Below are 49,430 nucleotides of genomic sequence, written 5' to 3'. Positions count from 1 at the left end.
GGCAGAGCAGCGGATTCCCCCGACTTACCAAAAATAGCGCGTGTTGGGAGTTCGAATCTCTCCACCCCTGCCACATTCAAGGCTCTAGCAGAAATGCTAGAGCTTTTTCTTTTGTAGCTAGGAACGAGCAGCGGATTCCGCCACTACCAAAGACGCGCGTGTTGGGAGCTGAATCTCTCCACCCCTGCCACATTCAAGGATCTAGCAGAAATGCTAGAGCTTTTTCTTTTGTAGCTAGGAGCGAGCAGCGGATTCCGCCACTACCAAAGACGCGCGTGTTAGAAGTTCGAATCTCTCCACCCCTGCCATATTTAAGGCTCTAGTCGAAAGACTAGGGCCTTTTTCATTTCACTGTTTACTGATTTCCCTAATTACCAAGCAACACATTTCAGGGATTTCTATCTTCTAGAGCATATGGCATATGAATAGTCATCTCATATCGACAGCGAGTCCCAGCTACAAGAGCAGAGCATCTGCCCCTATATTTCCCTAATCGCTTAAGTCGTATAGGCCAGTACTCTTTTAGATTGAGCAGTAATGAATGAGATATTTCTTAAGCCAACTCCAAATTGTTGCATCCAATTTATCGTGGCTTGCCAAAACTTGCTCTCTTGTTGAGAATTATTACTAATAGTTTGTTACATTTTGCAGACGCATCACTAAAAGTTATCAGTATATGGAAATTTCTCGTCGTCGCTTCCTGCAATCCTCACTCGCCATTTCGGCGCTCAGTATTTTGCCCGCTTGCTCAGTCAATCGTTCAACCGATCCTGAGGGGCGTTATGTCTACGATATAACGGCTGAACCTGCTACTGCAGAATTGGTGCCTGGTTATCAAACCCAAGTGCTTGGATTCAATGGACAGATTCCAGCCCCAACGATTCGTTGTCGTCAAGGTGAGCCTGTCATCATAAGATTCACTAATAAGCTTTCAGAGCCTACTACCATCCATTGGCATGGCCTGAGAATACCGATTGAAATGGATGGTGTTCCATTCCTTAGCCAGCCTCCCATCATGCCAGGTGAGACCTTCAGCTATGAATTTACACCACCTGATGCCGGCACATTCTGGTACCACCCGCACATGAACAGTGTTAAGCAGCTTGGAATGGGGTTGGTTGGACTGATCATTGTCGAGGAAAGTCAGCCTGTTATCTTCGATGAAGAACACGAGTTGATGCTCAAGCACTGGCACCTCGATAAAAAAGGCCAGTGGAAAGACTTAATGATCCCGCGTATGAGTGCGCGAATGGGCACCCCTGGGGAGTGGAGCAGTGTGAATGGAATACATGAGCCTATTTACCAACTCAAGACCAGAGCAACGACACGGTTACGAATCGCCAACGTCGACAATACCATTACCTACCCGATTGTAGTGGAAGGTGCTGAGGCATGGGTCATTGCTATTGATGGTAACCCCGTAAAAACGCCCTATAAGCTATCTCAGCATAAAGTTGGCCCAGGAATGAGGGTAGATGTAGGTCTTATTGCTCCTCAAGCTGGTGAGCGTGTCTATGTTCGTCAAATGAAGGGACGTTTCCCATTTCCTTTGTGTGAATTCGAAGTTGTCGAATCCTCTTTGCCTGAGTCTCAACCGTTGCCCAAGTTACCATTGAATCCAGTGCCTCAGCTTGATTTGGCTAATGCTGAGGAAATTGACTTTGTTTTTGAGTGGGAGGGAGCGGTTACTCCAACGAGTAAAGATGGCAAAGCTATGCCCAAGTTCTGGTTAACCAATAAGAGAGCGTGGGAAGGCATGAGTAAAGATAACATCCCGGCTCCGTTGGCGACGCTCGAGTACGGTAAAACTTATATATTTGATTTGAAGAACGTTACCCAATATCACCACCCAATTCATATTCATGGTCATACATTCACTGTTCTGGAAATGGACGGTAAAAAGATTGCTGAACCGTTCCATACCGATACCGTACTACTAGGCAAAAACGGCAGAGCCAAAGCGGCGTTTGTTGCCGATAATCCAGGGCGCTGGATGTATCACTGCCACGTCATTGAACACATGAAAACCGGACTAATGGGTTACATCGAGGTAAAGTGACTCCTGTAACTTTTTAAATCTCAAAATTAATTTGAGATAATGTGTTGCGATTTTGATTCGAAAATAGCCTTGTTCCAGATACAATACGGCAGAATGTTACAGGAGGAACCATGGGACAACTTTCTATACTTGGATTTATCGCATTGGGTGGTGCCTTTGGTGCATGCTCGCGATACTTAGTTTCGGAGTTTTGTGCGGTATTGCTCGGGCGAGGTTTCCCCTATGGTACGCTCACGGTCAACGTTGTGGGTTCATTTATTATGGGCTTGTTGATTGCCGCATTTGAAAATGAAGTGTTGGCCACCGAACCATGGCGTCAAATCATCGGCCTAGGCTTCCTTGGCGCGCTGACCACCTTCTCAACCTTTTCCATGGACAATGTACTTCTTATGCAGCAAGGTGCATTTTTCAAGATGGGGCTAAATGTACTGCTCAATGTTGTCTTGAGTATATCGGCGGCTTGGATAGGCTTTCAAATGCTGATCAAAAGCTAATACTTGATAAAATTGTTCTAAAAATAAACAACTCGGCTTGGTTTCACCAGGCCGTTTTTATATACTGATTTTACTTGTCGGAGTGCCATAAGGCTGAGACCGTTAATTCGGGATCCGTTGAACCTGATCAGGCTAACACCTGCGAAGGGAACAAGAGACGATACCTACACCAGAATTCTCTCTGGGTGCATCTATCAAATAGTCGAAGTTGTTTCGGTGATCATTAGTTAACACTCTAGTCGCATCACCTGTATTTTGACTCCTCTTGTCGCATCTATCCGCCAAGCATTTTTATCCAAAATCTTTTTATCTAGAATAACAAAGCAAGGAAAAATGCTATGTCGAGTCGCAAGCAAGCGAGACTGGAAGCAAAACAGTTCATTGATTCTCTTTCTGTACAACCGTACCCTAATTCTCACAAAGTATACGTTGAGGGTTCACGCCCTGACATTCGTGTCCCGATGCGCGAAATATCTCTCGCAGATAGTTTGATTGGGGGCACCAAAGACTCTCCAATTTTTGAGCCAAATGAGCCAGTACGTGTCTATGATACTTCAGGCGTCTATACCGATCCTACGCATAAAATAGACCTGTACAGTGGATTACCTAAACTGAGAGATGAATGGATAGAAGAACGTAGCGATACAGAAGTACTCGATGATGTCAGCTCTGTATACACCAAGCAGCGATTGAAAGATGAAACGCTCGATGAGCTTCGATATGGCAACTTGCCACGCATCCGCCGTGCGAAAGATGGCCAATGCGTTACTCAGCTGCACTATGCCCGCAAAGGCATTATCACACCTGAGATGGAGTACATTGCATTACGCGAAAATATGGGCCGCGTAAAGTATCGCGATCAGGTTCTCAATCAGCAGCACCTTGGGCAAAGTTTTGGTGCCAATCTTCCCGACGAAATCAGCGCTGAATTCGTGCGAAAAGAAGTCGCCGAGGGTCGTGCCATTATCCCTTCAAACATCAATCACCCAGAATCTGAGCCTATGATCATTGGCCGTAACTTTCTTGTGAAGGTAAACGCCAACATTGGTAACTCCTCTGTGACCTCATCAATTGAGGAAGAAGTTGAAAAGCTGGTTTGGTCGACACGTTGGGGGGGCGACACAGTGATGGACTTGTCTACTGGTCGTAATATTCACGAGACTCGCGAATGGATTCTGCGTAATAGCCCTGTCCCAATTGGTACAGTACCTATGTATCAAGCATTGGAGAAAGTGAACGGCGTTGCTGAAAACCTCAATTGGGAGGTGATGCGCGACACTTTAATTGAGCAAGCGGAGCAGGGCGTCGATTACTTTACTATCCATGCGGGCTTACTCCTTCGCTATGTACCTATGACAGCCAAACGCGTGACAGGCATTGTTTCACGCGGTGGATCTATCATTGCTAAATGGTGTCTTGCTCATCATCAGGAAAGCTTCCTCTATACCAACTTCCGCGAGATCTGTGAAATCTGTGCTAAATACGATGTGGCGCTATCGCTTGGTGATGGCCTGCGCCCTGGCTCTGTCGCCGATGCAAATGATGAAGCCCAGTTTGCAGAATTACGCACCCTTGGAGAGCTTACAAAGATCGCATGGGAGTATGATGTTCAGGTGATCATTGAAGGCCCAGGACATGTGCCAATGCATATGATTAAAGAGAACATGGAAGAGCAGCTAGAGCATTGCCATGAAGCCCCTTTCTATACGCTCGGCCCTCTAACCACAGATATTGCTCCGGGCTATGACCACATTACATCAGGTATTGGTGCGGCGATGATCGGTTGGTACGGGTGTGCAATGCTGTGTTATGTGACCCCAAAAGAACACTTAGGCCTGCCTAATAAAGAAGACGTAAAAACTGGGCTGATTACCTATAAACTTGCCGCGCACGCTGCCGACTTAGCTAAAGGGCACCCAGGAGCACAAGTGCGCGATAATGCACTATCAAAAGCACGATTTGAGTTCCGTTGGGAAGACCAGTTTAACCTTGCGCTCGATCCTGATACTGCACGTGCTTTCCATGATGAAACCCTGCCTCAAGAATCGGGTAAAGTCGCCCATTTCTGCTCTATGTGTGGTCCAAAATTCTGCTCAATGAAGATCTCACAAGAGGTGCGTGAATACGCCAAAGATACTGAGCAAGTAGCAGCGGACCAAGCGATCAGTGTCAAAATGTTGGATGATCCACTTGAAGGTATGCGTCAGAAATCGAAGGAGTTTCGTGACACGGGCTCAGAGCTTTACCATCCCGCTGCTACGGCTGTAACGGAGGAGTAATGGCAAAGATCCTTATTCCGACAGCGTTAGCTGATGTCAAACCTGAAATTGAGAAATGCTTACAGCTGGCCAAGGAAAAAGGCTTCGAGATACAAAACATTGAGCTGGGCGTCAGTCCAGCTCAAACAGTTCAAATATCTCATGGCTCAGAATGGACAAAGTTGGCTACAGATTTAGTGGAGTCCGTTGTGGTGGGCCATGAATGTACGTACTTTATCGAGTATTGCTCTGGGATCACTATCAAGCCATCTAGGTCCATAATAGCTTCATCTCACGCTTACATTGATGTCTTGGATGTAAATCAGGTACTAGATATCTGGCTAGACCCTAGTCGTGATCAAGTATGTGCGTTAGCGAGTTCAGTCAATCAATCAGAGTTTGATCGTAAACGTCACTTTGCATGGGTTGTTACCCTCATCAGCTTGGCATTTACACTTGAAGATGCTCTTACACTTGCACGAGCCATGGTGAATGTTTCACGTGAAACATGGGCAGAGAACATTATCGATTTTCCATCCCCTGTTCTCGAACATTACCGACTAGGAATTAGCGCTGGCTGGATTAAATCAGGTAACCAATTGGCATTTCCATCCGTATCTAAATGTGATTTAGGGCTTTACCCAGTTGTTGATAGCGTTGAATGGGTCAAGAAGCTTTTAGAAAGTGGTGTCAAAACTGTTCAGTTGAGAATTAAAGACCCACTGGCAAATGATTTGGAGCAACAAGTTAAAGATGCGGTTGCACTTGGTCGTCGACATGATGCTCAGGTTTTTATCAATGATCACTGGCGCCTAGCAATTAAACATCAGGCTTATGGTGTTCATCTAGGTCAAGAGGATATTGAGGAAAGCAACTTAGCTGAATTAGCTAAAGCCAATTTGCGTCTAGGGTTATCGACCCACGGTTATTATGAGTTGCTTCGAGTTGCACAGACTAATCCAAGTTATCTAGCTTTGGGTCATATTTTTCCCACCCAGACGAAACAAATCGCAACCAACCCTCAAGGGCTAGTGAAACTGGCACTCTATCAAAAGCTGGTTAATACCATGCCTTATCTAAATTCGACAGGCATACCTACCGTCGCGATTGGTGGCATTACTCAATCCAATGCGCGTTCAGTTTGGAGTTGTGGGGTTACTAGCTTGGCGCTGGTGAGTGCTATCACTAACGCGCCATCACTGGAGCATGCGATTGAATTCTTTACTCAGTTAACAGCCGAAGAGCGGAGAAACATTAGTGTTGATGTTTTGAAGGAGGTTTCTGCATGCTAAGTGACCAAGATTTCCTACGTTACCAAAGGCAGATTTCTCTGCCGGAAATTGGCGAGTATGGGCAGGAAAATATTACTCAATCGCATGTTTTGATTATTGGCTGTGGCGGATTAGGCAGTGCAGCGAGTCTGTATTTAGCTGCAGCTGGAGTAGGGCGAATGGTGTTGGTCGATGATGATGATGTTGATTCTAGTAATCTACAACGTCAAATTGTCTATCGTGAGGACAATCTCGGTAAAGCCAAAACAGAGGCCATACGCCAACAGTTAAACCAGCTGAATGCAGGTGTGCAGATACGCACCATTGGCAAGCGGTTAGAGGCACCTCAATTAGCATTAGAAGTGATGTTAGCGGATGTGGTTTTAGATTGTACCGACAATATTCAAACGCGTCAGTTGATTAACTTAGTTTGCTATCAACAAAGTAAGCCGCTTGTTTCCGCGGCCGCTATTGGTTGGCAAGGACAATTTGCTGTCTTCGATTATTCATCGAACAAGGAGTCTGGATGTTATAGATGTCTCTACCCCTTTGATGAGCTAACCAAACCAAGCAAATGCAGTGAAAATGGAATCATGGGTCCTGTCGTCGGCACCTTAGGCAACTATCAAGCCTTAGCGACATTACAGAAATTGGCATTAGGACATTTTGATTTTCCGATTGGCCAATTGCACCTATTCAATGGACTAAAACTTAATTGGCAAGTGATGACGATTACACGCGACCGGCAGTGTTCTGTGTGCAGTCAATAACAACCAAACTACATAATTAAGAAGTGAAGCAATGAGCGAAATACACATAATCATCAATGAACAATCTCAGCGTGTCAACGCAGGTGCAAGCCTAAAAAATATCATTCAACAGTTCTCACTGCCTGAAGTTGGATGCGTTTTTGCCATTAACAATACCGTTGTGCCGCGCAGTGATTGGCCAACCACTTGCCTGAATGAAGGCGATGCGATTTCACTTTTTCAAGCCATTGCTGGAGGCTAACAACGATGCTTAAGATTGCAGATAGAGAATTCAAATCACGACTGTTTACGGGCACTGGAAAGTTCGCCAACAAATTTCTGATGGAACAGGCGATTAAGGTGTCGGGATCACAACTGGCGACCATGGCTTTGAAGCGTGTTGATATACACGATCAACAAGATGATATTCTTCAGCCTTTAATTGAAGCAGGAGTGCATTTATTGCCTAACACTTCGGGAGCAAAAAATGCCAAAGATGCAGTATTTGCCGCGCACTTAGCAAGAGAGGCTCTGGGTACCAATTGGCTCAAACTTGAGATTCATCCAGACCCTAAGTATCTAATGCCTGATCCGATAGAAACGCTATCTGCAGCGGAGCAACTGGTCAAAGATGGGTTTACGGTACTGCCTTACTGTCATGCTGATCCTGTTTTATGCAAGCGATTGGAAGAGGTAGGGTGTGCAGCAGTGATGCCTTTAGGAGCTCCAATTGGCTCAAATAAGGGCATAGCATCGCATGATTTTCTTGAGATTATTATTGACCAAGCTAACGTTCCTGTTGTTGTTGATGCTGGTATTGGCGCACCTTCCCATGCTGCGCGCGCGATGGAAATGGGTGCTGACGCCGTATTGGTCAATACTGCGATTGCTGCCGCAGCCGACCCGGTTACGATGGCGATTGCATTTAAAATGGCCGTTGAATCTGGGCGAATGGCGTATGAAGCCGGTTTAGCGGGTCAGGTCTCTCATGCGGTGGCATCAAGTCCGTTGACGTCTTTTCTCGATGAACTGTAGTTAAAGTAGGTATTGAGAATGACTTTTGTTGAACAATTCAAAAATCTGAGTTGGGATGACATTTCGATGTCAATTTATGCCAAGACAGCTAAGGATGTTGAGCGAGCGCTAGCGAAACCCAAACGAGATCTGGAAGATTTCAAGGCGCTACTATCACCAGCAGCTGAACCCTACTTGGAGCAAATGGCACAGCTGTCTTACGCATTAACTAGAAAGCGATTTGGTAATACGCTGTCATTGTACATTCCCCTATACTTATCGAATTTGTGCGCAAATGCTTGTACCTATTGTGGCTTTTCAATGGAGAATCGTATTAAACGGCGAACATTGGATAAGGATGAAATCCAAGCCGAGGTGGAAGCCATTAAACGCATGAAGTTTGATAGCGTTCTCCTAGTCACTGGTGAGCATGAAACTAAAGTCGGGATGAATTATTTCCGTGAGATGTTGCCCGTCATAAAAGAGAAATTTAATTATTTAGCGATGGAAGTGCAGCCGCTTGAACAAGATCAGTACGCAGAACTCAAAACACTAGGTCTCGATGCTGTCATGGTGTATCAGGAAACTTATCACCCTTCGACGTATGCGGAACATCATTTGCGTGGCAACAAAACGGATTTTGAATATCGCTTGGAAACTCCGGATCGGTTAGCAAAAGCAGGTATTGATAAGATAGGAATCGGTGCATTAATTGGGCTAGAAGAATGGCGAACTGACTGCTTTTATGTAGCTGCGCATCTCGATTATCTTGAACGCACCTATTGGCAAACTCGATACTCGATCTCTTTTCCGCGTTTAAGGCCTTGCGAGGGTGCGCTTCAACCTAAGTCAGTGATGACAGACAAACAACTAGTACAGCTTATTTGTGCATTCCGCTTACTGAATCCTGAAGTTGAACTGTCATTGTCTACTCGCGAGTCACCGGAATTTAGAGACAATGTTTTGCCGCTTGGTGTTACGTCAATGTCCGCCGCATCGAAGACTCAACCCGGTGGCTATGCGAATGGAGAAGCAGAATTAGAGCAGTTTGAGATAAGTGATGAAAGAAGCGCTGGTTCAGTAGAGGCAATGATTAGAGCGAAAGGGTTTGACCCTGTTTGGAAAGACTGGCACTCAGCTTACTCTGGGTGAATCGTAAAAGCTGATATGTTTCACGTGAAACATCAATAGAAGCTCTCCAATGGAGAGCTTTTTATTTCCTGAAATAGCGATCAGCTATGTGCTATTGGTTGAGTTGCTTTTTCCAACCAAGTTTTAACATCACCTTGTACTAATGGGCTGATATCGTTCCAGACTTTTTGGTGATACTCATTTACCCAATTCAATTCTGGCTTAGTCAACATGTCGACATTGATGTTTCTAGTATCAATCGGACAACGAGTGAGAGACTCGAAACAAAGGACTGGGAAATCGCCGTTAGTTTTTGCTTCTACGACCAGTTCAAGGTTTTCGATACGAATACCAAAAGCATCAGCGCGGTAATAACCTGGTTCGTTTGAAAGCACCATGCCTTCGACTAAAGGAACATCAATCTGTCGCTTCGATATACTGGCAGGGCCTTCATGGACATTGAGGAAGTGGCCCACACCATGGCCTGTGCCATGGTCATAATCAAATCCCTCAGCCCACAAATGCTGGCGTGCTAAAGTGTCAATCTGATAACCACGTGTGCCTTTCGGGAAGCGTGCGCGAGCAACACCAATATGACCTTTCAGTGCAAGTGTGAATTGCTTAATCATTTCGTCACTTGGTTGACCAATAGCGATTGTACGGGTGATGTCTGTGGTGCCATCGAGGTATTGACCGCCAGAGTCGACCAAGTAAAGTGTATTGAGTTCTAGCTTACCAGGTTCAGGCTGATTCTCATGATTGTAGTGACACATGGCTGCGTTTCCGCCTGCTGCGGAAATCGTATCAAAGCTAAGATCCATCAAGGTTGGATCTTGTCTACGGAATGATTCCAGCTTGTCTGACAAAGTAGCTTCATCATGCAGTCTTTCATTTGCTACTTCATCATCTAACCAACACAAAAACTGACTCATCGCCACGCCATCACGAATATGACACGCTTTCATACCAGCAATTTCAACAGCATTTTTCGCTGCTTTTGGCATAAGACAAGGATCGGCAGCACTTACAACGTTAGCACCACTATTCTGAAGTACCAATTTAAACCATGCGTTGCTTGTTGCTGGATCGACTAAGACACTTTTTCCTGACAAAGCTTCGAGGCGCGTTTGTAGGGCTTCTGGGTGATGCACACTTACGCCTTCACCTACGTGTTGAGCGAAACCTTCAGGTAAGCGAGTAGGGTCTAGGAAATATTCCAAAGTTGAATCTTCATGGAGAATGACATGTGATAACAAAACAGGAAGACGAGATACATCTAAACCGCGCACGTTGAGCAGCCAGCAGACTGAATCCAAAGCGGTTATTACCGCGCTATCGGCGCCTGCCTGAGCGACCAACTGGGCAATCTCTTTTCGCTTAGACTCACATGATTGCCCCACTGCTTCTGTCGCCATCAGACGTACGTCTGAAACGACGGGAGCAGGGCGATCATGCCAAAGTTCGTCGATAGGGTTACTAGCAAGTACTTTTAGTTCCAGTGAACCTGCAAGCTTTGATTGTGCCATCGTTAGCCAAGCGGAATTGTGCATTCTTGGGTCAATCGCGACCGTTTGGCCTTGAGAAAGCTGGCTTTTCACCCAGTCCAAAGCTGGCTCTTCGATCAAGTGACGGTACTCGAATAGATCGGCTGGTACTTCTTTGGTCACCTGAACGGTGTAGCGGCCATCGACAAACATTGCTGCTTTGTCTTGTGTAATTACTGCAGCACCCGCAGAACCAGTAAAGCCCGTCAACCAGTGCAAGCGTTCGTTATGAACGGGCACATATTCGCCTAGGTACTCATCTTCATGAGGGATGAGCAACGCATCAATATTGTGCTGAACCAGCCATTCACGAATGGCCGCCAAACGTTGTTCAGTAGTGGTAAGCATCTATTAATCCTTTATCATTTATTCACGCGTCCTTTCAAAAAAGCGGACGATGTGGCAATAAGCTACTCCTTTTACCATCAGCCTGCAAATCATCTCAATGCAGTGGTTTTATCCGTAATTATTCGACGTAACCAAGACAACGCAGGATCATTTTCTCTGTCTCGATGCCAGAACAAGGTGTAGGCCATCGGAGGGAATTCCAGTGGTAGAGGCAATACGGTGAGGCCTAGTTGCTTAGACGATAGCTTCACGAAATGACTAGGTGCAGTGAAGATGAAATCGGTATAGGAACAGAGGCTGGCTGCGCTATTAAAGTCTGGCACCGTGATGGCGATATCGCGCTCTTTACCTATGTCTGCGAGTCTGTAATCCAATAACCAGCGATCATTACCATCACAGCGAACTTGAACGTGCCTTTGTTCAAGATAAGTATCGAGATTCCAGCTACCTGAGAGAATCGGGTGGTTGTGGCGCAACAGACACATCTGATTGTCTCGATATATTTCTTGCTCACAAATATCGTTGGGCGGCAACATGGTCAGCTTAGCATCATTGATATCGATGTCTTTTCCTGTGATACCAAGATCAATTTCACCACGTTGAATCTGCTTAAAGGTTTGGTCTGCCCAAGAATGTGTGCTGATAGTGACGCCTGGTGCACGCTTAAAAATCTCAGGTAAGAAATGGGGTAGGATTAACGGATACACACTTTCTACAGCGGCAATTTGGAACTTGTGATCACTCGAGTCTGGTGCGAATTGTTCTGGTTGAGTGATTTGTTCTAAATGGTTAATCAGGCTATCCAGTTTGGGCTTGAGGAACAGTGTTTTTGGTGTCGGCTTTAATCCATGAGCGTGGCGAACAAAAAGCGGATCTTCAAACTGTATGCGTAACTTGGCGAGGCTTTTACTGACCGCCGATTGGCTTAAGCACAAACGGTGGGCGGCTCGAGTTACATTAAGTTCTTCAGCAAGTACTTTGAGGCAGACTAAAAGGTTGAGGTCGAGACGGGCGAGTTTTTCTATATGCACATGAAATTCCTTAAGGGAATATCTTTAATGATAAAGCGTCATTGGATGTCATATCTAGACTAGCTTACACTGCAAACAATTTCATCAATTCTATGCGGGAGTCTTCTTCGTGCAAACTGCTTCTCAACAAAATCACGGTAAAATGCAAATGGTGTTGCTCACCTTGTTGGTGCTATTCAGCCCCTTGGCAATTGATATCTATCTGCCTGCTTTACCTCAGATTTCTCAGGCGTTTCACGTGGAACACGCACTTGCGCAAGATACGATTACATGGTTTTTGTTCGCTATGGGTGTTGGTCAATTATTTGCTGGCCCACTAGCTGACAAGATAGGACGTCGAACTGTTGCATTGGGTGGTATTAGTATCTACGCATTGAGTGCCTTATTGGCGTGGGGTGCTCAAAATATTGAATGGATGCTAGCTGCTAGGCTGCTGCAAGGCTTAGGTGCGTGTGCGACATCAGTGGCAGCTTTTGCAACAGTTCGCGATATTTTTGGACCACAAAAAAGTGGCAAGATGATCAGTTACTTGAATGGCGCTATTTGTTTTATTCCGGCATTAGCTCCAATTCTTGGCAGTTGGCTTACTCAACAGTTTGGTTGGCGCTCTAACTTCTCGTTCATGGCTGGCTTTGCCATACTCGCATTTATTGTGATGTGTATGGGTATGAAAGAGACCAATCCGGCACCCAGCAAAGAGCCCGTATTTCGTCTCAGCCGCTATCTAGCGGTCGTTAAAACACCTTCATTCTTATTCCACGCATCACTCTGTATGTTGGCGATGTCTGTCATTCTAGCTTATGTTACCTCGGCACCTGTTGTTCTTATGGAAAAACAGGGGCTCACCATGAATGAATTTACCATGTGGTTTGGTATCAATGCGGTGATCAATATCGTCACTTGCATGACGGCACCTAAGTTTATGGAAAAATATGGAACACATAGAACATTGATCGTGGGCATCATGACGCTTGGTTTCGGTGGTATCGCAATGCTGGCCCTAGCTGAGATACAGACAGCCTTAGCGTTTATGTTACCAATCTTCTTGTCTTCGATTGGATTTGCTTTGGTTTTAGGTGCTGCAGCAGGTAAAGCCTTGGCGCCATTTGGCGACAAGGCTGGAACTGCAGCCGCTTTATTGGGCTTGTTCCAGATGAGTGGTTCTGGATTAGTGGTTGGGACAGTACAGCGACTGGGAATGGAGCCTCAAGTCATGATTGCTGTGCAGATGTTGATTATTGTTCCAGGTATTTTTGTACTGATGAGTAAAGCGGGTAAAAAATGGCATACAGCAACGGCGTAAGTTTGGCCTAATTGCTTTGAACAACTAAAAAAACATTGTATATTTGAGCTTCACTTCTAATAACTATTTTGGATACTAAACCTCGATGTCGATGACAACTTATGAAATGGCTCGTGTACTTGAACAACTGGAAGATGCTCCTGAAAAAGTGATGTTTGGGAAACTGTTAAACGAGCTAGGCAATCAAAGTGGCGAGCGTATTCGCAGTGCGGCGAAGCAAGTTCCACTTCATATGTTGCGTGATATTGTATATCAGTTTCAGCAAGTGGTTGATGACCGAAAAGAGGAAGAGATTGCTTCAATTGCAAAAAATATTGCAGAGCAAGGTATTTCGGCAGAAGAACTGAAGAAATATTTCGAATCCAAATAGCAAAAGGCTCGCATCATGCGGGCCTTTTGTTTATGGATTGACGTTACGGTTGATAGGATTCTGCAGAGAAATTAAGGTTTCAGTTGATTGCACTTCGTCAATAGCCTGCAGTTTATCAATCAGAACATACTGTAGTTCTTCAATCGAACGACACATCAATTTTACGAAGATGTTATAAGCCCCAGTAGTGTAATAAGCCTCAACCACTTCTTCCAAAGCATTGAGTTTTTCAAGCGCCGAATGGTAGTCACGTGCAGCATTGAGGTTAATGCCGATAAAGCAACATACATCGTAGCCCAGCTTTTTGGTATCAACGATGACTTCTGTGCCTTGTATGATGTTTGCCGCCTTCATTTTTTCGATACGCACATGAATAGTCGCTGGGCTGACTTCGAACTTTTTTGCCATTTCCGCATAGGCGGTTTTGGCATTTTCCATTAGTGTTTTTAAGATCGCTCGGTCAAGCTCGTCGAGCTTGGTATGCTGAGTTTGCATCTTTATTCCTACTTAACGCTATGTATGTGTTCAAAATATCAACAAGAGTGATAATATTAAAGTAATTGTTAACCTCATCTGAGAGCTATTTTAGTGCGCTTTTGCCTGATTCTTCTAGCCGTATTTTCGACAGTCCTTTCACATGCACATGCGACAGACAAAGATGTACTAATTGTTCATTCTTATCATCAAGGTTTCTTTTGGACTGACGCTTTTCAGCATGGCCTTGAAGACGTGTTATCAGGGGAAGATATCACCACGCGAGTGGTGTATCTAGATTCGAAACGACTACAAAACCCTGCATACTTGGAGCAGCTTTATAAGCTCTATCAAACCAAATTTTCTCAAGAAACCTTTGCTGCTATCGTTGTCAGCGACAATAATGCCCTCAATCTCATCCAACGGCTCGCCCCTGAAGTGGGTAATACTCCAGTGATATTTGGAGGCATCAACAACTACAGCCCACAAATGCACTCGCAGCTCAGAGCTACGGGCGTCATTGAAGATATTGATATTTACAGCAACGTTAACTTGATTGAGCGTATTCAACCGAAAGTAGAGAAGATTTATGTCGTTAGTGACTACTCGGTGACAGGAGAAGCAGTGAGGTTACAAGTTGAACGCTTTCTCGCTCTCAATAATCAATATCAGCATATGGTTGAGCAGTTAGTGCCTGAAAGCTATGAGCAACTAATTGATTTTTCTTCCAACCTAGATGCTACCAGTAGTGTGTTGTTTTGGGTGTATTACCGAGATAAGCAAGGTCGGATTGCGACAGATAAAAATTGGAAGAGGTTCAATCAGGTATCCAAGTCTCCTATCTATATGGTGCATGACCTCGGGCTTGGCAATGGGGCTGTAGGTGGCGTTATTTTAAATGGCCGGACACAGGGGCAACAAACAGCTAAGCAACTTCTCAAAGTACTCAAGGCGAATAGTGGAGTATTACCCAAAGTAGAAGTGGGTGCTCCTGAAATAAAACTCGATTATCAAGCTGTTGTTAAATGGGGGTTGGGTATCGATGGTGAGGTAGCAACAACCTTGTTCAACAAACCTCAGTCTTTTGCTATTCGGTATCAGAAAGAACTTAAAGTGATTGGCAGTCTAGTCGTCTTTCTTTCTCTCGTTATTCTGGTCTTGATTTATTACTTGAGCCGATTGAAAAAAAGTGAGGCTCTGGCCAAAGAGAGCCAGACGCTTATTGAGATGGTGTTTGACCAGAGCTATCACTTCATCGGTTTACTTGATGGACAAGGTCGAACTATTTCAAGCAACAGTAAGTTGCAGGATCTTCTTTATCATCAGGACTTCAGTATAGACAGACCTATTTGGCAGCATCAGCATTGGGAAGACCAAGCGGTTGACAAACTGAAGCGTTATTTTAACGGCCACCAGAAAAACCAAAATACTCAATTTGAAGCGGAAATTTGGCATCCAGAGCAGGGAGCAATGGTGCTTGAAGTATCTTTAAAACCTTTACCAGAGACAGGTCAAGGCGCTGAATATCTTCTAGAAGCGCGTGAGATAACTTCTAGGAAGATAACTGAGGCTCGACTCTACCAGCGAGAAGTTAACCTCAGCCATTACTACGACCAGCAACCTGTGATGATGATTACACTTGATGAGCACAATCGCATCCAACAGGTAAATCAGTTTGCGGAGCAGCTATTGGGTTTTTCATCCGATAAAGTGCTTGGCCATCAACTGAGTGAATTTTATCTGCATACCGATGCGATTATTCCTCGTCAGGTATTGTTACAGCCCAAGCAAGCAATGCGTGGAGTGTGGCGGCGTGAAATTGAGTACCGCCATGCCGATGACAAACCAGTATGGATTCGAGAGAATATTCGTCCACTTATCGAATCAGGACATTTACTGATTGTGGGTGAGGACATTACAGAAACCAAGAAGCTAGCAGAGCAGCTAGAATATCAGGCGCGCCATGACTTGCTGACTGGTACGTTTAATCGCAACCATTTCGAAATGGAGCTAGCGAAATCGCTGCTGGAGGTAGAAAGCTACACACGTACTCATGCGATGTTGTATTTGGATCTCGACCAACTCAAAGTTCTCAATGACACAGCAGGCCACGAGGCAGGCGATACCGCCATTCAGTTCTGTGCCAGTATGTTGGAAGAAGTGCTACCTTATAACGCCATTTTGGCGCGTATGGGCGGAGACGAGTTCGCTGTGTTACTCAAAGACTGTACCGAGCGTGATGCCAAAAATGTTGCCAATACCATTGTGATGACGCTTGGTGAGCAGCCTTTTGTCTGGGACGACATTCGTCTCAACATGACTTGCTCGATAGGCATACGTTTGATCGATCATACTGCGGACTCTCCGCAAATGGTTCATGCTCAGGCTGATACGGCTTGTCATGCTGCCAAAGAGGAAGGGCGCAACCGCTATAACCTCTACTGTCAGGATGATGCAGATTTACGTCGACGTGAACAGGAAATGGAATGTGTCAGCTTAGTACATAAAGCGCTGGCGAATGATCGGATTGAATTGTTTGCTCAGCAGATCATCGCTTTGAACCAAGACGATACACTAATGCACTTTGAGATCCTGATCCGTATTCGCAATGCCGAAGGGGAATACATTTCGCCGGGTATCTTTATGCCAGCGTCAGAGCGTTACAATATTGCTCAATTGTTAGATAAACAGGTGGTCACTCAAACGTTAGACTGGCTAGCTGCCAATCCCGTGGCGTTAGCGCATCTTGGCATGTGTTCTATCAACTTATCTGGCCATTCGATGGGAAATAAGGAGTTTATTGCCTTCTTGTTGGATAAGCTTCAGTACAGTTCTGTTCCGTGCGAGAAAATCTGTCTTGAAATCACAGAAACAGCGGCAATGAGCAACATGAACCAGGCTATCGATCTGTTTTCTCAGTTCAAGCAATTGGGTTGCAAAATTGCACTCGATGACTTTGGTTCTGGCCTCTCTTCGTTTGGTTATCTCAAAAAACTGCCAGTAGATATCGTGAAAATTGATGGCTTGTTTGTACGCGACATTGATGTCAATGAAGTTGATCACCTAATGGTCCGTTCAATCAATGATTTAGCTAAACAGATGGGTAAAAAAACCGTTGCTGAATTCGTCGAGAACAATCGTATCATTGATCTGCTGGTGGAATTGGGTGTGGATTACGCACAAGGTTATGTTATTGGTAAGCCTAAGCCACTAGAAGCGCTAGTAGCAGAGCTATTGAACAACAAGCGTAGTGTCGAATAGCAAAATCCATTACACTGGCGGCCCGACAACATGACCCCCAATGGAGCCCATCGTGCAGTTACAACTCATTAGTGAAGACCCGAACCGAAATGAGCAACTGAATCAGTTGGCTCAACGCTGGGGGCTATCACATGATGAACAAAGCGCTTTTGCGTTGGTTCTGACTGCGGAACGTTTAGAGCTGCGTAAAGTCGATGAGCCTAAGTTGGGCGCTATCTGCGTCGATTTAGCGGGTGGAGCAGTGGCTCATAGGCGCAAGTTTGGTGGTGGAAAAGGGCAGGCGATTGCAAAAGCCGCTGGTTTGAATAAAGGTGTGATTCCTACAGTACTTGATGGCACAGCAGGGTTGGGGCGTGATGCGTTTGTACTCGCTTCACTAGGGTGTAAAGTGCAAATGGTAGAACGCCATCCTGTTGTGGCTGCATTGCTTGATGATGGCCTTGAACGTGCGAAACAGGACCCAGAAATTGGAGACTGGGTCAGTGAGCGAATGTCATTACTTCATGCCTCTAGCCATAATGCCCTAGAATCTCTGGCTAACGACGCTGAGTTTGCTAAACCTGATGTGGTGTATTTAGACCCTATGTACCCACATCCAGAAGGTAAAAAGAAAAGTGCGCTAGTTAAAAAAGAAATGCGAGTGTTTCAGTCTTTAGTAGGTGCCGATCTGGATGCTGATAAGCTGTTAGAACCTGCGTTAGCCCTTGCGAGTAAAAGGGTGGTGGTTAAGAGACCTGACTACGCAGAGTGGCTGAATGGGCAAAAGCCCGCGATGGCAATTGAGACGAAAAAAAATCGTTTTGACGTTTATGTGAATGCATCAATGACTTAGCACTCAATCGTATTTGACAGCGTTATTTAGTGCTTGCTTATTCGTCACCATGCAGGTATATCATACTAAGAATTATTCGTATTCTTAGCTGGAGTAGTAGCATGGCTAAACGACTTTGTAAGATGAATCGTAAGCAAATAGCTGATGGATTGAATGAAATCCATCGTTTGGTGGTTGCACCTAAGTTTGTCTGTCGTTCTTGTGTTCGTTCTTCAGCAGATAAAGCCTCTTTGTGCAAACCTGCAGCCATTCCTCCTCAGCAGTGCCAGAACAAACCTATAGAGCAACAACGCGCCTGTGGTCTGTTAGCGGAAGCCTTGCCTTCGCAAGATACTCAAATAAGTCAACTTTCTGAACAGAAGTCCCAAGCAGTTCGCCGAGTCCTTGAACGGGTCAAAGAGAAGGCTCAGCCTAAGGTATCTACCGCAGCCAAAACCACTGCCGACGAGCTGACACTGGATTTGTCCGATAAGAAAGCGATTAAGAAGGCCAAGAAAGCGCTGAAGAAACAGTATAAACAGCAGAAGAAGCTCTTAAAGCTAGTTAAGAAGCAACATAAATTGCAAAAGCACGAGGCTCGAATCAAGGCTCAACTCAGTAAGAAACCTGCTCTGAGTTTGTCGCCTGAGCAGTTTGAACCCGCATCGACGTCCAATATGCATTGATAAAAAAAACGCTCTCCAGTTGGAGAGCGTTTTTTTATTCGCTTACCGAGTGATAACTTTGGGCAACTTTGCGTTTGACCCATGTTTCGTTAATCCACAACGACAGCATGATGATCGTACCACCAATTGATAGGCGGACGAGATCAACATCTCGGTTCCAAATCACTATGTTGACGATCAGTCCTGCAGGAACCAGTGCGTTGTTCATGACCGCGAGAGCACCAGCGTTAACCATAGTCGCTCCTTTGTTCCAGGCAAAGTAGCCAAAACCTGAAGCAATCAGTCCAAGGTAAATCAGGATGCCCCATTGCGTGTTGGTAGTCGGCATCTTTTCGATGTTGCCCATTAACGCGAAAGCCACCAAGGCAACACACAGAGCGCCTAGGTAGAAATAACCAAAAATTGTATGCTGCGGCAATTCAACCGGTTGTTTCTCCATCAAATATTTGTAGCCTACCTGACCAATGGCAAAGCAGACATTAGCACCTTGAACGACAAGGAAACCAAGAATGAAGTTTTCATTAATACCTGCGAACTTAATAAACGCAGCGCCAGCGACAGCAATGACGGCGGTGACCAAATACCAAGGAGAAAAGCGATGTTTAAGTAAATCGTAAATTAGGGTCACGTAGATCGGTGTGAAAATGGTGAAAAGTAGAACTTCTGGCACGGAGAGCAAAAGAAAAGACTGGTAGTAGAAGCAATACATTAAGCCAAGCTGGAAACCACCCACGGTCATCAGCTTAATGATCAAAGATTTATCGACACCCCTAAACTTGAGGAATGGAAGAAATACCAAACTCGCCAGCGCAATGCGCATCAGTACAGAAAACCAAGAATCGACCTGACCAGCGAGATAAACGCCAATTAGGCTAAACGAGAACGCCCACAAAAGGGTGACTGCAGATAGATAACCCATAATTAATACTCATTATCAATAACTGCTCTGCAGTCTATACGAAAACGATGCTGCGATCAGTCTTTAAGTGGCACGACCAACATGTCAACCGGAGAGCAATTGATCAATTGTCGGGTTGACGAGAGCAGTTTGCTCCAGAAATCCTGATGATGACCACATACCACCATGTCGATATTGAACTCTCGGATCGTATCGCACAATTCATTACTCAAATCACCGCTACCCACCAGCGTATGTTTGATCGGATAGTTGGCGTGCTCGGCAAAGTTTTTCAACTGTTGTTGAGATGCTTCAATTGCTTGATGCTGGGTTTCAGCCAAGTTGATATCAATCAAGCCAGTGTATAGTTCTGCGTAGTTGACATCGATATGAATGAAAGAGACATCGGCGCCGAGAGGTTTGGCAAGGGCTACCGCTTTATCGACTAAGGTTTTGCTGTCTTCGGACAGGTCGATGGCAACTAAAATATGCTGATAACTCATAGTGCTATCTCCATTTAAGTATCTAATCAAAGGTTAGCATTAAGGTCAGAATATTTTTGTCGCAGTGATCTCAGATCCACATTCATTCGTCAAAGTGTTATGGTGAGCTAATGATATAGTTCATAAAAGTTTATCGAGTTAATTAGGAGTGATAAATGCTTTCACAGGCAATGGTTGATCAATTGAATGAGCAAATTAATCTCGAATTTTTCTCATCCAATCTATACTTACAGATGAGTGCTTGGTGTGAAGACAACGGTTTCGAGGGTGCTGCTGAGTTTTTACGTACACACGCCGTAGAAGAAATGGAGCACATGCAGCGACTATTCACTTATGTGAGCGAGACTGGCGCGATGCCAATTCTAGGTGCGATCGATGCACCAAAACATGAATTCGGCAGCTTAGGCGATGTTTTCCGTGAAACCTATGAGCATGAGCAGATGATAACTCAGAAAATCAATACGCTTGCTCACCTAGCTTTTACGTCCCAAGATTACTCTACTTTCAACTTCTTGCAGTGGTACGTCGCTGAGCAGCACGAGGAAGAGAAGTTGTTCAAAGGGATTTTAGATAAGCTAGAGTTGGTTGGTGAAGACGGCAAAGCGCTGTTCTTTATCGACAAAGACCTAGCCGCTCTAGCGAAAGAAGGTTCATCTTCTATCATGGATGCCTCTGCTGAATAAACTTCAGCGAAAGACGCGCTAAATCGATCGTCTTTTTCTTCTGGGCTGAGGGTAGAAGAGTAGGGAGGAAAAGATGATCAATGCTGATACTATTTTATTCACGCTTATGTTGATAACGCTGGTAAACATGCTCAGATATTTGACTGCACTGCGTTCTCTTATTTATATCATGCGTGAAGCCCACCCGCTGCTCTATCAGCAAGTTGATGGGAATGGTTTCTTCACCACTCATGGCAATGTCTCTAAACAAGTGCGCTTGTTTCATTACCTGAAGAGTAGAGAATATCACCATCATCATGACGAAGTGTTTACCGGCAAGTGCGAGCGAGTCAGAGAACTCTTTATTCTTTCTACTTCACTACTCGGCGTCACTTTGTTTGCAGCGTTCATCTTATAATTGGTGAATTGGCAAGCGTTCCATTTATCGATAGAATAGCGTCGAAACTGGCTAAGGATGTGCTAAATGCACATCCTTTTTTATTGGATTTTGGTTGAGAAAAGGTCATGGCGGAAAAGTTTGATGTCGTCGTCATCGGTGCAGGTGCGGCAGGATTAATGTGTGCTGCAGAAGCGGGCAAGCGTGGGCGGAAAGTCCTCGTGCTGGATCACGCTAAAAAACCGGGCCGCAAGATTATTATCTCGGGTGGTGGGCGTTGTAATTTCACTAACTACGATGTATCGGCCAAAAACTACCTGTGCAGTAATCCGCATTTCGTCAAATCGGCGCTTGCCCAGTACACCAACTGGGACTTTATTTCGATGATCTACAAACATGAAATTCAGTTTGAAGAACGCGATCATGGTCAGCTGTTCTGTGTCGGTGATTGCGACTCTAAAGACATAGTCAAAATGCTGTTGGCCGAGTGTGATTTACCAACCGTCGAACAACGTTATCGTCAAGATATTCACCATATTGAAAAAACGGACACGGGCTTTGAGCTGCACGCCAATACCGATGTGATTGAATGTCAGTCCTTGGTCGTGGCGACTGGCGGATTGTCGATGCCAAAACTGGGTGCCACGCCCTTTGGCTACAAAGTGGCAGAGCAGTTTGGTCTGCCTGTGCTGCCGACAACGGCGGGCTTGGTACCATTTACCTTACACAAAGAGGATAAAGAGGACTTTGCCGAGCTGTCTGGTATTGCAATTCCTGTCGAAATCACCACGCAAAACAATACCACTTTCAAAGAAGCTTTATTGTTTACTCACCGAGGGTTATCTGGTCCGTCTGTCTTACAGGTTTCGTCCTACTGGAAGCCTGGCGAAGCGGTAACCGTGAATCTAGTGCCGGAAGTAGATCTAGATACCTTGCTGAATCGTTCTCTGGAAAAGCACCCAAACCAAAGCCTGAAAAACACCTTGGCCAAAGTCTTGCCAAAGCGTCTGGTTGAAGTGTTGATTGAGCGTAACGTGCTGATCGATTTGCCACTTAAGCAATTCGGTATCAATCAGTTGAAGCAGATTATTCAGCAATTAGAAAACTGGACCATCGCGCCCAACGGCACGGAGGGGTACCGCACTGCGGAAGTAACGCTAGGTGGTGTTGATACCGATCACCTGTCTTCAAAAACGATGGAGTGTAAGGAGATAAAAGGCCTGTATTTCATCGGTGAAGTCATGGATGTGACAGGCTGGCTGGGAGGTTATAACTTCCAGTGGTGTTGGAGTTCAGGTTTTGTAGCTGGCCAGTGGGTATAAATCCCTACTAAAAAAACGGAAGAGCGGGGAACTCTTCCGTTTGTGTTTCGGGCTACAGGCAAGTTATTTAGCAGGAGTGATGGTCAGTTGAGCATCACCAAAGCCAAGTGCCTCAAGTTCTTGTGCGTCAAAGTTGGTTGTGACTTCTATATCACCGATATGTTCACTAACCAGAGCTTCCGCAGAGCGTTTGACGCGGCTGCTTTGTGCTGCGTTGCCAATCGGTGTGGCTTGACCGATTTCGATCGTGCCAGCAAATTGAGATTCCGCGTAGAAATCGCCGGAAACATGAGAGTAAAACGGACGTAGGCTTGCTCCAGTCGCGTACTGCATATTACCTAAGCCATTTTCATTGATGGCCCAGCTCCAATCCCACCATTTGACTTCACCTGGGATATAACGGTGATCCCATTGATAACGAATATCGGCCGAGTTCTCGCTACCGCGTCCCATTGTAAAGGTGTGAGCTTTGTATGGGCGGTTGTCTGGGTGAGAATGCCAAGCGTTGCCACCCCAGCGCAAGAAGCCATTAAATTCGACGTCGTAGCTTATATCCGCGCCAAAGCGATATGGATAAGAGATGCTAGAGCGATAGAGCTCGACACGAATTGGAATTTCCGAGTTCGCGGGAACCGTAGGTCTTGCCTGAAGCGTTACCTGTTCGCTGCTGGAACCACCATTGGTATTAGCGAAACTTTGGTTGGCTTCTAGGGTAATGGTTAGCTTGGTATCGCCGACCAAAGGCCATTTAAACGTGTTTTCTGTCGATACTTTCTGAGCAAAGCCATAGCTATTGGTTTTTGACCAATTGGTTGACTCATCGACTTTAAGATCCACGACCACCTGTTGCGGGATGTTACTGTGGTTGCGAGCCATCGCCGTCACGGTTTTCACTAGCTGGCGATCAGACTCGGTTACGGTTCCATGCCAGAAATCGCTGTCATTGAGGGTATAGGCAAAGTTATCGACAGTGATTTTGGTTTTCTCATCGCAGCGATAGCCGTTACATGAGCCGCCATTGTTGCCTTGAATCACCCATCCGTTGCCTTCACGTCTGACATCCATATCTTCGCCGACATATTGGCTATGATTGCCCCCAACCCAAGCATAACCAAGGTAATGAGCGAGGTAGCTCAAAGGGCGAACAAAATTAGAGTGGTTGGTCACCAGCTCATACTGAATGTCCAATTCGTCACCTTCTGGAATGGACTTTGAGGCGTAGCTTGGAATTTCAGACAAAGCATCGTCAGGGTAGCACCAAGTACTGCCATTGGGATTATCCTGCTTAATTTGACCATGATAGCCAGGTCCCATGATCACCCAATTGTCTTTTAAACCAGCGATTTGCCACTGACCCATTCGAGAAACAATGTAGTCCTTTTGTTCGGATGCTTCGAAGCGGTCAATCGGGCGGTAGCCAGAACGGCAGACATCTTCACCCAGTTGGTCAAGTACTAACTGGTCAGGATAAATCTTAGCTTGTACCCCAGCAGACAGGACGGAAAGAACCGCAGCTGATAACACATGTTTTTTCACCGTAGACATAGACGTTTCCTTTCGTAACTTTTCTTAGTTTTATGATGTTGTGTTGTCATTGTTGGCTGCTTGTTAAAAGCAACAGGTTTACCTTTCCATAGTCATATTATTTACAGTACTGAAAAGAGTTGAATTTTATTACCATTAAAATTCAATAACTTGTATTGTTTGTTTTGTTTATTATGTGCAAGTTAAGTCTGGGTTGTGTGCTGATTGTGATCTTGCTTCGATGAGATTTAGAAAATTGTTGGGCGTTTAAATAGGGGAAAGACAGAGAGACTAGCCCAAGCAAAGACTGAGCACGTAAGTTTAGCGTTTAGCGAGCATTTGAGTCCGACCCGTTTTTCTATCACGTACTATTATGAAGCAGTTAGCCGAATAAAGGATGTCGATATCAAGAGTGTAAGGGTCGTCATTGAGCAGCAGATATGGCGAGATGGTGGCATCATTCATAACAGGTCTTAACTTATGGACCGAGAGTAGATTAATGATACCAGAGAGTGAAAACCCAAACTGGCTGAACGACTCTGCTTGTCCTTCAAAACGAATTACTATCGGCTGTTCCATCTTGTCATCTTGAAGTGAGGCAAGATGAACGATCTCGTTGTTGTTAACTCGTGTTATCCCATCTGAACGAAAAATATGGTTGTCTGATTGAATATGAATCTCGCTGTGCTGGTAACGGTGATCCTCAATACGATTGGACCAAGGTAGGCTGAGGACAATAGAAAAGATGACCGTGGCGATGATCAATGTGAAGTATGGGATCATTGTTTTCCCTCCTGTAAAAAGCGTTCAATCTGAACGGATACCTGTTTTAGTTGGTCAGGTGTGTAGAAGACATTAATCGCTTGTTGACGCTGTCTATCTAACCATGACAGTTCTGAAAATTGGCCGTTTTCTTCTATGTAAACCACGCAATCACATTGGTTCTGTGATAGCAGTTGTCGCAGTGGTAGGCTGAGTTGAGTGTGGGATTCGGTAAAGACTTGAAGTTGGCCGACGCTATGCTGATTCAGGTACTTATCAGTAGGAATATCCTCCCAGCGCCAGCCATGCACCTTACTGAGTGCCAAAATACTGGAGGCAAATAGCAGCGCTATTGCTGCAACGTAACACACGGGTGATTTGCACTCACTAAAAGATAAATTAGATGTGAGACGACGATTTGATATGGAAGCCGAACTGGATAGTTCGGGAGTTGATTTGACAGTGGTTAGGTCTGGGATCGGTTCTGTGGGGGCATAGTCAATACAGTGGCTGACGAGTCGATAGCCGACTTTAGGCACAGTGACAATCGGAGATTCTTTAGCACCAAGCTTAACTAAGGCTTGCCTCAGTGTGCTGATGCTTTTAGCGAGCGATGTATCACCAATGTACTCACTGCCCCATGCATGTTGGATAATGTCGTGTTTCTTGACGACCTCTGGGGAGTGTTGGAGTAGCAGGTCAAGCACCTGTGCTTCACGATAACCGATCTTAATGACGCGTTGTGTGTTAGAAAGTTTGTTCTGAACGGAGTGAAATATAATCATACAGCCAGCGTTTTATAGTTATTGTTGTCATCTCAAACGTTATTGAGAGTATCAATATACTATTATGCTGGTTCAACCGCATGAATATTTTTTAATCAATTATCGACTTTGTCTCATTGAATTGACATCTTGTATTGATGTGATTTAGGAGACTTATTAGAGCTGAGAATGAATATAGGATGGAACGCGGAAAAAGAGGTTTCCCGGATTGATGCGCAGCCGTGTTACAGTTTATCAGCCACAACGGTTTTGATTGTTAGCCCATTCTCGTTGGCATCCCGAATGAACCTTTGAGTGTTTTCCAACCAAGGATTTTGCACCGTCTTATCTAGATTGATATACAACTTGCCGTTTTCTATCTTCCACGCTTGTGTTTCGGTCTCGAACTTTTTACCCATAGCAACGCCAAAGGCACAATAGCCACCATATCGGGTGTCTATCGGTGGCGCAATCTTTGCCGTTGCAGCGAAAGCCATTGAAATTGGTTGCGATATACACACTAGCAATAGTGCGACTGCACCTCTGTTATTAATCTTTTACTCAATTTATGTCCTATAGTAAATGAGAACAGAACATGCTTAAGGAGTGGTATATGAGCTATCAAGCGCTGATCTCAAGAATCAATGAACTACCTAGAATCGAAAGTGTGCTTCAGGAATTGCTGGAGATGGTGAACAGGGAGCAAATCGATTTTGGGGAACTGGCAAAGAAAATGGCCATGGATCAGGTATTGTTAGCGCGCGTGCTACGGATGGCAAATTCAGCACAGTTCGGCGGCGTAAAAGGGGTATCAAATATCAATGACGCGATCGTGCGTATTGGCGTTGGGGCTATTCGTAATCTGATTTCTTCTTCGATTCTAGCTTCCACTTTCCCCAAGCTGGAAACCCTAAACATCAAAGACTATTGGGCAAGTACTTTTGAAGTCGCAACCATTGCCAGTACCATTGCCAAACAAGCCAAAGTCGATCCTAATGAGGCATTTATTGCTGGCGTTCTTCATAATATTGGTGAGCTAATGATTCACTCTTTGGAGCCTGAACAAGCAATGAAGATCAGCCGTCGCGTGGAAGATGGTGAAAAGCCCGTGGAAGTACAAAGAGATGTGTTAGGTACTGATGCCCAGCAACTCGGTGCTGCGTTGGCTGAAAGCTGGAAATTTCCTTCTGAACTCATTGACGCGATTGCGAATGTGAATCACCCGAGCAAAGCAATGGAGTCAAAAAGACTAGCTTGTCTGATGTTCTTAGCACGTGACATTGATCATCAGTGGGATTCAATGCTAAGTAGTGATGAAAAGCAGAGTTATCTCAGCCAACACAAAGCGGCGATCGCGTTACAAATCTCCCCAGACTTCACAGAGAAAATTGATGAAGTGCGAGGTCAGGGAAGTGAGATGGCCTACCAGTTGTTTTAAAAATGTTAACTCACAGACCGTGTGAGATCTTTCTTGCCGAATTTGATCTGCTGGATCACAAGCCCTGCAATGATCAACATTAAGCCCACCAAGGTTGTAGGATGAATTTCTTCACCAATGACAGTTGCCAGCAACGCCAGAGAAATAAACGGTGAAGCGAATATAAGATTGCTGATACGTGCAGTGTTTTGCGTCAGTTTGAGTGCGCTGAGCCATAGGACGAAGGTTACGCCCATCTCAAATAGACCAACATAGCTGACCGCGAGCCAACCTTGCAGAGAAATACTGTTCCAACTGGTGCCTTCGTATAGGCTCAGGCCAATTGCGAAGGGTATTGCAACCAAAAAACCGAGTAATACGCCGACAATAGGGTCGGCTTTGTTTTTGGTATTGAGTATCCAGTAGCTGGCCCAAAGCAGAGTTGATAGCAAAGCCAGTCCCACCCCTAGCGGGCTCTCGAAACTCAGGCCCAGCACATCGCCTTTAGTGGCAATGACAATCACGCCAAAGTAACTCAGTGTACAGGCTATCCAGTCCTGCTTGCGGATTGTTTGGCCAAGGAAGGCGGCGGCCATCAGAGTCAAAGTGATAGCCCAACTATAGTTGATCGCTTGTGCTTGTGAGGCGGGAAGTAAATCATAGGCTTTAAACAAGATGACGTAGTACGCCAATGGATTGATCAAACCAAGTAGCAAGTAATACCAAGGGTTAGCGAAGAAAGTATTGGATAATAAAGACAGTTTACCTTGCAGCGCACACACGGCGGTTAGAGCGAGAGCAGAAACCACGCTAGCCGCGGTCACCATTTGAATCGGAGTGAGTTCGGCGAGAGTTAACTTAAAAGCCGTAGCGACAGTAGACCAAAGCAAGACGGCAGACAGACCAAAACCTAAAGCACGGCGCTCGTTCATGATGTTCCTTCATAAAAACCAACGTTAGACTTGTTGGTGACTGATGGTAGTAGAATTAAGAGTACCTAGTCTAGCTGTTCGATATCTAGCCGACAAACTGGACATTTATCCAGTGGTAAAATACCATTGATACAGTACATGAAATAAGAGTTAACCCTTTATTATGCAATGGATTCTGGATAACCAAGCCCTACTTATCAGCGCTATTAGCAGTGCGGCGATCAGCGGAGTCGGAGTGGGCTGGTGGATCAGGCAGAAAACACGTTTTGATCAACAGCTTTTGAAACAACAACTTGAATCCAACCAGCAACTGGCAACAACACAGATCAACCAGTTACAAAAAGAGCTAGAACAAGCACAGCAGGAACTGGACGAGCTGGATAGTGAGCGTGATAGAGCCGCTTATGAACTCAAACAGTCGCACGGTAAATTGATGGCGGTATTGGAAAAGTTGCGTTACTTCGAGGCAGTTAAGCAAGAGCGGCAACAATATGCTGAGGAACTGACTCAAAGCCGCGATCAGAAGGCTCAACTAGAGGCTCAACTTAGAGAGCAAGAAGCTCGCCATCAAGAAGAGAACAAAGCCAACCACGACAAATTGCAACTACTGGAACAAGCCGAATCTCGTCTTAAACAGCAATTTGAACATCTGGCCAATCAGTTATTTGAAGCAAAGACTGCCAAAGTCGACCAACAAAACCGACAGAGTCTTGAAGGTTTACTTTCTCCTTTAAAGGAACAACTCGAGAGTTTTAAGAAGCAGGTAAACGATAGCTTCACGGTTGAAGCCAAGGAGCGACACACCTTAGTTTATGAACTGAAGAACCTGCAACGCCTCAATGAACAGATGACGCGTGAAGCAGTTAACCTGACTCAGGCTCTCAAAGGCGACAATAAGCAGCAAGGTAATTGGGGAGAGGTCGTCCTTGCTCGCGTTTTGGCAGAGTCTGGACTGCGTGAAGGGCACGAATACCAGACTCAGGTGAGCCTGCAAAACGAAGCGGGTAAACGCTATCAGCCGGATGTGATTGTCTACCTCCCGCAAGACAAACAAGTGGTCGTTGATTCTAAAATGACCCTAGTTGCTTATGAGCGCTATTTCAACGCCGAATCAGAGTTAGATCAAGAACAAGCTATAAGTGAACACTTACTATCAGTTAGGAATCATATTAAAGGGCTATCACAAAAGGACTATCATCAGCTTAAAGGGATTCAGAGCCTCGATTATGTGCTGATGTTTATTCCCGTTGAGCCAGCGTTTCAGGTAGCGATTCAGGCAGACCCAGATCTTGTTAAGGATGCGATGGAGCAAAATATCATTCTAGTTAGCCCGACAACCTTACTGGTGGCATTGCGTACGATCGATAACTTGTGGCGCAACGAACGACAGAATCAGAATGCACAAGTCATTGCTGAGCGAGCCAGTAAGCTCTACGACAAGTTGCGCTTGTTTGTTGATGATATGGAAAGCTTAGGTGGCGCGCTGGATAAAGCGAACCAGAATTATCAAGGTGCGATGAACAAGCTCGCCACTGGCCGAGGAAATGTGATTCGCCAAGCTGAAAGCTTTAAGCAGCTTGGTGTTGAGGTAAAAAAACCAATATCTTCGAACCTGACAGAACTGGCTCAATATGATGGGCTCACAGAAAACAACTCGGTGAGTGAAAATGATTCTATCGCTGAAAGACATCCGACTGAGGATAAAGTAAACTAATCGCCCGCAGCGCTCAGTCGTATTTATTCATAGCGTTGCTCGAAGAGGAATCATCATGACAGATACAAGCGTGCAGTCGAATACAGCTTTAGAATCAAATGAAACCACGCACTTTGGTTTCACCACAGTCGCTAAAGAAGAAAAAGTCACCAAGGTAGCAGAGGTATTCCATTCTGTTGCAGCTAAGTACGACATCATGAACGACTTAATGTCTGGTGGTGTGCATCGCCTTTGGAAGCGTTTTACGATTGATTGTAGCGGCGTACGCCCTGGTCAACGCGTGCTGGACTTGGGGGGAGGGACTGGCGATCTAACCGCGAAGTTTTCTCGTATCGTGGGTGAAAAGGGACATGTGGTTCTGGCTGATATCAACAACTCAATGCTGAATGTTGGTCGTGACAAACTGCGTGATAATGGCATTGTTGGTAACGTGCATTATGTTCAGGCTAACGCCGAAGAGCTACCTTTCCCAGATGATTACTTTGACGCCATTACGATCAGCTTCTGTCTGCGTAACGTGACAGATAAAGACAAAGCCCTGCGCTCAATGTTCCGCGTTTTGAAGCCTGGTGGTCGTCTTCTTGTGCTCGAATTCTCTAAGCCTGTGTTTGAACCTCTGTCAAAACTCTATGATGCTTACTCATTCCACTTATTGCCGAAAATGGGTGAGTTGGTAGCGAATGATTCTGAGAGCTATCGCTATCTGGCAGAGTCTATTCGTATGCATCCGGATCAAGAAACCCTCAAAGGTATGATGGAAGAAGCCGGCTTTGGCAATACTAGCTACTACAATCTTACGGGTGGTATTGTTGCGCTCCATCGTGGCTACAAATTCTGAGGTTAAAGGATCGCTATGCCATTTGAACCTCTTGTTACTGCTGCGATTGAATCGACACTCAATACACTGATCAACGACGACCCTGAGTTGGGGCGTCGTCTTGCTCGTCTTAAAGGACAGGTGATTCAAGTTCACCTCAAAGAGCTCAATAAGACACTGACTTTTATCTTCAGCCAGCAAATTGATGTTTTGGCGAATTACGAAGGCCAGCCAGACTGCTACCTATCATTGAACCTATCGGTATTGCCAGAGCTGCGTGACCAGTCCAATATCACCAAGTTGATTAAGCAAGACAAAGTGATACTGGAAGGGGATATTCAGCTGGCACAAAAATTCTCTCAACTCATGACGGACTGTAAACCAGATATTGAAGAATGGCTTTCGCGCGTCACAGGTGATGTAGTCGCGCACAATTTAGTTCAAGGCGTGTCCAACTTAGGGCAGTTTGTCAAAGCGAAAGCGGATAAGCACCAGAACCACCTTGCTCAGGTCATTACTGAAGAGTGGAAGCTGGCGCCAGCACCGTTGGAAATTGCGCATTTCTGCGATCAGGTCGACGACGCCAGAAGTCAGGCTGCTCGTGTTGAAGCTAAGTTAAATCAGCTACTGGAGCGCGCATGACTCCGGCTGAACTGAAACGACTTTACCGCATTATCAAAGTTCAGCTCGAATACGGTCTCGACGAACTGCTGCCTAATCACCAGTTAACCAAAGGCCCTCTGCTTGCTCGAAAAGCGCTGTTTTGGATTAAAAACCAACATGCTGACAAAGAGTTAGGTGAAAGGTTACGCCTTGCTCTGCAGGAGCTTGGTCCAGTATGGATCAAGTTTGGTCAGATGATGTCGACCAGACGTGACCTCTTCCCTGCGCACATTGCCGATCCGCTGGCGTTGCTTCAAGACCAAGTCTCTCCCTTTGACGGTCAGTTAGCTAAAGAGCAGATTGAGCTGGCGTTAGGTGGCCCGTTGGAAAATTGGTTGACCGATTTTGATATCAAACCACTGGCTTCCGCATCGATCGCTCAAGTCCACACCGCCAAGCTCAAGTCGACTAACCAAGAAGTGGTATTAAAGGTTATCCGGCCAGATATTCGTCCGGTCATTGATGCAGATCTAAAACTGATGTACCGAATGGCGCGTATAGTCGCCAAAGCACTTCCTGAAGCACGTCGTTTGAAACCAGTTGAAGTGGTGCGTGAGTATGAAAAAACGCTCCTTGATGAGTTGGACTTACGACGAGAAGCGGCCAATGCGATTCAGCTGAGAAGAAACTTTGAAGGCAGTGATGAATTGTATGTTCCTGAAGTAATTACGGACTTTAGTAATGAAACTGTCATGGTTTCTGAGCGAATATACGGCATCCAAGTTTCTGACATAGAAGGCTTGAAGGCCAACGGCACCAATATGAAGCTATTGGCCGAGCGTGGTGTGAGTGTCTTTTTCACTCAGGTGTTCCGCGACAGCTTTTTCCATGCCGATATGCATCCGGGCAACGTTTTTGTTAACCCCGAGCACCCGGACAATCCACAATGGATTGGTTTGGACTGTGGCATTGTTGGAACGCTGAATAGTGAAGATAAACGCTATCTGGCGGAAAACTTCCTCGCCTTCTTTAATCGTGATTACCGTCGTGTGGCTGAGTTACATGTAGAATCAGGTTGGGTTCCACGTGAAACGAACATTGATGAGTTTGAGTTCGCCATTCGCATTGTGTGTGAACCGATTTTTGCGAAGCCGTTGTGTGAAATCTCGTTCGGACATGTATTACTGAATCTGTTTAACACCGCGCGTCGTTTCAATATGGAAGTGCAGCCACAGTTGGTGCTGCTGCAGAAAACACTATTGTATGTAGAAGGCTTGGGACGTCAGCTCTACCCACAGCTTGACTTATGGGAAACTGCGAAGCCATTCCTTGAAAAATGGATGATGAATCAAGTTGGGCCGCAGGCGGTGATTAATGCAGTTAAAGATCGCGCACCGTTTTGGGCAGAGAAGTTGCCTGAATTGCCAGAGCTACTGTATGACAGTTTACGTCAGGGCAAGATGATGAATCAGCGTATGGATCAGCTTTATCAAGGCTACCGTACAACGAAACGTCAGCAGGCAACGGGGAAATTTTTATTTGGTATTGGGGCCACATTAGTCGTATGCTCGGCAATATTGGTCAACAGTGCATATGAGCAGCTATCCATGGTAAGCGCTATCGGTGGTGTCACATTTTGGTTGCTCAGTTGGCGAGCTTATCGTCAATAGACGTTAAGCTCTTGAAATAATTTGTTTAATAAGACCCGAGGTATAAAAAATGGGTGGTATTAGTATTTGGCAACTTCTGATTATTGCTGTCATTGTTATTCTTCTGTTCGGTACTAAGAAACTACGTGGTATCGGTGGTGATCTAGGTGGCGCAGTGAAGGGCTTCAAGAAAGCCATGAACGATGACGATCCGGCGAAAAAAGACGCGGATTTTGAGCCAAAAAACATTGAGCAGCAGAAAGCTGAAGCTTCTGCTGAAACCAAGAAAGACAAAGAGCAGGCGTAACACGTGTTTGATATCGGTTTCTGGGAACTGGTATTAATATCTGTCGTCGGGCTGGTGGTTCTCGGTCCAGAGCGGTTGCCTCATGCGATTCGCAGTGTGTCACGATTTATCGGCGCAGCGAAAAACATGGCAAACAGTGTGAAAGACGAGCTTTCGCATGAATTAAAGGTTCAGGAACTGCAAGAAAACTTGCGTAAAGCTGAGAAAATGGGGATGGAAGATCTATCACCAGAGCTAAAGTCTTCTGTTGAAGAACTCAAGCAAGCCGCGCAAGATGTGCAGCGCCCATATGCGAGTAAAAGCGCTCCAACGCCTACCAGCGTTGAAACTGAAATGGATAAACCGTCCATTACAGAAGCGAAACACTCCATAGACGCGGTCGAGTCACTGGATACCGAGCCAGCACCTCAGGCAGATAAAAAAGCCGAATAGTCTCGTATTAGGGGAGCTGCTGTGAGCAGCTCCTTTTCGATCTTTTAGAGTAGAGGTTTTCATGTCTTCTGTTGAGCAGACACAACCTTTGATCAGCCATCTTCTAGAGCTGCGTAATCGCCTGTTACGAGCGATTGTTGCCGTTCTAGTGGTGTTTATTGGTCTGATCTATTTCGCGAATGACATCTATGAGTTTGTCTCGTCGCCTCTCGTTGAACGCTTACCTGAAGGGGCGACAATGATTGCGACCGATGTTGCATCGCCTTTCTTCACACCACTTAAACTGACTTTAATTGCGTCAATTTTTGTGGCTGTGCCGTACATTCTTTATCAGGTCTGGGCGTTTGTTGCTCCCGGTCTATACAAGCATGAACGACGACTGATCATGCCACTGATGTTCTCCAGCTCGCTGCTGTTCTATTGTGGCGTCGCTTTCGCGTACTTCGTGGTATTCCCACTGGTTTTTGGCTTTTTCACGGCGATATCACTGGGCGGTGTAGAGTTCGCTACGGATATTTCCAGTTACCTCGATTTTGTGCTGGCGTTGTTCTTAGCCTTTGGTATTGCGTTTGAAGTGCCGGTTGCGATTATATTGTTGTGCTGGACGGGGGCGACGGATCCGAAAAGCTTAAGCGAAAAGCGCCCATACATTATCGTTGGTGCGTTTATCGTCGGCATGATGCTGACGCCGCCGGATATGATTTCGCAGACGTTGCTTGCGATCCCGATGTGCTTGTTGTTTGAGGTCGGCCTGTTCTTTGCCCGCTTCTATGTGCGTAAGAGTGACGATGAAGAACAACAAGAAGAAGCCTGATATCAGGTTATGATCGAAGAAAAAGGCTTGCCACGTGGCAAGCCTTTTTTGTACTACAGCTGGAATAGTTGAGTAGCGTTGGATGTGGTGATGGCATCGACTTGGTCGACACTGATGTCACGTAAATCAGCGACTCGCTGTGCAACCAAAGATGTGTATGCAGGTTCATTGCGTTTGCCACGGTGTGGCACTGGAGCTAGGTAAGGGCAGTCCGTTTCAAGGATCACATAGTCCATATCCAGCGACGGAATGACTTTATCCATCCCGCCATTTTTAAACGTCGATACCCCACCCAAGCCGAGGTGAAAGCCTAATCCATTGATCGCTTTTGCTTCGTCAATGCTGCCACCAAAACAGTGGAATACACCAGACAACGATCCATCCTGTTCCTGCTCAAGCAGTTGGAGCGTTTCTTCAATGGAATCGCGGGTATGAATAACGACAGGCAATTGCATCTCTTTAGCCCAGTTGAGCTGGGTGACAAATGCCATTTCCTGTTCGGCTTTATAAGTCTTATCCCAGTAGAGATCGATGCCGATTTCCCCTACAGCAATGAAGTTGTGTTTCTCAAACCAATGGCGAATGACTTGCAGTGTCTGTTCAACATTGCCATCGACATAACATGGGTGAAGCCCCATCATAGAACGACACACCTGCGGATAGGCCGCCTCGGTTTTTAGCATCGGCTCAATCGAGTCCAGATCGATGTTTGGCAGCAGGATTTTGTCTATTCCTTGAGCCAAGGCTCTCTCTACCACTTGGTCGCGGTCATTATCAAATTCGCTGGCATAAATATGGGCGTGAGTATCGATCATGGTTTGTCTCTGTAAAGCTTGATTGGCCAGAGTATACGGCAGTGTGAGCATTTGGTCATTTTTTGCATTTTTATCGCTTGCCGCTAGCGTCACCACACAAGAGTGATATTATGCAAATCAAGCACTTTCACCACACAAGGAGAACAGAGTGTCAGTTTCCATTCAAGGTCAGTTCCCTGGCCGTCGCATGCGTCGTATACGCAAGCATGACTTTAGTCGTCGCCTCATGGCTGAGAATCAATTAACCGCAAGCGATCTGATTTACCCAATGTTTATTTTGATGGGGAAAGACCGCCGTGAAACCGTTGACTCTATGCCTGGAATTGAGCGCCTGTCTATCGACCTGATGTTGGAAGAAGCACAATACTTGGCCAGACTCGGTGTGCCGGCGATTGCATTGTTCCCTGTGGTGAATCAGGACGCAAAAAGCTTGTGTGCAGCTGAAGCATACAACCCAGAGGGTTTGGTTCAGCGCGCGGTTCGTTCTTTGAAAGAGCATGTGCCAGAAATCGGCGTAATTACCGATGTGGCATTGGATCCGTTCACGACTCATGGTCAAGATGGCATCATCGATGATGAAGGTTACGTCCTGAATGATGCGACCACAGAAGTTCTGGTCAAACAGGCTTTGTCCCATGCGGAAGCGGGCGCTGATGTCGTTGCACCGTCTGATATGATGGATGGCCGTATTGGTGCGATTCGTGAAGCGTTGGAAGAAGCAGGGCATATCAATACTCAGATCATGGCGTACTCTGCGAAATACGCGTCTTACTACTATGGGCCTTTCCGTGATGCAGTCGGTTCAGCGACGAACCTTAAAGGTGGTAACAAGAAAAACTACCAGATGGATCCGGCCAACAGTGATGAAGCGGTGCACGAGGTTGCGATGGATGTCAACGAAGGCGCGGATATGGTGATGGTCAAACCGGGTATGCCATATCTTGACGTGGTGCGCCGTGTTAAATCGGAACTGCAAGTCCCGACGTTCGCTTATCAAGTATCGGGTGAATACGCGATGCACAAGGCGGCATTCCAAAATGGTTGGCTTAAAGAGCGCGAGACTGTGATGGAATCACTGCTTTGCTTTAAGCGCGCAGGAGCCGACGGCATCCTGACTTATTTTGCTAAAGATGTCGCTGAGTGGTTAGCCGAAGAAAATGCTCAGCCTGCTCAGTTTCTAAAAGACGCTGAATAGCTCAGTTTACAAAGATGAAAAGGCTGGCTTTTGCCAGCCTTTGTTGTTTAAGGAGGAGCGATGAGCGTTGAATATCGACTTGGCACACTCGAAGAGTGTGTTGAGATTGTTGCGACTATCAAAGAGTTCATACACAAAGAAAGCGTAGAAAGCTTGTCCGAACGATTAGAAGGTAAGCGGCACCTTATTCAAGTGGCTGAAGAAAATGGCCAATTACTTGGGTTTAAAATTGGATATGAGATCGACGAAAACACATTTTATAGCTGGTTTGGTGGGGTATCACCATTGGCTAGAAATAAGGGGGTAGCACAGAAGCTGCTCGATTATCAGGAGATCTGGGTCAAAAAACACGCTTATTCTCAACTTAAGGTGAAATCTCGTAATCAATTTCCTTCCATGGTGAGACTCTTGCTTAGGAATGGCTATCTAATTGAAAAATTTGAAGTAAAAGATCCTCTCGTCGAATCAAGAATTCACTTCGTGAAACAGTTTTAGCACTGTCATAAAAATTAAATGAGATTTTTTCTCATTTAGGGGTTGACGAGATAAATGAGAATAATTATTATTTATCTCGTCTTAGGGAATAAGAGAAGTTCACAAGGACGTCGAGTTACCAGATTCAACTTGGAGACGGTGATGACACTGAACTTAATTGAACTTGCACTAGTTCTTTTTGACACGACATTGCTCACATTGCTTCCAGTGTAATTTATAGCTTTATGGTAAAGCGCACTATTCGATTGAATAAGCTTTAACCCCTTTTTGCTAGGCGACATCGATAAGATGTCGCTTTTTTTATGTCTGAAATTCATGGCTGTATAAAAGGACACCGATGAGCTTTTCCACAGTTAAAGATCATGTTCGGATCGTTATTATGATGCCGGATCTAATTATTTATTATTAAATTTCAACTAATTAAACTGTTTAATTGCAGTTTTGTGACTGATTTCAGTGTTGGGGTGTAAATAATATAAACAGAGTTATCCACAGACTGGGGTGCAGTTCAGAGGATTATTCGTCAAATGTGTGAGTAGTACAGGCAGAGTTAAAATGGATCCACTGAAAGAGTCATGGCATCCTAGGCAGATCTTTTTTCTTTGGATGCTTAAAGACTATGGCTCGTATTCCTGACAACCCGTTGATTTTGATTGACGGTTCTTCTTATCTTTACCGCGCATTTCATGCTTATCCGGGCACTATGAGCAATGGTGATATCCCGACTAATGCGGTTTATGGCGTTGTGAATATGTTGCGCAGTATGATGCGCCAGTTCGCGTCTGAACGCATCGCCGTGGTGTTTGATGCAAAAGGGAAAACATTCCGTGATGAGATGTACCCGGAATACAAAGCCAATCGTCCGCCAATGCCAGATGATCTCCGCTGTCAGATTGAACCTCTGCACAATGTGATTCGTGCAATGGGTCTGCCTTTAATCTGTGTACCAGGTGTGGAGGCTGATGATGTCATTGGTACATTAGCTTACCAAGCATCACAAGCGGGGATGCCAGTGTTAATCAGTACTGGAGATAAAGATATGGCGCAGTTGGTGGATGACAACGTGACTCTGATCAACACCATGACCAATGTGGTGATGGATCGAGAAGGCGTGATTGAAAAATTTGGTATCCCACCAGAGCTGATTATCGACTATCTCGCCTTGATGGGCGATAAAGTTGATAACATCCCAGGTGTGCCGGGTGTCGGTGATAAGACCGCAACCGCGTTGCTGCAAGGTATCGGTAGCTTGAAAACGCTGTATGACAACCTTGATGACATCGCACCGCTTGGGTTCCGTGGTTCGAAGACCATGGCGAAAAAGCTGGTCGATAACAAAGAAGAAGCGTTTCTTTCTTACGAGCTCGCCACGATTAAGTTGGATGTTGAGCTGGATGAAACACCAGATTCACTGCTCAAGGCCGAACCGAATACTGACGAACTGATCAAACTCTATGGCCAGTTAGTATTCAAATCCTGGCTCAATGAATTACTCGAAGGTGGTACGGGTGTTGTCTTGGCAGATGAAAAGTCCGGTGCAGTGTCGGGGGCAGGAGTCTCTGCGACAGCCAGCGAGATCGACACCTCTGCAGTGACCATTGATCGCAGTCAGTACGAAACCATTCTTGACCAACAGGCATTCAACACTTGGTTAGATAAACTCAAAGCGGCGGACGTTTTTGCGTTTGATACCGAAACCGACAACCTCGATTACATGGTCGCTAATCTGGTTGGTGTGTCGTTTGCGACAGAAGAAGGCATCGCTGCATACGTACCTGTGGCACATGATTACCTTGATGCCCCGCAGCAGCTTGAACGAGACTGGGTTTTAGAACAATTGAAGCCGATTCTTGAAGATGATGCTCAGGCGAAAGTGGGACAGAACCTAAAGTACGATGCGTCGGTATTGGCTCGTTATGGCATTGAGATGAAAGGCATTAAGCATGACACCATGTTGGCGTCTTATGTATACAACAGTGTCGGTGGTAAGCATGACATGGACAGTCTAGCATTGCGCTTCCTACAGCATAGCTGTATTTCTTTTGAGCAGATAGCGGGTAAAGGCAAAAAGCAGCTTACGTTCAATCAGATTGAATTGGAGCAAGCCTCACCATACGCGGCGGAAGATGCTGATGTGACGCTTCGTTTACACAATCGCCTATTAGCTAACATTGAACAAGACGAAAAACTGAAAACCATCTATGAAGAGGTCGAGGTCCCTTTGGTTCCTGTGCTATCACGTATTGAGCGCACTGGTGTTCTGATTGACGACATGAAGTTAGCGGCTCAGTCTCAGGAAATTGCACAGCGTTTAGACGAGCTAGAGCAGAAAGCTTATGAGATTGCTGAGGAAGAGTTCAATATGAACTCTCCGAAACAGCTACAGGCACTGTTATTCGAAAAAATGGGTCTGCCGGTCATTAAGAAGACGCCGTCTGGCACGCCTTCAACCAATGAAGAGGTTCTACAAGAGCTGGCATTAGATTACCCGTTGCCTAAGTTAATTTTGGAGTACCGTGGTCTGGCTAAGCTTAAGTCAACCTACACCGACAAACTGCCGAAGATGATTAACTCTGAGACAGGGCGTGTACATACTTCTTATCATCAGGCTGTTACCGCGACAGGCCGTTTATCATCGACTGATCCTAACTTACAGAACATCCCTATTCGTAATGAAGAAGGTCGTCGTATTCGTCAGGCGTTTGTTGCTCCACATGGTTACAAGATCATGGCGGTCGATTACTCCCAGATTGAATTGCGTATTATGGCGCACCTTTCAGGAGATAAGGCACTGTTAGACGCTTTCCAGCAAGGAAAAGACATTCACGCAGCCACAGCTGCAGAAATTATGGGTACGACTATCGACCAAGTGAGCTCAGAGCAACGTCGTCGTGCTAAAGCCGTTAACTTTGGCCTGATTTATGGCATGAGTGCATTTGGTTTGGCCAAACAGTTGGGCATTCCACGTGGCGAAGCACAGCAATACATGGATACCTACTTTGAGCGCTACCCAGGTGTGATGCAATACATGGAAGACACACGTAGCGCCGCCGCTGAACAAGGTTATGTCGAAACCATCTTTGGCCGCCGTTTGCATCTTCCGGAAATAAAATCACGTAATGGTATGCGTCGCAAAGCGGCAGAGCGTGCGGCGATCAACGCACCAATGCAAGGCACAGCAGCAGATATCATTAAGAAAGCCATGTTGCTGGTTGACTCATGGATTGAAAACCAAGGTCAGGGGCGAGTGAAGCTGTTAATGCAAGTACACGATGAACTTGTTTTTGAAGTTCAAGAGTCAGCTTTAGCCGAAATTGAAAGTAAAGTACAAGAATTGATGGAGTCAGCGGCTCAGCTTGATGTGCCTTTGATAGCCGAATCTGGTCATGGCGACAACTGGGATCAAGCACACTAGCCAGAAAATAGCGTAAATTCGCCGAATTACATGAGCCAGCGCCCAGTCGCTGGCTTTTTTTTGAGTCTAAAAAAGCCAATGTTTATAAGTGAGTAATGTAGTTAAATAAAATCTTAATGAAAAAAAATTACAAAAATAGTTTCCATTTCTGACCAATTGTTGTACATTAATCTGCGTAGGGTACAGAGGTAAGATGTTCTATCTTTCAGACCTTTTGTTTCACGTTATTGGATTAGGCTGATTCAGCCGCCCCAGTCAGTATTTGACTGGGGCGTTTTTTATTGTGCAAAATAAAAAGTTTATATATTTCAAAAACTTCCTGCAATTCCCCTATATTATGCCTCCTTGTTCAGTATCTATCACCAGATCACATATTCTTAATCGTGAGTATTGAGAGTATTTGGTAACTCAGGCCAATTTTGTAATAAAACTTCAGTCACACTTTTATTTTTTCAACTAGAAAACCAAGCCTTAACTTGTGCACATGGTTTGGTGGTTATGGTTTTATTTCTTATATTTATCATGTTTTTAGAGATGATTTGTGTGGTGAGAGAGCAAAGGAGAAGAGAGAAAACAAGCGTTGCATTATCTGCGGCTTTGAACAATTCTACTGGGATAATAATAACAACCTTTTATTTCTCTCCCGTTACCCCACCAAGTGGTGGGGATTTTTATTTTGTGCGTTCCTTGTTGTGCTGACACAAAAAAGCCCCACTGGGGAACAGTGAGGCTCGTGTTACTCAAAAGTGTGATTATTCTTGTTCGTCGCTTTGCTGGTCTTCAATAATCTCATCCGTTAACTGTTGTGCGACGGCAGGCGCAAACCACTCATCGAGTTTGTTACGCAGTACGTCAACGCCAAGACCTTTCAAAGAAGAAAACGCTGCCACACTAACGTCGCCACCAAAGCCGACCGCGTCATTTTTAATCTTCAGTACCTGGGCTTTGCGTGCTCCACTTTTGAGCTTGTCGGCCTTAGTCAACAGCACTTGCACTGGTATACCGCTGTCTACAGCCCAGAAAATCAGTTGTTGATCTAGGTCTTTCATTGGATGGCGGATATCCATCAGTACCACCAGCCCTTTTAATGATTGACGCTTTTGTAAATACTCTCCCAATGACTTCTGCCATTTCTTTTTCATCTCCAGTGGAACTTGGGCGAACCCGTATCCTGGTAGATCGACGATGTGGCAACCTTCAGTGACTTTAAATAGGTTGATCAATTGAGTTCGGCCTGGTGTCTTACTGGTTTTTGCTAAACTCTTTTGGTTGGTAAGTCGGTTAAGAGAACTCGATTTGCCCGCGTTGGAGCGTCCCGCGAACGCAACTTCGATACCTTCATCTTCAGGCATGTGACGAATATCAGGTGCGCTGGTGATGAAATGGGTGTTTTGATAATGAATTTTTACGCTCACTGTTAACTCCATCTCGACTTTGTGTAGTCGATTGATTACTTTTATGTGAAATTGTGTAAAATAACCGTGCTCGGCATAAGGTCGCCTATTGTACCATGAGTGGCAACTCGGAGTGGTACTGGAAGCTTGATAATTATAATGGAATGTCATGAAGAAATTAGCGCTAATCTTGAGTCTTTTAGCCAGCTGCTCTGTATGGGCCCAAGGCAGTATCGAAGCTGGTAAAGCAAAATCCCAAACTTGTGTTGCTTGTCATGGTGCTGATGGCAACAGCCAACTCGCAATGTACCCTAAACTAGCAGGTCAGCATGCTAAGTATATTGAGAAACAGCTGAAAGACTTCAAACTGGGTATGACCAGTGGTGGTCAGCAGGGTCGTGTGGATCCAGTCATGGGCGGTATGGCGATGCCACTGTCTGAGCAGGATATGAAAGATCTTGCGGCTTACTATACATCTCTACAAATTTCTCACAACACGACGCCTGAAAACGTGGTGGAGCAAGGCAAAACCCTATATACAGCGGGTGATGCAAAACGTGGTCTGACGGCATGTATTGCATGTCATGGCCCTCGCGGTAACGGTACTGAGCTTTCAGGTTTCCCTAAAATTTCAGGTCAGCATGCTGACTACATTAAAGCTCAGCTAGTAAAATTCCGTGATGGTTCTCGTGCTAATGATATGAATGGCATGATGCAAGATATCGCGAAGAAACTGACAGACGAAGACATCGATACTTTGTCTAAATATGTTGGCGGCCTACACTAAGCCCTATTAAATACTGCCCGAGCAATGTTGTATTGAATGAGCCCAGACGAAAGTCTGGGCTTTTTCGTATGACACACGTCACATCGGGTTTTTCCTTGTGTGGCTCCATCTTTCCCGAGTTTTTGTGAGAGATCGGCTATGCTATCTTGTGCTCATTTCTTCACACTGTTTATAACTGTTTGAAAAATAATAGAAGAGGATTGAAGGGGAAAAAAAAGACGTTTTTTTTCTTCAAGTGGATTGTTCAAAATTGGTCAATCGTTAAAGTGTACTTATCGGCAGGGCGCTGATACGGAATTTAGACCATGATGGTCTCCAAGGATGCAGGCTATGGATGCTTGGAGGTCTTAAAGGAATATAGGTAAGCAGGAAGCTTACTGGATAGGGATGGTCGACTCGTCTAATGGTGTAGACAGCGAAAAGGATCAGGCTAAGGACTAGCCCAGATACGGGAAGTAAACGGAAAGCCAAAATTCACCAGGACGGTGAAAAACGACACCTTTTGCAGGGAAAGCGCCTAAAACAAATGGAAATTTGGTGCACGATAATCCGTGTAACACAGTTTCGCCGAAAGGCATTTTTAGAAAGCGATAGAGTTATCTATCGCTTTTTTTATATCTGAAATCCACTAGCCTCTATCTCTCGTCAACACGGTTGCTTTATTTCATCGATAAGATTATTGGTCGGAGAGGGAATATTTCACTGAATCGATGATTATTTGCACAATAGTACTCCACTCTCTGGCCACTTTCTGGTATGTTTCGCATCCCTGTTTGAGGATGTCATCATGCACCACTGCCCACTTTGCCATAACCCGGAATCACTGAATTACTTTGGAGACAAGTTTCGTGAGTATCTCCAATGTCCGCGATGTGAGCTGGTGTTTGTTAACCCAGAGCAAAGATTGGATGCAAAGGCTGAAAAAGCCCACTACGATCTGCATGAGAACGATCCAAATGATGCTGGCTATCGTACCTTTTTATCGCGGGTTGCAACCCCCATATTGGAACGTATTGAGTCTGGCTCGACAGGAATAGATTTTGGTTGTGGCCCTGGTCCAACACTCTCCTTGATGTTGCAAGAGCAGGGACACAACATGTCGTTGTACGACCTTTATTATCACCCCAATACTGAGGTGCTAAATCGTACTTATGACTTTATGACTGCCACTGAGGTGATCGAGCATTTGTATTATCCAGATCAAATATGGCAGCAATGGTTGAATTTAGTTAAGCCAGGTGGCTGGATTGGTCTGATGACCAAGATGGTCATTGATGTCGAAGCGTTTGCTAGATGGCACTATAAAAATGACCCAACGCATGTGGTCTTTTTTAGCCGTAACACGTTTAAGTACTTGGCAGAGCGGGATCAGCTCAAGCTTGAATTTATTGGTAATGATGTAATTTTACTGAGGAAAGCCCAGTAATGAGCCGTAGTAAGAAAGTAAGATCGGGCGGTAATGGCGACGTTATTGTTGTTCGAAATCGTACAGAAGCTGACGTTGAAGGACGTCTGCGTAAAAAAGAGAAGAAACGTAAAGGTCTAAAGACCGGTGGTCGCAATTCTGAAGCGAAGCAACTTAAACAGCAGACAGCGGGACAAAAGCGCGATACACGTCTAGGTAGCAAGAAGAAAATTCCTCTCGTGGTTGAAGCGGTGAAGAAGCCAACCAAGGCCGAACGTCGTGTTAATGCAGAACAAGAGCTGGAGATGCTGGAAAATGACGCCCAGTTGAATGTCCTGCTTGATCGCCTTGATAATGGTGAAAGTTTAGGTGCAGGTCTTCAGAAGTATGTCGATGAGAAATTGGCACGTATTGAAATACTGATGAAGCAACTAGGCCTCTACGAAGAAGAGGAAGAAGAGCCAGAAGTCGTTGAAGAGCCGAGCGCGCCTGTGGCGAAAAAGGCGAGCAAGAAAACCTCATCAGAAGATGAACTGCTATCGCAGTTTGAAGATCTAGATTTGGACCAGTTTAAAGGGTAAAGCGATTCATGAACGTAACCTTGTTAGCCATTGCTGGTGGAGTCATTGTTCTCGGCTTAGCGTCCTATGCAGGTTACCTTCTGCTCCAGTTGAAGAAGCAAAAGGAATTGCAGGAACAGCATAAGAAGCTGGCCATCGAAAAGCGTAACGCCAACATCTTTGAAAACGTCCATATATTGTGTATGGCCGGCATTCAGGGCCAGTGTGATTTATCGGAAATCAGTATTCGTGTCTACAACATCATGGACTACGTTCAGGGTGAAGATCGTATTGATTTTGATAAGGAATTCCCGGCGACAGCCGAGCTTTTCCACATTGTAAAAGATATGCCTCGTGGTGACGATCGCCAACAAATGGCGAAGAAAGATCGCATGAAGCAAAATCTGGAACGCCACAAAGCCGAGTCGCGTCTTCAGGACGCGATCGTCGAAGAGCTAAAACTGCTGCAGAAAAAAGTTCAGCCTTTAAACAACCAGATCAACATTCAGATGATCTAGATTGATACTTTAGTCACTCGATCACTTACACTGATGAGTGAGTGATCGAGTTATCAATTCTGACTATTGTCACTCAATAATTACGTTGCCACCCGGTGACCCGCCTCAGTGTGTGGCAAAATAGCCCCAAATTTATCACGGTCAATCACACCGGATACGCATTACAGCATTAACGGAAGTACACCATGTCTCAGCAAGCCGTCGCAAGCCAACAAATAGTGTGGGATCAAGCCATCCTAGATAAGTACAACTATTCTGGTCCACGCTATACGTCTTATCCAACTGCCTTAGAGTTTCATGAGGCGTTTACCATTGCCGACTACGACATGGCTTGTACTGAGTATCCAGAGCGACCACTGTCGCTTTACATCCATATTCCTTTTTGCCACAAGCTTTGTTATTACTGCGGTTGTAATAAGGTCATTACGCGTCATGCCCATAAAGCGGATGAGTATCTCGATGTACTGGAGCAGGAGATTTTGACACGTGCCGCCTTACTGCAAGGACGTAAGGTGACCCAGTTGCATTTTGGTGGTGGTACACCCACATTTTTGACCCAAGCCCAAATCAGCCGTTTGATGAATATTCTGCGCGCTGAATTTAGCTTTGAAGCTGAGTCAGAAATCAGTATTGAAGTCGATCCGCGTGAGATTGAACTCGATATGCTCGATCACTTGCGACAAGAAGGCTTTAATCGCTTAAGCATTGGTGTTCAGGATTTCAATAAAGAAGTTCAGAAACTGGTCAATCGTGAACAGGATGAAGCATTCATTTTTGCTATGGTTGAGCGTGCGAAACAGTTGGGCTTCCGTTCGACAAATTTAGATCTGATTTACGGGCTACCGAAACAAACTCAAGCTCGTTTTGCTGAAACACTGGCTCAAGTGCTTGAAATGAAGCCGGGTCGCCTGTCTATCTTTAACTATGCTCATATGCCGCAACTGTTTGCTGCTCAGCGTAAAATCAAAGATGAAGACTTGCCACAAGCAGAAGAGAAAATGGCCATTCTTCAAGACACTATCGCCACCTTGACCAACGCCGGTTACCAATTTATTGGTATGGACCACTTTGCTCAGCCGGATGATGAATTGGCTGTGGCTCAGCGTAATGGCATCCTTCACCGCAATTTCCAAGGCTATACCACGCAAGGTCAATGTGACTTGGTTGGCTTTGGTGTTTCTGCTATTTCGATGATTGGTGATGCCTATGCGCAGAACCAGAAGGAGTTGAAAAAGTACTATGCTCAGGTCAATGAACAGCGTCATGCATTATGGAAAGGTCTCTCTCTTGATAGTGATGACTTACTCCGAAGAGAGGTTATCAAACAACTCATCTGTAACTTTAAGCTTGATAAAGTAGCTATAGAAACGGAATTCAATGTTCAGTTCAACCCGTACTTCAGCGAAGATCTAGAGTTGTTGCAAACCTTTATTGATGATGAGTTAGTGGAAGTCGACGACAAAGAAATACGAGTGACATTACGCGGTCGTCTACTCATTCGTAATATCTGCATGTGTTTTGATAAATATCTCCGAGCGAAGGCGCGTCAGCAGCAATTCTCGCGAGTGATTTAATCGTCTCAGTTGCCTCGATAACCATAAACAATAAAGCCACCGAAAACGGTGGCTTTATTGTTTATGCGGTTAACCAGTTAGGGCGCAATATAAGCGTCTTGTGCGACTTCCCATAGTGCTTTGACTAGTGGATTATCCAGCTGTGAACGCTTGCAGCACACCCCAAGCTTAAAGGGTTTAATCGACGCCACTTTGAGCCGTTGAATTTTCTCTTTGACTGGGCTGTTGTTGATCACCACATCGGGTGCGATCCCAACACCGCAACCCAACGCCACCATGCTGACAATGGCTTCATGACCTGAAACTTGCGCGTAGATGTTCGGCTTAATTCTCATTGCTTTAAACCAAGTGTTGGCGCGGTCTCGTGCGGTACCCGATTCCGGCACAATAAAAGGAATAGACGACCAGTCAGGTTTATCATTTTGTAGAGCTGATGCAAAGTTGCTCACCCCGACCGGAGCGATCACCGACAGTGGAATCTCACTTATGGTTTCAAATTTGAGCTTGGCGGGCAGTGTTTCTGGCTGAGCAGAGATGGCGACATCGACTTCATCGTTAAGGATTTTGTCTATCGCCTGAGCCGGATCGCCAGTAGACAGTTTAAACTCGATAAACGGATGTTGAAGGCGAAACTCTGACAACAGCTCAGGCAGGTGGCTATAGCTGGCGGTCACCGAGCAAAACAGACGAATTTCACCTTTTAACTCCTCTTCATGCCCCTGTAGCTGCGCGTTGAAGTTTTGCCATTCTCCGAGAATCTTTAAAGCAACAGGCAAAAGTTTTTTGGCCGCAGGGGTCAACTCAACGCTGCGGTTATCCCGTACGAACAGTTCTTGGCCTGTTTCTGCTTCTAACTTTTGTACCTGACGGCTGAGAGCAGAAGGACTGATGTGCATGGCAGACGCTGTTTTGGCGAAACTTTTGCTATCACACAGGTGAATGAACAATTGCAGACTTTTAATGTTCATAAAATAAGTGCTTCCTTGTTGCATTTTTTGCAATAACTAATTGTGAATATATCACTTTAAGCAACCTAATGTCTGATTTAGTATCGAGGCATTCGGTAATGAAACACCGACCCAAACGGATAAATTCTCAAAGGAGAGCCCTAACATGGCTAACTATTTCAATACATTAAACTTACGTGAGCAGCTAGATCAGCTTGGCCGTTGTCGCTTTATGGACCGCAGTGAATTCGCGACAGAAGCGGATTATCTGAAAGGTAAGAAAGTGGTTATCGTTGGTTGTGGTGCACAAGGTCTGAACCAAGGTCTGAACATGCGTGACTCAGGTCTTGATGTGGCTTACGCACTGCGTCAGGCAGCGATTGATGAACAGCGTCAATCGTTCAAAAACGCGAAAGAAAATGGTTTTGAAGTAGGCAGCTACGAGACACTTATCCCTCAAGCAGACCTAGTGGTTAACCTAACACCAGATAAGCAGCACACCAATGTGGTTGAGACGGTAATGCCGCTAATGAAAGAGGGCGCAGCATTAGGTTACTCACACGGCTTCAATATCGTTGAAGAAGGTATGCAGATTCGTAAAGACTTAACAGTCGTGATGGTTGCGCCTAAGTGTCCAGGTACAGAAGTACGTGAAGAGTACAAGCGTGGCTTCGGCGTTCCTACCCTCATTGCGGTTCACCCAGAGAACGATCCAAAAGGTGAAGGTTGGGATATCGCTAAAGCTTGGGCTGCGGGTACTGGTGGTCACCGCGCGGGCTGTCTAGAGTCTTCATTCGTTGCTGAAGTAAAATCTGACCTAGTGGGCGAGCAGACTATTCTATGTGGCATGCTACAAGCGGGTTCAATCGTTTCTTATGAAAAGATGGTTGCTGAAGGTATTGACCCAAGCTACGCAGGTAAGCTAATCCAGTATGGTTGGGAAACCATTACAGAAGCGCTGAAGTTTGGTGGCATCACACACATGATGGATCGCCTATCAAACCCAGCAAAAATCAAAGCATTTGAGCTTTCTGAAGAGCTGAAAGAGCTGATGCGTCCACTGTACAACAAGCACATGGATGACGTAATCACAGGTCACTTCTCTAGCACTATGATGGCTGACTGGGCAAACGACGATGCCAACCTACTAGGCTGGCGTGCAGAGACAGGTGAAACAGCATTTGAAAACTACCCAGCAGGTGACGTTGAAATCTCAGAGCAAGAGTACTTCGACAACGGTATCCTAATGGTTGCAATGGTTCGCGCGGGTGTTGAGCTAGCATTCGAAGCAATGACAGCATCAGGCATCATTGATGAGTCAGCGTACTACGAGTCACTACACGAGCTACCACTAATCGCAAACACAGTAGCACGTAAGCGTCTGTACGAAATGAACGTTGTTATCTCTGATACAGCTGAATACGGTAACTACCTATTCGCTAACGTCGCAACGCCGCTACTGCGTGAGAAGTTCATGCCTTCAGTTGGCACTGACGTTATCGGTAAAGGTCTAGGTGAGACGTCTAACCAAGTAGACAATGCAACGCTGATTGCGGTGAACGATGCGATTCGCAACCACCCAGTTGAGTATATTGGTGAAGAACTGCGTGGTTATATGACTGATATGAAGAACATCGCGGTAGGCGGCTAATCTTCTTCGCTAAGGAGTTTAATTTCTTTGTCGGTAATACTCATTTGCTCGCGCAAACTCCGTGTTACCTCCGCGAACTTAAGTTCTTAGCTGTGAATATTAATTTACTGCGAAATTCACTAACCTAGGTTAGTAGAGAACTCCAGGCAGACTGGGGTGATAAATACAAAACAAACACAACATCTAAATGAAAAGGCTTGGTCGCCGTTGACCAAGCCTTTTTTGTTTTTGGGGCAGCGCTTTATACCCTTCGAGAGATAAACCGTCATTCCATAGAGTGACGAAGGAAGGAGTAGGGAATCTCCAATAGCTCTCAAGCCGCGATAAGAGATCCCCAACTCACTCGTTCCTCG

Annotated in this window: 46 protein-coding genes, 1 pseudogene and 1 riboswitch; of the genes and pseudogenes, 34 read left to right on the top strand and 13 right to left on the bottom strand. The window is 45.4% G+C overall.

Annotated features, from left to right (window positions below; all coding sequences use genetic code 11):
- Positions 1-676: 676 nt before the first annotated feature.
- The 8 genes from TW84_RS20955 (at position 677) to thiH (ending at position 8,997) form a co-directional block, all read left to right on the top strand.
- Positions 677-2,059: a multicopper oxidase family protein gene (locus tag TW84_RS20955; protein WP_045977567.1), complete on the top strand. Its 1,383-nt coding sequence runs from the start codon at positions 677-679 to the stop codon at positions 2,057-2,059.
- A gap of 110 nt (positions 2,060-2,169) precedes the next feature.
- Positions 2,170-2,553: a fluoride efflux transporter CrcB gene (crcB, locus tag TW84_RS20950; protein ID WP_045977566.1), complete on the top strand. Its 384-nt coding sequence runs from the start codon at positions 2,170-2,172 to the stop codon at positions 2,551-2,553.
- Between the two features lie 68 nt (positions 2,554-2,621).
- Positions 2,622-2,720: riboswitch (TPP riboswitch) on the top strand.
- A gap of 171 nt (positions 2,721-2,891) precedes the next feature.
- The gene (gene thiC / locus TW84_RS20945; protein ID WP_045977565.1) at positions 2,892-4,832 is read left to right on the top strand and encodes a phosphomethylpyrimidine synthase ThiC; all 1,941 of its coding nucleotides are present in this window, start codon (positions 2,892-2,894) and stop codon (positions 4,830-4,832) included.
- Positions 4,832-6,103, top strand: a complete 1,272-nt coding sequence (locus TW84_RS20940; RefSeq protein WP_045977564.1) for a thiamine phosphate synthase — start codon at positions 4,832-4,834, stop codon at positions 6,101-6,103. The genes thiC and TW84_RS20940 overlap by 1 nt, the downstream gene beginning before the upstream one ends.
- Complete coding sequence (locus TW84_RS20935) at positions 6,097-6,852, top strand: HesA/MoeB/ThiF family protein (RefSeq protein ID WP_045977563.1); 756 nt, start codon at positions 6,097-6,099, stop codon at positions 6,850-6,852. Before TW84_RS20940 ends, TW84_RS20935 begins: the two co-directional genes overlap by 7 nt.
- A gap of 31 nt (positions 6,853-6,883) precedes the next feature.
- A complete protein-coding gene (gene thiS, locus TW84_RS20930; protein WP_045977562.1) occupies positions 6,884-7,093 on the top strand; it encodes a sulfur carrier protein ThiS in 210 nt (69 codons plus the stop codon).
- Positions 7,094-7,098: 5 nt separating this feature from the next.
- On the top strand, positions 7,099-7,866 hold the full coding sequence (locus tag TW84_RS20925; RefSeq protein ID WP_045977561.1) for a thiazole synthase: 768 nt from the start codon (positions 7,099-7,101) through the stop codon (positions 7,864-7,866).
- A gap of 18 nt (positions 7,867-7,884) precedes the next feature.
- Positions 7,885-8,997 (top strand): 2-iminoacetate synthase ThiH, encoded by a 1,113-nt coding sequence (thiH, locus tag TW84_RS20920; protein WP_045977560.1) that lies wholly within the window; start codon positions 7,885-7,887, stop codon positions 8,995-8,997.
- An 80-nt stretch (positions 8,998-9,077) separates the two neighbouring features.
- On the opposite strand, the gene TW84_RS20915 is transcribed toward thiH, so the two are convergent.
- Both TW84_RS20915 and TW84_RS20910 read right to left on the bottom strand, forming a co-directional pair.
- A complete protein-coding gene (locus TW84_RS20915; RefSeq protein WP_045977559.1) occupies positions 9,078-10,868 on the bottom strand; it encodes an aminopeptidase P family protein in 1,791 nt (596 codons plus the stop codon).
- An 89-nt stretch (positions 10,869-10,957) separates the two neighbouring features.
- Positions 10,958-11,899 carry a LysR family transcriptional regulator gene (locus TW84_RS20910; RefSeq protein ID WP_045977558.1) on the bottom strand — a complete coding sequence of 314 codons (942 nt, stop codon included), beginning with the start codon at positions 11,897-11,899 and terminating at the stop codon, positions 10,958-10,960.
- Between the two features lie 109 nt (positions 11,900-12,008).
- On the opposite strand from TW84_RS20910, the gene TW84_RS20905 reads away from it, so the two are divergent.
- Positions 12,009-13,202, top strand: coding sequence for a multidrug effflux MFS transporter (locus tag TW84_RS20905; protein WP_045977557.1), 1,194 nt, complete (start codon positions 12,009-12,011; stop codon positions 13,200-13,202).
- 85 nt (positions 13,203-13,287) lie between these two features.
- On the top strand, positions 13,288-13,572 hold the full coding sequence (tsrA, locus tag TW84_RS20900; protein ID WP_045977556.1) for an H-NS-like global regulator TsrA: 285 nt from the start codon (positions 13,288-13,290) through the stop codon (positions 13,570-13,572).
- 30 nt (positions 13,573-13,602) lie between these two features.
- Here tsrA and asnC read toward each other — a convergent pair whose 3' ends face one another.
- Positions 13,603-14,067 carry a transcriptional regulator AsnC gene (asnC, locus tag TW84_RS20895; protein ID WP_045977555.1) on the bottom strand — a complete coding sequence of 155 codons (465 nt, stop codon included), beginning with the start codon at positions 14,065-14,067 and terminating at the stop codon, positions 13,603-13,605.
- A 93-nt stretch (positions 14,068-14,160) separates the two neighbouring features.
- Here asnC and TW84_RS20890 point away from each other — a divergent pair, with 93 nt between their 5' ends.
- The 3 genes from TW84_RS20890 to TW84_RS20880 all read left to right on the top strand — a co-directional run bounded on the left by TW84_RS20890 (position 14,161) and on the right by TW84_RS20880 (position 18,804).
- On the top strand, positions 14,161-17,307 hold the full coding sequence (locus TW84_RS20890) for a bifunctional diguanylate cyclase/phosphodiesterase (RefSeq protein ID WP_045977554.1): 3,147 nt from the start codon (positions 14,161-14,163) through the stop codon (positions 17,305-17,307).
- 52 nt (positions 17,308-17,359) lie between these two features.
- The gene (locus tag TW84_RS20885) at positions 17,360-18,139 is read left to right on the top strand and encodes a class I SAM-dependent methyltransferase (RefSeq protein WP_045977553.1); all 780 of its coding nucleotides are present in this window, start codon (positions 17,360-17,362) and stop codon (positions 18,137-18,139) included.
- A gap of 101 nt (positions 18,140-18,240) precedes the next feature.
- Positions 18,241-18,804: a hypothetical protein gene (locus TW84_RS20880; RefSeq protein ID WP_045977552.1), complete on the top strand. Its 564-nt coding sequence runs from the start codon at positions 18,241-18,243 to the stop codon at positions 18,802-18,804.
- Positions 18,805-18,838: 34 nt separating this feature from the next.
- Here TW84_RS20880 and TW84_RS20875 read toward each other — a convergent pair whose 3' ends face one another.
- A complete protein-coding gene (locus TW84_RS20875; protein WP_045977551.1) occupies positions 18,839-19,723 on the bottom strand; it encodes a carboxylate/amino acid/amine transporter in 885 nt (294 codons plus the stop codon).
- A gap of 56 nt (positions 19,724-19,779) precedes the next feature.
- On the bottom strand, positions 19,780-20,205 hold the full coding sequence (gene uspA / locus TW84_RS20870; protein ID WP_045977550.1) for a universal stress protein UspA: 426 nt from the start codon (positions 20,203-20,205) through the stop codon (positions 19,780-19,782).
- A 155-nt stretch (positions 20,206-20,360) separates the two neighbouring features.
- Between uspA and ftnA the strand changes: the two genes are divergently transcribed.
- From ftnA to TW84_RS20855, 3 genes are all read left to right on the top strand, one after another.
- The gene (ftnA, locus tag TW84_RS20865; protein WP_045977549.1) at positions 20,361-20,888 is read left to right on the top strand and encodes a non-heme ferritin; all 528 of its coding nucleotides are present in this window, start codon (positions 20,361-20,363) and stop codon (positions 20,886-20,888) included.
- Positions 20,889-20,961: 73 nt separating this feature from the next.
- Positions 20,962-21,285 carry a universal stress protein UspB gene (uspB, locus tag TW84_RS20860; RefSeq protein ID WP_045977548.1) on the top strand — a complete coding sequence of 108 codons (324 nt, stop codon included), beginning with the start codon at positions 20,962-20,964 and terminating at the stop codon, positions 21,283-21,285.
- Between the two features lie 107 nt (positions 21,286-21,392).
- Complete coding sequence (locus TW84_RS20855) at positions 21,393-22,586, top strand: BaiN/RdsA family NAD(P)/FAD-dependent oxidoreductase (protein WP_045977547.1); 1,194 nt, start codon at positions 21,393-21,395, stop codon at positions 22,584-22,586.
- Positions 22,587-22,649: 63 nt separating this feature from the next.
- Here TW84_RS20855 and TW84_RS20850 read toward each other — a convergent pair whose 3' ends face one another.
- The 4 genes and pseudogenes from TW84_RS20850 to TW84_RS20835 all read right to left on the bottom strand — a co-directional run.
- Entirely contained in the window at positions 22,650-24,131 is a 1,482-nt protein-coding gene (locus TW84_RS20850) for an aerolysin family beta-barrel pore-forming toxin (RefSeq protein ID WP_045977546.1), read from the bottom strand.
- Between the two features lie 300 nt (positions 24,132-24,431).
- Entirely contained in the window at positions 24,432-24,893 is a 462-nt protein-coding gene (locus TW84_RS20845) for a hypothetical protein (RefSeq protein WP_045977545.1), read from the bottom strand.
- Positions 24,890-25,657 carry a winged helix-turn-helix domain-containing protein gene (locus tag TW84_RS20840; protein WP_045977544.1) on the bottom strand — a complete coding sequence of 256 codons (768 nt, stop codon included), beginning with the start codon at positions 25,655-25,657 and terminating at the stop codon, positions 24,890-24,892. The genes TW84_RS20845 and TW84_RS20840 overlap by 4 nt, the downstream gene beginning before the upstream one ends.
- Before the next feature lie 224 nt (positions 25,658-25,881).
- Positions 25,882-26,088, bottom strand: a pseudogene (locus TW84_RS20835) (YHS domain-containing (seleno)protein); the annotation flags it as partial.
- A 161-nt stretch (positions 26,089-26,249) separates the two neighbouring features.
- On the opposite strand from TW84_RS20835, the gene TW84_RS20830 reads away from it, so the two are divergent.
- Positions 26,250-27,074, top strand: coding sequence for an HDOD domain-containing protein (locus TW84_RS20830; protein WP_045977543.1), 825 nt, complete (start codon positions 26,250-26,252; stop codon positions 27,072-27,074).
- 5 nt (positions 27,075-27,079) lie between these two features.
- On the opposite strand, the gene TW84_RS20825 is transcribed toward TW84_RS20830, so the two are convergent.
- Positions 27,080-27,985: a DMT family transporter gene (locus tag TW84_RS20825; RefSeq protein WP_045977542.1), complete on the bottom strand. Its 906-nt coding sequence runs from the start codon at positions 27,983-27,985 to the stop codon at positions 27,080-27,082.
- Positions 27,986-28,148: 163 nt separating this feature from the next.
- On the opposite strand from TW84_RS20825, the gene rmuC reads away from it, so the two are divergent.
- From rmuC to tatC, 7 genes are all read left to right on the top strand, one after another.
- On the top strand, positions 28,149-29,699 hold the full coding sequence (gene rmuC, locus TW84_RS20820; protein WP_045977541.1) for a DNA recombination protein RmuC: 1,551 nt from the start codon (positions 28,149-28,151) through the stop codon (positions 29,697-29,699).
- Between the two features lie 55 nt (positions 29,700-29,754).
- Positions 29,755-30,537 (top strand): bifunctional demethylmenaquinone methyltransferase/2-methoxy-6-polyprenyl-1,4-benzoquinol methylase UbiE, encoded by a 783-nt coding sequence (gene ubiE, locus TW84_RS20815; protein WP_045977540.1) that lies wholly within the window; start codon positions 29,755-29,757, stop codon positions 30,535-30,537.
- A 15-nt stretch (positions 30,538-30,552) separates the two neighbouring features.
- Positions 30,553-31,158 (top strand): ubiquinone biosynthesis accessory factor UbiJ, encoded by a 606-nt coding sequence (locus TW84_RS20810; RefSeq protein ID WP_045977539.1) that lies wholly within the window; start codon positions 30,553-30,555, stop codon positions 31,156-31,158.
- Positions 31,155-32,789, top strand: coding sequence for a ubiquinone biosynthesis regulatory protein kinase UbiB (ubiB, locus tag TW84_RS20805; protein ID WP_045977538.1), 1,635 nt, complete (start codon positions 31,155-31,157; stop codon positions 32,787-32,789). Before TW84_RS20810 ends, ubiB begins: the two co-directional genes overlap by 4 nt.
- Before the next feature lie 49 nt (positions 32,790-32,838).
- Positions 32,839-33,075 (top strand): Sec-independent protein translocase subunit TatA, encoded by a 237-nt coding sequence (gene tatA, locus TW84_RS20800; RefSeq protein WP_045977537.1) that lies wholly within the window; start codon positions 32,839-32,841, stop codon positions 33,073-33,075.
- A 3-nt stretch (positions 33,076-33,078) separates the two neighbouring features.
- Positions 33,079-33,507, top strand: coding sequence for a Sec-independent protein translocase protein TatB (gene tatB, locus TW84_RS20795; RefSeq protein ID WP_045977536.1), 429 nt, complete (start codon positions 33,079-33,081; stop codon positions 33,505-33,507).
- A gap of 61 nt (positions 33,508-33,568) precedes the next feature.
- Positions 33,569-34,321: a twin-arginine translocase subunit TatC gene (gene tatC / locus TW84_RS20790; protein WP_045977535.1), complete on the top strand. Its 753-nt coding sequence runs from the start codon at positions 33,569-33,571 to the stop codon at positions 34,319-34,321.
- A 53-nt stretch (positions 34,322-34,374) separates the two neighbouring features.
- On the opposite strand, the gene TW84_RS20785 is transcribed toward tatC, so the two are convergent.
- A complete protein-coding gene (locus tag TW84_RS20785) occupies positions 34,375-35,136 on the bottom strand; it encodes a TatD family hydrolase (RefSeq protein ID WP_045977568.1) in 762 nt (253 codons plus the stop codon).
- A 148-nt stretch (positions 35,137-35,284) separates the two neighbouring features.
- Here TW84_RS20785 and hemB point away from each other — a divergent pair, with 148 nt between their 5' ends.
- The 4 genes from hemB (at position 35,285) to spfP (ending at position 40,482) form a co-directional block, all read left to right on the top strand.
- Entirely contained in the window at positions 35,285-36,331 is a 1,047-nt protein-coding gene (gene hemB / locus TW84_RS20780; protein ID WP_045977534.1) for a porphobilinogen synthase, read from the top strand.
- Between the two features lie 60 nt (positions 36,332-36,391).
- On the top strand, positions 36,392-36,826 hold the full coding sequence (locus TW84_RS20775; RefSeq protein ID WP_045977533.1) for a GNAT family N-acetyltransferase: 435 nt from the start codon (positions 36,392-36,394) through the stop codon (positions 36,824-36,826).
- 619 nt (positions 36,827-37,445) lie between these two features.
- Entirely contained in the window at positions 37,446-40,241 is a 2,796-nt protein-coding gene (gene polA, locus TW84_RS20770; protein WP_045977532.1) for a DNA polymerase I, read from the top strand.
- Between the two features lie 193 nt (positions 40,242-40,434).
- Positions 40,435-40,482: a small protein SpfP gene (gene spfP, locus TW84_RS25355; protein ID WP_438356636.1), complete on the top strand. Its 48-nt coding sequence runs from the start codon at positions 40,435-40,437 to the stop codon at positions 40,480-40,482.
- A 511-nt stretch (positions 40,483-40,993) separates the two neighbouring features.
- On the opposite strand, the gene yihA is transcribed toward spfP, so the two are convergent.
- Entirely contained in the window at positions 40,994-41,656 is a 663-nt protein-coding gene (yihA, locus tag TW84_RS20765) for a ribosome biogenesis GTP-binding protein YihA/YsxC (protein WP_045977531.1), read from the bottom strand.
- Positions 41,657-41,804: 148 nt separating this feature from the next.
- On the opposite strand from yihA, the gene TW84_RS20760 reads away from it, so the two are divergent.
- The 5 genes from TW84_RS20760 to hemN all read left to right on the top strand — a co-directional run bounded on the left by TW84_RS20760 (position 41,805) and on the right by hemN (position 46,479).
- Positions 41,805-42,422: a c-type cytochrome gene (locus TW84_RS20760; protein WP_045977530.1), complete on the top strand. Its 618-nt coding sequence runs from the start codon at positions 41,805-41,807 to the stop codon at positions 42,420-42,422.
- Between the two features lie 787 nt (positions 42,423-43,209).
- Complete coding sequence (locus TW84_RS20755) at positions 43,210-43,848, top strand: class I SAM-dependent methyltransferase (protein ID WP_045977529.1); 639 nt, start codon at positions 43,210-43,212, stop codon at positions 43,846-43,848.
- Complete coding sequence (gene yihI / locus TW84_RS20750; protein ID WP_045977528.1) at positions 43,848-44,408, top strand: Der GTPase-activating protein YihI; 561 nt, start codon at positions 43,848-43,850, stop codon at positions 44,406-44,408. Before TW84_RS20755 ends, yihI begins: the two co-directional genes overlap by 1 nt.
- Positions 44,409-44,416: 8 nt before the next feature.
- Positions 44,417-44,905 (top strand): DUF2489 domain-containing protein, encoded by a 489-nt coding sequence (locus tag TW84_RS20745; RefSeq protein WP_045977527.1) that lies wholly within the window; start codon positions 44,417-44,419, stop codon positions 44,903-44,905.
- A gap of 185 nt (positions 44,906-45,090) precedes the next feature.
- Positions 45,091-46,479, top strand: coding sequence for an oxygen-independent coproporphyrinogen III oxidase (hemN, locus tag TW84_RS20740; RefSeq protein WP_045977526.1), 1,389 nt, complete (start codon positions 45,091-45,093; stop codon positions 46,477-46,479).
- A gap of 77 nt (positions 46,480-46,556) precedes the next feature.
- Here hemN and ilvY read toward each other — a convergent pair whose 3' ends face one another.
- Complete coding sequence (gene ilvY / locus TW84_RS20735) at positions 46,557-47,447, bottom strand: HTH-type transcriptional activator IlvY (protein WP_045977525.1); 891 nt, start codon at positions 47,445-47,447, stop codon at positions 46,557-46,559.
- A 145-nt stretch (positions 47,448-47,592) separates the two neighbouring features.
- Here ilvY and ilvC point away from each other — a divergent pair, with 145 nt between their 5' ends.
- Positions 47,593-49,077, top strand: coding sequence for a ketol-acid reductoisomerase (ilvC, locus tag TW84_RS20730; RefSeq protein ID WP_045977524.1), 1,485 nt, complete (start codon positions 47,593-47,595; stop codon positions 49,075-49,077).
- Positions 49,078-49,430 lie beyond the last annotated feature (353 nt).

The sequence above is a fragment of the Vibrio neptunius genome (genome assembly GCF_000967495.1).
GTDB lineage: Bacteria > Pseudomonadota > Gammaproteobacteria > Enterobacterales > Vibrionaceae > Vibrio > Vibrio neptunius.
This window is presented reverse-complemented; position numbering and strand designations above follow the sequence as displayed.

Excerpts from the sequence above, each read along its gene's own strand:
- tatA (WP_045977537.1), top strand. The coding sequence starts at position 32,839 with ATGGGTGGTATTAGTATTTGGCAACTTCTGATTATTGCTGTCATTGTT.
- TW84_RS20880 (WP_045977552.1), top strand. The coding sequence starts at position 18,241 with ATGGCTAAACGACTTTGTAAGATGAATCGTAAGCAAATAGCTGATGGA.
- polA (WP_045977532.1), top strand. The coding sequence starts at position 37,446 with ATGGCTCGTATTCCTGACAACCCGTTGATTTTGATTGACGGTTCTTCT.
- TW84_RS20875 (WP_045977551.1), bottom strand. The coding sequence starts at position 19,723 with ATGGGTTATCTATCTGCAGTCACCCTTTTGTGGGCGTTCTCGTTTAGC.
- uspA (WP_045977550.1), bottom strand. The coding sequence starts at position 20,205 with ATGAGTTATCAGCATATTTTAGTTGCCATCGACCTGTCCGAAGACAGC.
- rmuC (WP_045977541.1), top strand. The coding sequence starts at position 28,149 with ATGCAATGGATTCTGGATAACCAAGCCCTACTTATCAGCGCTATTAGC.
- ubiB (WP_045977538.1), top strand. The coding sequence starts at position 31,155 with ATGACTCCGGCTGAACTGAAACGACTTTACCGCATTATCAAAGTTCAG.
- TW84_RS20850 (WP_045977546.1), bottom strand. The coding sequence starts at position 24,131 with ATGTCTACGGTGAAAAAACATGTGTTATCAGCTGCGGTTCTTTCCGTC.
- TW84_RS20810 (WP_045977539.1), top strand. The coding sequence starts at position 30,553 with ATGCCATTTGAACCTCTTGTTACTGCTGCGATTGAATCGACACTCAAT.
- TW84_RS20745 (WP_045977527.1), top strand. The coding sequence starts at position 44,417 with ATGAACGTAACCTTGTTAGCCATTGCTGGTGGAGTCATTGTTCTCGGC.
- tsrA (WP_045977556.1), top strand. The coding sequence starts at position 13,288 with ATGTCGATGACAACTTATGAAATGGCTCGTGTACTTGAACAACTGGAA.
- TW84_RS20925 (WP_045977561.1), top strand. The coding sequence starts at position 7,099 with ATGCTTAAGATTGCAGATAGAGAATTCAAATCACGACTGTTTACGGGC.
- TW84_RS20760 (WP_045977530.1), top strand. The coding sequence starts at position 41,805 with ATGAAGAAATTAGCGCTAATCTTGAGTCTTTTAGCCAGCTGCTCTGTA.
- TW84_RS20955 (WP_045977567.1), top strand. The coding sequence starts at position 677 with ATGGAAATTTCTCGTCGTCGCTTCCTGCAATCCTCACTCGCCATTTCG.
- ftnA (WP_045977549.1), top strand. The coding sequence starts at position 20,361 with ATGCTTTCACAGGCAATGGTTGATCAATTGAATGAGCAAATTAATCTC.
- TW84_RS20855 (WP_045977547.1), top strand. The coding sequence starts at position 21,393 with ATGGCGGAAAAGTTTGATGTCGTCGTCATCGGTGCAGGTGCGGCAGGA.
- TW84_RS20915 (WP_045977559.1), bottom strand. The coding sequence starts at position 10,868 with ATGCTTACCACTACTGAACAACGTTTGGCGGCCATTCGTGAATGGCTG.
- thiH (WP_045977560.1), top strand. The coding sequence starts at position 7,885 with ATGACTTTTGTTGAACAATTCAAAAATCTGAGTTGGGATGACATTTCG.
- TW84_RS20755 (WP_045977529.1), top strand. The coding sequence starts at position 43,210 with ATGCACCACTGCCCACTTTGCCATAACCCGGAATCACTGAATTACTTT.
- TW84_RS20845 (WP_045977545.1), bottom strand. The coding sequence starts at position 24,893 with ATGATCCCATACTTCACATTGATCATCGCCACGGTCATCTTTTCTATT.
- TW84_RS20785 (WP_045977568.1), bottom strand. The coding sequence starts at position 35,136 with ATGATCGATACTCACGCCCATATTTATGCCAGCGAATTTGATAATGAC.
- TW84_RS20825 (WP_045977542.1), bottom strand. The coding sequence starts at position 27,985 with ATGAACGAGCGCCGTGCTTTAGGTTTTGGTCTGTCTGCCGTCTTGCTT.
- tatC (WP_045977535.1), top strand. The coding sequence starts at position 33,569 with ATGTCTTCTGTTGAGCAGACACAACCTTTGATCAGCCATCTTCTAGAG.
- TW84_RS20840 (WP_045977544.1), bottom strand. The coding sequence starts at position 25,657 with ATGATTATATTTCACTCCGTTCAGAACAAACTTTCTAACACACAACGC.
- thiC (WP_045977565.1), top strand. The coding sequence starts at position 2,892 with ATGTCGAGTCGCAAGCAAGCGAGACTGGAAGCAAAACAGTTCATTGAT.
- yihI (WP_045977528.1), top strand. The coding sequence starts at position 43,848 with ATGAGCCGTAGTAAGAAAGTAAGATCGGGCGGTAATGGCGACGTTATT.
- hemN (WP_045977526.1), top strand. The coding sequence starts at position 45,091 with ATGTCTCAGCAAGCCGTCGCAAGCCAACAAATAGTGTGGGATCAAGCC.
- uspB (WP_045977548.1), top strand. The coding sequence starts at position 20,962 with ATGATCAATGCTGATACTATTTTATTCACGCTTATGTTGATAACGCTG.
- crcB (WP_045977566.1), top strand. The coding sequence starts at position 2,170 with ATGGGACAACTTTCTATACTTGGATTTATCGCATTGGGTGGTGCCTTT.
- TW84_RS20830 (WP_045977543.1), top strand. The coding sequence starts at position 26,250 with ATGAGCTATCAAGCGCTGATCTCAAGAATCAATGAACTACCTAGAATC.
- thiS (WP_045977562.1), top strand. The coding sequence starts at position 6,884 with ATGAGCGAAATACACATAATCATCAATGAACAATCTCAGCGTGTCAAC.
- asnC (WP_045977555.1), bottom strand. The coding sequence starts at position 14,067 with ATGCAAACTCAGCATACCAAGCTCGACGAGCTTGACCGAGCGATCTTA.
- TW84_RS20935 (WP_045977563.1), top strand. The coding sequence starts at position 6,097 with ATGCTAAGTGACCAAGATTTCCTACGTTACCAAAGGCAGATTTCTCTG.
- ubiE (WP_045977540.1), top strand. The coding sequence starts at position 29,755 with ATGACAGATACAAGCGTGCAGTCGAATACAGCTTTAGAATCAAATGAA.
- TW84_RS20775 (WP_045977533.1), top strand. The coding sequence starts at position 36,392 with ATGAGCGTTGAATATCGACTTGGCACACTCGAAGAGTGTGTTGAGATT.
- ilvC (WP_045977524.1), top strand. The coding sequence starts at position 47,593 with ATGGCTAACTATTTCAATACATTAAACTTACGTGAGCAGCTAGATCAG.
- ilvY (WP_045977525.1), bottom strand. The coding sequence starts at position 47,447 with ATGAACATTAAAAGTCTGCAATTGTTCATTCACCTGTGTGATAGCAAA.
- TW84_RS20940 (WP_045977564.1), top strand. The coding sequence starts at position 4,832 with ATGGCAAAGATCCTTATTCCGACAGCGTTAGCTGATGTCAAACCTGAA.